The sequence below is a fragment of the Streptomyces sp. NPDC042638 genome, from assembly GCF_040647235.1.
In the GTDB taxonomy this organism is placed as follows: Bacteria; Actinomycetota; Actinomycetes; order Streptomycetales; family Streptomycetaceae; genus Streptomyces; species Streptomyces rameus.
Genome location: NZ_JBEZBT010000002.1, coordinates 57672 through 109185, shown reverse-complemented (window position 1 = coordinate 109185; position 51514 = coordinate 57672). Strand labels below are relative to the sequence as shown.

The following is a 51514-nucleotide window of genomic DNA, read 5'->3' as shown; positions in this document are numbered from 1 at the left end:
CCCGCCCCCGCGGGCTCCACCGACCCCGCGGGCGCCACCGCCCCGGCCCCGGCCTCCGACGCCGGCCTGTGTGCCCGACTGGTCGTCCACTGGGCGCGCGAGGCACTGGACGGCGCCACCTACGGCGACTACCAGTCGATGGGTCTGTCCCACGGGCAGTACGAGATCCTGATGGACGTCGTGGACGCCGGACGGGCCGTCAGACGGCGCCAAGGGCGCCCCGCAGCCGATGAGTTGATGAGGCATCGGGCGCGCACGGCCTGTGCCGCGCGCTATCGCCACGGCGCCCCGACCGGAAGCCCGTGGTCATGAGCGGGATCGGTCCGCCGGAGCCCGGTGAGGGCACGCGCGCGTGGGACGGCCGGCCCCCGCGGGACCCGCGGCCGGCGGGGCGGGCGCGTACGGCTCTGACGGCGTGGTGCGCCCGCCACCGGCGGATCACCTTCACCCTGCTCGCCGCGGCCGTGCTGCTGGCAGGCGGCGGGTACCTCCGCGCCACCCGTCCGCAAGAGCCGCCGCGCCCCCAACGCCCGCGCGCGCAGGTGCCGTACCCCGTCGAGGCGGCGTACGTCACCTATCTCGACGGCCGGCCCGCCCCCGCACACGCGCCGCCGCGCAGCTTCAGCTTCGCCGTCCTACTGAGCGTGACATCGGGACCGCCCGTCACCGTGACGCGGGTGACCCAGCCGTACGCGGGACTGAACCTGACGACGGAACCCCAAGTTCCGTTCCAGACAAGGGCCGGTTCCGCCCGCAAGATCACGATAACGATGCACGTCACGAAATGCGGGAAAGCCCCCAGGAACGCCAGCCTCCCTTTCCTCGACGTAACTCTGCGTAATGCGCGCGCAATACAGGAGCAAAGCTTCATCCTGGGCCGCCGCTACGCACAGCACCTCTCCCAGGCCCTGGAAGTCGCCTGCAGCAACAGACATAGGTAATCAGCAAAACAGCCGAGACGCCTGGTTTGATCATGGCGAGTCCTGCGGGTTCTCAGAATGCGGACGTCGCGAATCCACCTGAATTCCGCCTTCCCGCCCACGGTGTACCGCTGTGCAATACGCCGTGTCATAACAAGAGCGTCACAGCCTCGGCCAGACACTCCTCCACGTTCCCCACACACGCTTAGAGTCACGGCCAGTCACCGCGCCTTCGTATAGTCAAATTTCAGCGCGGCGCGCGACTCGGCCGCTTCCACGGGGAGGCGGTTGTGCCTGGGGAAAGGACTGATCGTGCGTCAACGTTCGCTTATCGCCATCACCGCCGCGCTGGCGGCGGGAGCGCTCACCCTCACCGCCTGCGGCTCGCGCGACAGCGGCGACAAGAAGGGCTCGGACTCCGGCAACGGCGGCACCACCGTCGTCATCGGCGTCGACGCCCCCCTGACCGGCGACCTGTCCGCCATGGGCCTCGGCATCAAGAACTCGGCGGACCTCGCCACCAAGAACGCCAACAAGCAGAACCTCGTCAAGGGCGTCACCTTCAAGATCGAAGCCCTCGACGACCAGGCCCAGCCGTCCGCCGGGCAGCAGAACGCCTCCAAGTTCGTCGGCGAGCAGGAGGTCCTCGGTGTCGTCGGCCCGCTGAACTCCTCCGTGGCCGAGTCGATGCAGAAGGTCTTCGACGACGCCAAACTGGTCGAGGTCTCCCCCGCCAACACCGGCCCCGCCCTCACCCAGGGCGCGGACTGGCAGAACAAGAAGGTCCGCGGGTACAAGTCGTACTTCCGCACCGCGACCACCGACGCCATCCAGGGCCCGTTCGCCGCCCAGTACGTCTACAACGAGGCCAAGAAGAAGAAGGTCTTCGTCATCGACGACAAGAAGACCTACGGCTCCGGCCTCGCCGCCACCTTCACCGAGGAGTACAAGAAGCTCGGCGGCAAGGTGGTCGGCACCGAGCACATCAACCCCGACGCCAAGGACTTCTCCGCGGTCGCCACCAAGGTGAAGAACTCCGGTGCCGAGGTCGTCTACTACGGCGGCGAGTACCCGCAGGCCGGCCCGCTCAGCAAGCAGATCAAGGCCGCCGGCGCCAAGATCCCGCTCGTCGGCGGCGACGGCATCAAGGACGACACCTTCATGAAGCTGGCCGGCTCCGAGGCCACCGGCGACCTCGCCACCTCCGTCGGCGCCCCGGTCGAGGACCTGCCCTCCGCCAAGCAGTTCGTCGCCGACTACAAGGCCGCCGGCTACAAGGAGGGTTACTCCGCCTACGGCGGCTACGCCTACGACTCCGCCTGGGCGGTCATCGAGGCCGTGAAGAAGGTCGTCGACGCGAACGGCGGCAAGCTCCCCTCCGACGCCCGCGCCAAGGTCACCGAGGCCATGCAGGGCGTGGCCTTCGACGGCGTGACCGGCAAGGTCTCCTTCGACGAGTTCGGCGACGCCACCAACAAGCAGCTCACCGTCTACGCCGTGAAGAACGGTGCCTGGGTTCCCGTCAAGTCCGGTACCTACACCGGCTGATCCACGCCTGAACCACTCAAGAGCCGCGCGGGGCGCTGTTCCACTGGCGCCCCGCGCGCACTCGCATCCGGCCACATCCCTCGCACTTTCCGAACGCTCGGAGGACATGCGGTGAACGAACTGCCGCAGCAGCTGGTCAACGGCCTGCTACTAGGATCCATGTACGGGCTGGTCGCCATCGGCTACACAATGGTCTACGGCATCGTCCAGCTCATCAACTTCGCCCATGGCGAGATATTCATGACGGGAGCGTTCGGCGCTCTCACCGTCTGGCTCTGGCTCCCCGGCGGCACCAGCATGTGGCTCGCACTGCCACTGATGATCATCGGTGCCGTCATCGTCGCGGTCGCCATCGCCGTCGGGGCGGAACGGTTCGCCTACCGGCCCCTCCGCACCGCCCCACGCCTCGCGCCCCTGATCACCGCCATCGGCCTCTCCCTCGCTCTCCAGCAGGCGGTGTGGGCCTGGTACCCCGAGGCGAAGTCCGCGCGCACCTTCCCGCAGATCGAGGGCGGCCCGTTCGAGATCGGCAGCGTCACGATCCAGACCGGCGACATCTTCCTCGTCGCCGCCGCCCCGATCAGCATGGCGATCCTCGCCTACTTCGTGATGAAGACCCGCACCGGCCGCGGCATGCAGGCCACCGCCCAGGACCCGGACACCGCCAAGCTGATGGGCGTCAACACCGACCGCATCATCGTGATCGCGTTCGCCCTCGGCGCCGCCTTCGCCGCCGTCGGAGCCGTCGCCTACGGCCTGAAGTACGGCGAGATCAACTTCCGCATGGGCTTCATCCTCGGTCTCAAGGCCTTCACCGCGGCCGTCCTCGGCGGCATCGGCAACATCTACGGCGCCATGATCGGCGGCGTGGTCCTCGGCGTGGCCGAAACCCTGGCCACCGCCTACATCGCCGACATCCCCGGCATGGACAAGTTCGGCAGCCAGTCCTGGGCCGACGTCTGGGCCTTCGTACTCCTCATCCTCGTACTGCTGTTCAGGCCACAGGGCCTGCTCGGCGAGCGCGTCGCGGACAGGGCGTGAGACCGATGACCACACAGACCACCGCACCCGACACCCCCGGCGCCCGCAACGCCGACACCCCCACCGGCCTGCTCCCGCTGCCCGAGAAAGCCGCCCGCGCCCTCGCCCTCGGCGGCAGCGCCCTGACGATCGTCTCCACCTTCCTCGCCTGGACGTGGACCGCGGACTTCCCCGGAGACCTCACCGTCTACGGCTACCCGGGCGGCCTCCAGGTCCTCGTCCTCATCGGCGCACTCATCGCCACCCTGTTCGCACTCGCCTCCTACGGCATCCGCGGCCTGGGCCGGCTGGCGCCCGCCGGCCCCGACGCGGCCCTGAAGTTCGCCACCCTGGCGACCTTCGCCACCAGCTGGTACACGATCATCGCCATCAGCACCGAACTCGGCGGAGTCGTCAACCTCGAACCCGGTGGTTACCTCGTCGCCGTCAGCAGCCTCACCGCCCTGACCGGCGCGCTCGCCCTGCCCTTCCAGCGCCCCCAGCCCGACCCGGCCGACCCCGACGACACCGGCTGGGAGAAGTTCAGGCACACGGCCGCGTACAAGTGGGAGACCACCAAGGCCGTCTTCGCCGCCGGTCCGCCCCGGCCCGTGCCCGCCCTGCCCTCGTACGCGGAAATCCTGATCATCGTCGCCGTCCTCGCACTCGGCCTGGTCGTCTTCACCTACGGCATCGGCACCGAGTACGACGAACTGTTCGTCGGCTTCCTGATCACCGCGGGCTTCGGCTTCGCCGCCCTCAACAAGGCCGGCCTCATCGCACACGCCTCGCAGATCACCTCACGGCACCAGAACATCACCATCTGCGGAGCCTTCGCCGCCGCGGCACTGTTCCCCTTCACCCAGACCAACGACCAGTACGCGACCCTCGGCGTCTACATCCTCATCTTCGCCACCGTCGCCCTCGGCCTGAACATCGTCGTCGGCCTCGCCGGCCTCCTCGACCTCGGATACGTCGCCTTCCTCGGCGTCGGCGCCTACGCCGCCTCCCTGGTCTCCGGCTCCCCCAGCTCACCCTTCCACGTGCACTTCCCGTTCTGGGCCGCCGTCCTCGTCGGCGCCGCCGCCTCCCTGGTCTTCGGCGTACTGATCGGCGCCCCGACACTGCGCCTGCGCGGCGACTACCTCGCCATCGTCACCCTCGGCTTCGGAGAGATCTTCCGCATCACCGCGAACAACCTGGACGGCACCTCCGGACCCGACATCACCAACGGCTCCAACGGCGTCTCCTCCATCCCGAACCTCGACGTCCTCGGCTTCGACTTCGGCGCCCAGCACGACATGGGCGGCTTCACCATCGGCCGCTTCGCCAACTACTTCTTCCTGATGCTCGTCATCACCGCCATCGTCGTGCTGGTCTTCCGCCGCAGCGGCAACTCCCGCATAGGACGCGCCTGGGTCGCCATCCGCGAGGACGAGACCGCCGCACTCGCCATGGGCATCAACGGCTTCCGCGTCAAACTCATCGCCTTCGCCGTCGGTGCCTCCCTCGCCGGTCTCGCCGGCACCGTCCAGGCCCACGTCACCTACACCGTCACCCCCGAGCAGTACCTGTTCGCCGGCCCCATCCCGCCCAACTCCGCGTTCCTGCTCGCCGCCGTCGTCCTCGGCGGCATGGGCACCATCAGCGGCCCCCTGATCGGCGCGGCCCTGCTCTTCCTCATCCCCAACAAACTCCAGTTCCTCGGCAACTACCAGCTCTTCGCCTTCGGCCTCGCACTCATCCTGCTGATGCGATTCCGCCCCGAGGGCCTCATCCCCAACCGGCGCCGCCAGCTCGAGTTCCACGAAGACGCGGAAGCGCCCACCCTCCTGACGAAGGCGGGGGCCTGACCACCATGACCACCGACACCACCACCAAGGACACCCCCGCCGCGCCCGCCACCCCCGGCGAAACCGTCCTCGACGCCCGCGGCGTCACCATGCGCTTCGGCGGCCTGACCGCCGTACGCGGCGTCGACCTCACCGTCAACGCCGGCGAGATCGTCGGCCTCATCGGCCCCAACGGAGCCGGCAAGACCACCTTCTTCAACTGCCTGACCGGCCTGTACATCCCCACCGAGGGCGAGGTCCGCTACAAGGGCGAGTTTCTGCCGCCCAAATCCTTCAAGGTCACCGCCGCCGGCATCGCCCGCACCTTCCAGAACATCCGGCTCTTCGCCAACATGACCGTCCTGGAGAACGTGCTCGTCGGCCGGCACACCCGCACCAAAGAGGGCTTCTGGTCCGCCGTCCTGCGCGGCCCCGGCTTCCACAGGGCCGAGAAGGCGTCCAAGGACCGGGCCATGGAACTGCTGCGGTTCGTCGGCCTGGACCACAAGGCCGAACACCTCGCCCGCAACCTCCCCTACGGCGAACAGCGCAAGCTGGAGATCGCCCGCGCGCTGGCCAGCGAACCCGGCCTGCTGCTGCTCGACGAGCCCACGGCCGGCATGAACCCGCAGGAGACCCGGACCACCGAGGAACTGGTCTTCGCCATCCGCGACATGGGCATCGCCGTCCTCGTCATCGAGCACGACATGCGCTTCATCTTCAACCTCTGCGACCGCGTGGCCGTGCTCGTCCAGGGCGAGAAGCTGATCGAGGGCGACAGCGCCACCGTCCAGGGCGACGAACGCGTGATCGCGGCCTACCTCGGCGAACCCTTCGAGAACGCGCCCGGCGCCGAGGAGGTGGCCGAGGTGGAGGCAGCCGAGGCACACGCCGAGGTCCAGACCGAGACCGCAAAGGCCCAGCCCGGGACTACGACGGACCCCGCGCCCGCCAAGGAGAACGACCGATGACCGCACTGCTCGAAGTGGAGGACCTGAGGGTCGCCTACGGCAAGATCGAAGCCGTCAAAGGCATCTCCTTCAAGGTCGAGGCCGGTCAGGTGGTCACCCTCATCGGCACCAACGGCGCCGGGAAGACCACCACCCTGCGCACCCTCTCCGGACTGCTGAAGCCGGTCGGCGGGCAGATCAGATTCAACGGCAGGTCGCTGAAGAAGGTCCCGCCCCACCAGATCGTCTCGCTCGGCCTCGCTCACTCCCCCGAGGGGCGGCACATCTTCCCGCGCATGAGCATCGAGGACAACCTGCGCCTCGGCGCCTTCCTGCGCAACGACAAACCCGGCATCGAGAAGGACATCCAGCGCGCCTACGACCTCTTCCCCATCCTCGGAGAGCGCCGCAAGCAGGCCGCGGGCACCCTCTCCGGCGGTGAGCAGCAGATGCTCGCGATGGGCAGGGCGCTGATGTCCCAGCCGAAACTGCTCATGCTGGACGAGCCCTCGATGGGCCTGTCCCCCATCATGATGCAGAAGATCATGGCGACGATCGCCGAGCTGAAGTCCCAGGGCACCACGATCCTGCTGGTCGAACAGAACGCCCAGGCGGCGCTCTCGCTCGCCGACCAGGGCCATGTGATGGAGATCGGCAACATCGTCCTGTCCGGCACGGGCCAGGACCTGCTGCACGACGAGTCGGTCCGCAAGGCCTACCTCGGCGAGGACTGACCTCCGGTACACGGCGAGGCCCGCGCCCCCTTCTCCGGGGCACGGGCCTCCCCGTACGCGTACGGTGCTCAGCCGTTCTTCGCGGACTTCTTCTCGTCGTTGTCCGCGATGACCGCCTCGGCGACCTGCTGCATCGACATACGGCGGTCCATCGAGGTCTTCTGGATCCAGCGGAACGCGGCCGGCTCGGTCAGGCCGTACTCGGTCTGCAGAACGGACTTCGCACGGTCGACCAGCTTGCGGGTCTCCAGCCGCAGGGAGAGGTCGGCGACCTCCTTTTCCAGCTGCTTCAGCTCGGTGAACCGGGAGACGGCCATCTCGATCGCCGGGACGACATCGCTCTTGCTGAACGGCTTGACCAGGTAGGCCATGGCACCGGCGTCCCGGGCGCGCTCGACGAGGTCGCGCTGCGAGAACGCGGTGAGCATCAGGACCGGCGCGATGGACTCCTCGGCGATCTTCTCGGCCGCGGAGATGCCGTCCAGCTTGGGCATCTTCACGTCCAGGATGACCAGGTCCGGCTTGTGCTCACGGGCCAGCTCGACAGCCTGCTCACCGTCCCCGGCCTCGCCGACGACCGTGTACCCCTCCTCCTCCAGCATCTCTTTGAGGTCGAGCCGGATCAGGGCCTCGTCCTCGGCGATGACGACACGGGTCGTCAGCGGAGGCACGTGCGACTTGTCGTCGTCGGGCGCGTCTACGGGCTGGGGCGACTCGGCGGTCACGGGGGCTCCTCGTTCAGGGCAGGGGTACTGCTGACAAGAGCCTACCTAGCTACGGTATGGTGGACGCGCGGAGGGTGCTCCTGGACCTTCGTTTTGCAGGAAGCCCCGGTAGCCCAGCGGCAGAGGCACGGTGCTCAAACCACCGACAGCGTGGGTTCAAATCCCACCCGGGGCACTTTTCCTTAGATTACAAGGTCGCGACTTGCAAGCGGAGTATCACGTTCGCGTGGTGCTCCGCTTTTCGGCGCAAGGGCCGGCGTCCAGTGGCCGAGTGTGGTCACGTGTACGACTTCGGTGCCGGCCCCGCTGGGGGGCCGCGACCGCCGTCACCTGGGGCTGTCGTCCTCGCCGATGTGGTGGACCCGGACCATGTTGGTCGAGCCGGAGACACCGGGCGGGGAGCCCGCCGTGATCACCACGACGTCACCCTTCTGGCAGCGGCCGTACTTCAGCAGCAGTTCGTCCACCTGCTCGACCATGGCGTCCGTGGACTCCACGTGCGGGCCGAGGAACGTCTCCGCGCCCCAGGTGAGGCTGAGCTGGGAGCGGGTGGCCGGTTCGGGGGTGAAGGCGAGCAGGGGGATGGGTGAGCGGTAGCGGGAGAGCCGGCGGGCGGTGTCCCCCGACTGGGTGAACGCGACCAGGAACTTCGCCCCGAGGAAGTCGCCCATCTCGGCGGCGGCCCGGGCGACCGCGCCGCCCTGGGTGCGTGGTTTGTTCAGTTCGGTCAGCGGGGGCAGGCCCTTGGCGAGCATGTCCTCCTCCGCGGCGGTGACGATCTTCGCCATGGTGCGGACGGTCTCGACGGGGTATTTGCCGACGCTGGTCTCGCCGGAGAGCATCACCGCGTCGGTGCCGTCCAGGACGGCGTTGGCGACGTCGGAGGCCTCGGCGCGGGTGGGCCGGGAGTTGTCGATCATCGAGTCCAGCATCTGGGTGGCGACGATGACGGGCTTGGCGTTGCGCTTGGCGAGTTTGACGGCTCGCTTCTGGACGATCGGCACCTGTTCCAGCGGCATCTCGACGCCCAGGTCGCCGCGGGCCACCATGAGGCCGTCGAAGGCGGACACGATGCCGTCGAGGTTGGCGACGGCCTGCGGCTTCTCGACCTTGGCGATCACCGGGAGCCGGCGGCTCTCCTCGGCCATGATCCGGTGTACGTCCTTGACGTCGTCGCCGCTGCGGACGAAGGAGAGGGCGATGACGTCGAAGCCGGTGCGCAGCGCCCAGCGCAGGTCGTCCTCGTCCTTCTTGGAGAGGGCGGGGACGGAGACGGCGACGCCGGGGAGGTTGAGGCCCTTGTGGTCGGAGACCACGCCGCCTTCGACCACCCGGGTGCGGACGCGGGGGCCGTCGACGGCGGTGACCTCCAGGCAGACCTTGCCGTCGTCGACGAGGATGCGTTCGCCGGGGGTGACGTCGGTGGCGAGGCCGGCGTAGGTGGTGCCGCACTGGTGGCGGTCGCCCTCGGCGCCGTCCTCGACGGTGATGGTGAAGGTGTCGCCGCGTTCAAGGAGTACCGGTCCTTCGCGGAAGCGGCCGAGCCGGATCTTCGGACCCTGAAGGTCGGCGAGGATTCCGACGCTCCGGCCGGTCTCGTCGGCGGCCTTTCGTACGCGCTGATAGCGCTCCTCGTGTTCGGCGTGAGTGCCGTGGCTGAGGTTGAACCGGGCGATGTCCATTCCGACGTCGACGAGTGCTTTGATCTGGTCGTACGAGTCGGTGGCGGGCCCCAGAGTGCAGACGATCTTTGCTCGGCGCATGAATCCGAGCCTATGCCTTACCCGCGGGTAGAGAATTGGGCTCGTGTGACTACTCAACAGACATTGGGCAAAGGGCTGTTGACAAGTGTTGAATTGTGCGGCGGCCCGCTCCTATGAGCGATGGTCACCAGATCGCGATTTCCCGAACCTGGTGTCGTAGGTCATGTAAAGGATGAATCTAGGTGTCGAGCGCCGGTCTCTAGAGCCCCTCGACGAGCGGGGTGAGCCGCTTGGGCTGCCTGGCCGACGGTACCCGGTCCGCCGGGTCCTCGAGTCCGAAGGAGGTGAAGGCCGTGCGGGACGGCAGCGGGTACGGCTCCTTTCCGGTGACCGAGTTGAGGATGGTGGCGCTGCGCCAGGCGGCCAGGCCCAGGTCGGGGGCGCCGACGCCGTGGGTGTGCAGTTCGGCGTTCTGCACGTACACCGAGCCGGTGACCGAGGGGTCCAGGACGAGGCGGAAGTCGTGGCCGATGCGGGGGCGTTCGCTGCTGTCGCGGCGGACGTAGGGGTCGAGCCCGGCGAGGAGGCGGGTGAGGGGGCGTTCGCGGTAGCCGGTGGCGAGGACGACGGCGTCGGTGGTGAGCCGGGAGCGGCTGTCCTGCTGGAGGTGCTCCAGGTGCAGTTCGATCTTGGTGGTGGCGATCCGGCCGGCGGTGCGGACGCGGACGCCGGGGATGAGGACGGCGTCGGGCCAGCCGCCGTGCAGGGTGCGCCGGTACAGCTCGTCGTGGATGGCGGCGAGGGTGCCGGCGTCGATGCCTTTGTGGAGCTGCCATTGGGCGCGGACCAGCCGGTCGCGGACGGGCTCGGTGAGGGCGTGGAAGTAGCGCGTGTAGTCCGGTGTGAAGTGCTCCAGGCCCAGCTTGGAGTACTCCATCGGTGCGAATGCCTCGGTGCGGCCGATCCAGTGGAGTTTCTCGCGGCCGGCGGGGCGGTGTCTGAGCAGGTCCAGGAAGACCTCGGCGCCGGACTGTCCGGAGCCGACGACGGTGATGTGCTCGGCGGCGAGGACGGAGTCGCGGTGGCCGAGGTAGTCGGCGGCGTGCACGACGGGCACGCCGGGCGCGTCCACCAGGGGGCGGAGGGGGTCGGGCACGTAGGGGGTGGTGCCGACGCCGAGGACGATGTTGCGGGTGTAGGTCCGGCCCAGGGCCTCGGCCTCGCCGTCGGCGTCGAGCTGGGTGTGGTCGACCTCGAACACGTCGCGGTCGGGGTTCCAGCGGACGGCGTCGACCTGGTGGCGGAAGCGCAGTCCGGGCAGGGCTTCGGCGACCCACCGGCAGTAGGCGTCGTATTCGGCGCGCTGGATGTGGAAGCGCTCGGCGAAGTAGAAGGGGAAGAGTCGCTCGCGGGTTCTGAGGTAGCTGAGGAAGCTCCAGGGGCTGGTGGGGTCGACGAGGGTCACCAGGTCGGCGAGGAAGGGCACTTGGATCGTGGCGCCGTCGATGAGGAGTCCGGGGTGCCAGTCGAAGCCGGGCCGTTGTTCGTAGAAGACGGCGTCGAGTTCGGCGAGGGGGTGGGCGAGGGCGGCGAGGGAGAGGTTGCAGGGGCCGATGCCGATGCCGACCAGGTCGCGTGGGGAGTCCGGCTCGTGGCGTTGGGGGTGGGTCATGCGGGGGTGCTTCCTTCGACGAGTTTGAGCAGGTGGGCCAGGTCGTCCGGCCGGGTGTGGGGGTTGAGGACGGTGACCTTGAGCCAGAGCCGGCCGCCGAGCCGGGCGCGGCCGAGGACGGCCAGGCCCTCGTGCAGCAGCCGTCGGCGTACGGCGGCCACGTGGGCGTCGTCGGTGCCGGCCGGCCGGAACAGCACGGTGCTGATGGCGGGCCGGTCGTACAGCTCGAAGCCGGGGTGCTCGCGGATCAGTGCGGCGAACTCGCGGGCCCGGGCGCAGACCTGGTCGACGAGGGTGCCGAGTCCGCTGCGGCCCAGTGTCTTCAGGGTGACAGCGATCTTCAGGATGTCGGGGCGGCGGGTGGTGCGCAGGGAGCGGCCGAGCAGGTCGGGGAGTCCGGCTTCGGTGTCGTCGTCGGCGTTCAGGTAGTCCGCGCGCTGGTGGAGTGCGGCGAGTTCGCCGGGGCGGGCGACGGCGATGAGGCCGGCGGCTGCCGGCTGCCAGCCGAGTTTGTGCAGGTCGAGGGTGACGGTGTGGGCGGCTTCGAGTCCGGCGAGTCTGTCACGGTGGCGGTCGCTGAAGAGGAGGCCGCCGCCGTAGGCGGCGTCGATGTGCAGCCGGGCGCCGTGGGCGGTGCACAGGCCGGCGATCTCGGGCAGGGGGTCGATGAGGCCGGCGTCGGTGGTGCCGGCGGTGGCGGCGACCAGTACGGGGCCGGGTAGTGCGGTGAGGGCCTCGTCGAGGGCGGCCGGGTCGAGGGTGCCGGCGGGTGCCGGGAGCACGACCGGGTCGGGCAGGCCGAGCAGCCAGGCGGCGCGCGGCAGGGAGTGGTGGGCCGCGGCGCCGCACACGAGGCGCAGGTCTGTGCCGTGGGCCTCGCGGGCCAGCAGCAGGGCGAGTTGGTTGGACTCGGTGCCGCCGGTGGTGACGAGGGCGTCGGCGAGCCCGGCCGTGCGGGCGAGGGTGCGGGCGACGGCGGCTTCCATGGCGGAGGCGGCCGGGGCCTGGTCCCAGGAGTCCAGGGAGGGGTTGAGGGCGCTCGCGGCGAGGTCGGCGGCGGTGGCGACGGCGAGTGGCGGGCAGTGCAGATGGGCCGCGCAGAGCGGGTCGGCGGGGTCGGCCGCGCCTGCGGCGAGGGCCTGGACGAGGGTGCGCAGGGCGTCCGGGTCGCCGGTGTCCGGCAGGACGTCGCCGAGGGCGTCGGCGACGCGCGCGGTGACGGCCCGGGGTCCGCCGGGGGGCAGCGGGCCGCCGCGCTCGCCGCGGCCGGCCGCGAGGGCGTCGAGCACGGTGGCGAGGAGCGGGCGCAGGGCGTCGGGGCCGTCGGCGCCCGAGGCGAGCGGCGGCGCGCTCGGGACGTCTCCTCCGCTCATGGGCTCTCCTCCGGGGCGCGGTTCGCCCGGTGGGCCGCGGGGCCCGGGGCTGCCGGCTTGTGGGTGGAGTTCCAGCTTGTACCGGAAGAGAGCCCCGTGTCCCGTAAGCCCGGTGAACGGAACCCGAAAGTGTGTACTGCCCTGCCGGGCGGGCCCGTTCGCGCGGGTGGCCGTGCGCTGTCGGCTAGGCCCGGAAGTCCCCGGCGTGGTCGTGGGCCCACTGGGCGAAGGTGCGGGCCGGGGTGCCGGTGGTCTTCTCCACCGTGCCGGTGATCTCCGGGGGTACGCCGACGGTCTCCGCGAAGGTCTCCAGGAGTCGTTCGAGCATCTGCGGCGGCACGTGCGGGAAGAGTTCCGGGCCCGCCTCGGCCGGGTCGGTCTCCACGAACGTCAGTTTTCTGCCGAGCGCCTCGCCGATGGCGGCGACCTGTCCGGCGTTGCTGACCGCCGCGGGCCCGGTCAGCCGGTGGGCGACGCCCGCGTGTCCGTCGTCGAGCAGGGCGCGTTCGGCGACGGCCGCGATGTCGTCCTCGTGGATGGGGGCGGAGAGCCCGTCCGCGAAGACGCCGCGGACGGTGTCGCCGGTGCGGATCTGCGGGCTCCACTGGAGCGCGTTGGTGGCGAAGGCGTTGGGGCGCAGGAACGTCCAGGAGAGCCCGCTGTCACGGACGTGCCGCTCGGCGGTGGCGTGCATGACGTGGATGGGGTGGGTCTCGTCGGCGCCTTCCTGGATGATGCCGCTGGAGAGCAGGACGACGTGCCGCACCCCGTGGTCGCGGGCCGCGGCCGTCAGCGCGGGCGTGGCGGCCTGTGCGTACAGGAAGAGCTTCGTCGCCCCGGCGAACATGGCGGCGGGGTCGTCCGGCTCGAACCGCGCGACCTCGGCCTGCCCGGGCAGCGCGGCCCGCCGGGGGTCGCGGGTCAGGGCGCGGACGGGCTGTCCCGCGGCGAGGAGACGGTCGACGAGAGCACGGCCGACGTTGCCGGTCGCGCCGGTCACTACGATCACGGGGCTGCCTCCATGGGGCGGGTGTCGGTCGGTGACCGTCCGAGCCTAGGAGGGCGGCCGGTCCCCCGCATCGTCGGCAGGGACCAGCCACGCCCTACGTCGCGGGACCTACTCCGGTGTTCCTCCGCCCCGTACGCGCAGCGCGCGGGACAGGTCGTCGAGGCGGTCGGCGAGGGTGCGGCGCAGCGCCGGGGTGAGCTCGGCGTCGCGCAGGCACTCCTCGCCGAGCCGCAGGTTCTCGGCGTCGACGGCGTGCGCGGGGAAGGCCCAGCGGCCAGCGGCGACGGCGATGGCGGGGCCGCGGCGGGCGGCGAGGGCGACCGCATCGGGGTAGAAGCGGGGCACGTACTCCTGGATCAGTTCGGCCTGTTCGGGCTGCCAGAAGCCCTGTGCGGTGGCCGTGAAGAGGTAGTTGGACAGGTCGTCGCGGGTGAACATCGCCTCCCAGGCGGCGCGTTTGGCGGCCGGGTCGGGCAGGGCGGCGCGGCAGCGGGCGGCGCCTTCCTGGCCGGTGGCGCTCGGGTCGCGGGCCAGTTCGGCGGCGATGGCGTCCTCGTCGGTGGCGCCGAGGACGGCGAGCCGGGCGAGGATGTGCCAGCGCAGCTCGGGGTCGAGTTCCGGTCCGCCGGGCACGGTGCCGTCGGCGAGCCAGGCGGCGATGGTCTCCGGGTGGGCGGCCACGCCGATCAGGTGCCGTACGGCGATCAGCCGCAGGCCGGGGTGGTCTCCGTCCTCGGTGCGCCGCAGCAGGTCGCGGCAGAGGGAGGTGAGGGTGGCCAGGGCGGCCGGCCGGTCCTGCGGTGCCAGGTACTGCTCGGTGAGCTGGCCGGCGGCGAAGGCGAGGACGCCCTGGGTGACGGCCAGGTCGGTCTCGCGCGGGAGGTGGGCGCGGGCCGTCTCCAGGTAGGCGGCGGGTGGGAGCTCGCCGTCGCGGACGGCGTCCCGGAGGGCGTTCCAGACGACCGCGCGGGTCAGCGGGTCGGGCAGGCCGGACAGGCCGGTGCGGACCGTCTCGAAGGACGTGGTGTCGAAGCGGACCTTGGCGTAGGTGATGTCTCCGTCGTTGAGGAGGACCAGCGCGGGGCGCTTGCCGATGGGCTGCGGGGCGGCCTGCGGGACGTCTAGGTCGATGCGCTCGCGCAGCACCAGCCGGCCCTCGTCGGCGATGTCGTGGTCGTACAGGCCGGCGCTGAGGCGGTGCGGGCGGCTGCCCGTGCGGTCGGCGGTGAGCGTGCAGGTGCCGTCGGCGGCGGTGATCACCGGGGTGAGCGTGTCGACGCCGGTGGTGCGCAGCCAGTCGTCGGCCCAGGCGGGCACGTCGCGGTCGGTGGCCGAGGCGAGGGAGTCGATGAAGTCGGCGAGGGTGGCGTTGCCGAACTTGTGCCGCTTGAAGTGGGTGTTGATGCCGGCGAGGAAGTCCTTCTCGCCGAGCCAGGCGGCCAGCTGGCGCAGCGCGGAGGCGCCCTTGGCGTAGGAGATGCCGTCGAAGTTGAGCAGGGCGGAGGCGGTGTCGTCGACGTTCTCGGGGGCGACCGGGTGGGTGGTGGGCCGCTGGTCGGCGTCGTAGCCCCAGGCCTTGCGGGTCACGCCGAACTCGGTCCAGGGGTCGGTGAAGCGGGTGGCCTCGGCGGTGGTCTGGTAGCCCATGTACTCGGCGAAGGACTCGTTCAGCCAGATGTCGTCCCACCACTTGAGGGTGACGAGGTCGCCGAACCACATGTGGGCCATCTCGTGCGCGATGACCATGGCGCGGGTCTGCCGTTCGGTGTCGGTGACGGCGGAGCGGTAGACGAATTCGTCGCGGAAGGTGACCAGGCCGGGGTTCTCCATGGCGCCCGCGTTGAACTCGGGGACGAACGCCTGGTCGTAGGAGTCGAAGGGGTAGGGCTCCTCGAACTTCTCGTGGTAGCGGTCGAAGCACGCGCGCGTGATGCCGAGGATCTCGTCGGCGTCGGTGTCGAGGTGGGGCGCGAGGGAGCGGCGGCAGTGGATGCCGAAGGGCAGTCCGCGGTGCTCGGTGCGCACCGAGTGCCAGGGGCCGGCGGCGACGGCGACCAGGTAGGTGGAGATCGGCGGGGTGGTCGCGGACTGCCAGACGCCGTCGGCGCGGCGGGCGGTGACGCCGTTGGCGAGGACGGTCCAGCCCTCGGGCGCCGTGACCGAGACGTCGAAGACGGCCTTGAGGTCGGGCTGGTCGAAGGCGGCGAAGATCCGCTGGACGTCGTCCATGAACATCTGGGTGTAGACGTAGGTCTCGCCGTCGCTGGGGTCCGTGAAGCGGTGCATGCCCTCGCCGGTGCGGGAGTAGCGCATGACCGCGTGGACGCGCAGCTCGTGCTCGCCGGCGGTGAGGTTCTTCAGCGGCAGCCGGTCCTCGTTCAGCGACTCCGGGTCGAGGGGCTGTCCGTCGAGCGTGACGCTGCGCAGTTCGGCGGGCTTCAGTTCGACGAACGTGTTCCCGTCGGACCGGGCGGTGAACCGGATCACGGTACGGGAGTCGAAGGTCTCGTCACCGGTGGTGAGGTCCAGTTCGACCGTGTACCGGTGGACATCGAGGAACTGTGCTCGGAGCTGCGCTTCGTCGCGCGTGAGAACGGACATGCAGGCCATGCTGCCTGATGGGGCCGACAGCGCACAGGGGTGGGCCGGTACGAGGCTGTTGTCGGCCATGCTCCCCGGGCCGGCCCCCTCACCGACCACACCCCCGCCCACCCCGGCCGGGGAGCCCACTCCCCGGCCGACCCCTGGCCGCCCTCGGGTCGGCCTCTGGCCTCTCCGGCCGGCGCCCGGCCGACGCCTGGCCGGTCCGGTCGGCGCCCGGCCGACGCCCGATCGGCCCCTGGTCGCTCCCCGGTCGGCGCCTGGTCGCTCCGGTCAACGACCGGCCTGCGCCCGGCCGACCTGGTCCTCCGGCTGACACCTGGCCGCTCCCGTCGGCGCCCGGCCGACGCCTGGCCGATGCCCGGCTGGCTCCTGGCCGGTCTCCGTTCGGCCCCTGGCCGGTGTCCGGTCGGCGCCTGGCCGCTCTCCGGCCGGCCCTTGGTCGGTGCCCGGCCGCCACCTGGCCGGTATCCACTCGGCCCCTGGCCGCTCCCGGCCGACACCTGACCGGTCTCCGCCATAGGCGCTCCGGCCGGTGCTCAGCCGCTCCCGCCGGCCCCTGGTCGCTCCGGCCGGCGCCCGGCCCGCTCCTAGCCGGTATCCACTCGGCCTGGCCTCTCCTGGCCGACACCTGGCCGGTCTCCACTCGGCCCATGGTCGGCCCCGGGTCGCTCCGGCCGGTGGCCGGTCGGCTCCCGGCCGGAGCCCGGCGACAGTCCCTTGGTCGCTCCGGTCGGCTCCCGGCCGGAGCCCGGCGACGGTCCCTTGGTCGCTCCGGTCGGCTCCTAGCCGGTCTCCGCTCGGACCCTGGCCGCTCCCGGCCGACACCTGACCGGTCTCCGCCATGGGCGCTCCGGCCGGTGCCCAGCCGCTCCCGCCGGCCCCTGCTCGCTCCGGTCGGCGCCCGGCCCGCTCCTGGCCGGTATCCACTCGGCCCCCGGCCGCTCCCCGGTCGGCGCCTGGCCGCTCCCGGCCGGCGCCTGGCCGGTATCCACTCGTCCTGGTCGGCTGTCGGTCAGTCCCCGTGGGTCGGGCGGCCGTTGTGGGTGTCCTCGGCGATCCGCTCGTGGTGCCGGATGACCTCGGCGATGATGAAGTTCAGGAACTTCTCGGCGAACGCCGGATCGAGCTTGGCGTTCTCGGCGAGGCGGCGCAGCCGGTCGATCTGCCTCGCCTCGCGGGCCGGGTCGGCGGGCGGCAGCTGGTGCAGGGCCTTGAGCCGGCCGACCTGCTGGGTGCACTTGAAACGCTCGGCGAGCATGTGGACGACGGCCGCGTCGATGTTGTCGATGCTGTCGCGCAGCCGATCCAGTTCGTGGCGGACGTCGGGGTCCACGGCGCCGGTGCCGGTGTTGCTGGTGGTCATGAGGGTCAACCCTATGCGCTGGGCCGGGCCGGTCCACGGCGTGTCCGAGGACTGGATCACCGGCGGATCACCGGGGTCCGGGACGCGGTCGCTCCAGCCGCCGGGGACGGTGCGGCCCTGCCGGGCGCGGAACCGGACGGGGGCGACGCCCACGCGCCGGGTGAACAGCCGGGAGAAGTAGGCGGGGTCGTCGTAGCCGACGCGGCGGGCGACGGCCGCGACGGGCAGCTCGGTGGCGGCGAGGAGTTCCTTGGCCCGGCCGAGGCGGATGCCCAGCAGGTAGTCCTTCGGGCTGCATCCGGCCGCCCGGCGGACCGCTCCGCGCAGTTCGGCGGTGGTCATGCCGTGCCGGGCGGCGTGGTCGGCGACGCTCATCGGTGTGCAGGCGTCCCGGGCCAGCGCCGCCAGCACCTGGTCGCCGTCGGGGGCGAGGTCGGCGCGGGCGCGGCGCAGCGCGACGAGGAGTTCGTGGACGGCGGCGCCGGTCTCCACCTCCAGCAGGGGGTTGCCGCGCCGGGCGGCGCGGGCGATGCGGGTGATGACCGTGCGGGGCCCGGAGGCGTCGGAGAGGGGGACGACGGGCCGGTCGGGTTCGATGTAGCCGAGTTCGCGGTAGGCCGCGGTGGCGGACCCGGTGAAGTCGACGAAACCCTCGTCCCAGCCGGTGTCGGGGTCGGGCGCGTAGTGGTGGGGCACGCCGGGGGTGAGCCACAGCAGCGCGGGCGCGGTGACGGTCGTACGGCGGCCGTCGGCGGCCCGGTACCAGCCGGCGCCCGAGCGGATCACCACGGCCACGTGGTGGTCGAGGGTCCGGGGGCCGACGGTGGGCAGCGCGCCGTGCTGGAGGCCGACGCCCAGGCAGACCAGGCCGAGGCGCTGGTGGGCGGGGCCGGGGCTGAAGAACCGCATCCAGGTCCGGTACATCGGCGCTCCTGACGGTGTCGGCGGACTCCTGCGGGCCGGGCGGGCGGACGCAGGGACCGCGCCCGCGGAACGTTTGTCCAAGCAGCGCCGATCTTCGTCCATGGTGCTGGTCACGGGAAGAGGTGACGCTGGGGCGCATGAGCGAGTTCACGGTGGGGGAATCGGGCTTCCTGCTGGACGGGCGCCCGGTACGGCTGCTGTCCGGGGCGCTGCACTACTTCCGGGTGCACGAGGCCCAGTGGGGGCACCGGCTGGCGATGCTGCGGGCGATGGGCCTGAACTGCGTGGAGACGTACGTGCCGTGGAATCTGCACCAGCCGCGCCCCGGAGTGTGCCGGGACGTGGGGGCGGTCGGCCGGTTCCTGGACGCGGTGCGCGAGGCGGGCCTGTGGGCGATCGTGCGGCCGGGTCCCTACAGCTGTGCCGAGTGGGAGAACGGCGGGCTGCCGGCGTGGCTGACGGGTGAGCCGGGCACGCGCGTGCGTACGCGTGACGAGCGCTTTCTGTGCCACGTCCGCGACTGGTGGGGTCGGCTGCTGCCCGAGATCGTGCCCCGCCAGCTCGACCGCGGCGGCCCGGTGATCATGGTCCAGGTGGAGAACGAGTACGGCAGTTACGGCAGCGACACCCGTTATCTGGAGGAGCTGGCCGGTCTGCTGCGCGCGGGCGGGGTCACGGCCGCGCTGTTCACCTCGGACGGCCCCGAGGACCACATGCTGACCGGGGGGTCGCTGCCCGGCGTGCTGGCCACGGTGAACTTCGGCTCCCACGCGCGCGAGGCCTTCGACGCACTGCGCCGCCACCGTCCCCGGGGCCCGCTGATGTGCACGGAGTTCTGGTGCGGCTGGTTCGACCACTGGGCCGGTGAGCACGCCGTACGGGATCCGGAGGACGCCGCCGGGGCGTTGCGCGAGATCCTGGAGTGCGGGGCGTCGGTGAACCTCTACATGGCGCACGGCGGCACGGCTTTCGGCGGCTGGGCGGGCGCCAACCGGGGTGGCGATCTGCACGACGGTCCCCTGGAGCCGGACGTGACCTCGTACGACTACGACGCGCCGGTGGACGAGTACGGCCGCCCCACCGAGAAGTTCTGGCGCTTCCGCGAGCTGCTGTCCGCCGGCCGGGCCGGCCCGCTGCCCGGCCTGCCGCCGCGGCCCGACGTGCTGGGCGCCCCGGCCGAGGCGGCGCTCAGGGGCTGGGCGCCCCTGCCGGCCGTCCTGGAGGCACTGGGCGGCCCGGAGACGGTCACTGCCGTGCCGCCCACGTTCGAGGAGCTGGGGGTCACCCGGGGCCTGGTCCGCTACGAGGTCGGTGTGCCCGGCCCGCGCCGGCCCTACCAGCTGACCGTGCGCGGGCTGCGGGACCTGGCCGTGGTGTACGTGGACGGTGAGCGGGCCGGGGTGCTCACGGAGGAGGAACCGCGGCTGAGGGAGCCCGTCGCGGGCCCCGCGCGCGTGGAGCTGTGGGTGGAGAACCTGGGGCGGGTGAACTACGGGCCGCGCCTAGGCGAGGCGAAGGGCGTCACCGGCGGCGTCCTGCACGAACGGCAGTATCTGCACGGGGTGCGCGCGCGTGGGCTGGACCTGGACGCGTTCGCCGGCGGTGTCGGGGCGGTGCCCTTCGGTGCGCTGCCCCGGGCGGGGGCGCCGGGGCTGTACCGGGGCACGGTCACGGTCCGCGGGGCCGGCGACGCCCGGCTGGAGCTGCCGGGCGGGACGCGCGGGTTCGTCTGGATCAACGGCTTCGGCCTGGGCCGTTACTGGTCGGCGGGCCCCCAGCGGTCGCTGTACGTGCCCGGTCCGGTACTGCGGGAGGGCGAGAACGAGGTGTGGCTGCTGGAACTGGACGCGCCGGACGGGGCGGCCACGGGCCTGCCGGCGCCCCGCCTGCGGCCTGTGTGACGCGGCGTTCGCCCCCTGTGTACGGCCTCTCCCGCCTACAGTGGGAGGGAGTTCCGGCGTCATCTGGGGGTGCCGACGTGGCGAACGGCGGACCGGTCGAGCACGGCTACCCGCACCTGGAGACGGTGCGGGCCGCCGTCACCGCGCTGTACCGGCGCCTGTCCCGGGACACCATCGAGACGTTCTCGGTCAGCGTGGCCCCCGCCGACGTGGCGTTCTGTGACGTCGACGACCTGCATCTGGGCGCGCAGCGCGTGGCCCGCGAGATCGTGCGGCACTTCCGGCTGCCGGACGCGCGGCTGATCGTCGGCTTCCGCGAGATGACCCACGCGGCGAACGTCGAACTGGCTGCGGGCCCGGAGTACTTCGTCGAGCTGAACGACCGTTTCCGCACCCACCGCAGGGACATCGGGGCGGCGCTCGCCCACGAGGTGGCGCACGTCTATCTGCACCGCCTGGGTCTGGCGTTCCCCACCACGGCGGAGAACGAGATCCTGACGGACACCACGACGGCCTACCTGGGCGCGGGCTGGCTGCTGCTGGACGCCTACCGGGAGGACGCGGTCTCGTCGCAGAAGCTCGGCTATCTCACCCCGGAGGAGTTCGGTTACGTCCTGGCCAAGCGGGCGCTGCTGTTCCACGAGGACCCCTGTGTGTGGTTCACCAGCCCGCAGGCCCACACCGCCTACGTCAAGGGCATGGCGCGGGCGCGCCGGGACGGACAGCAGCCGCCGTTGACGGCGGCCGGCTGGACGGGCCGCCGCCGCTACGCCCACGACCGCCGGCACGCCTCCGGTGCCCCGCCGGCGGCCCCCTACGCCTTCGCCGCCGATCCCGCCGGCCAGCTGCGGGTCTCCTTTCCCTGCCCGACCTGCCACCAGCGGATCAGGGTGCCCGTCCGGGGGCGGGTGCGGGCGCGGTGCGCGTTGTGCCGGACCGTGCTGGAGTGCGATACGTAGGGCGGCCGTCGCGGCTTCCTCGCGGGAGAGGGCTATGCGCGTACGGCGATCCCGTCCAGCACCATCGACAGGTACTGCCGGGCGATCTCCTCGGGGCTGTGCCGGCCGCCGGGCCGGTACCAGGAGGCGGCGACCCACACGGTGTCGCGCACGAACCGGTAGGTGAGCCGGACGTCCAGGTCCGCGCGGAAGACCCGGTCCGCGACCCCGCGTTCCAGCGTGCCGAGCCACGCCTTCTCGAACCGGCGCTGGGACTCGGCGAGGAAGACGAACCGGTCCTGGGCGACGAGCTGCTTGCTCTCCTTCTGGTAGATCGCGACGGCGGCACGGTGCCGGTCGATCTCCCGGAAGGACTCGGTGACCAGCGCCTCCAGCGTCTCGCGGGGCCCGAGTCCGGAGGCGAGGACGGTGTCGTAGCCCTCCCACAGCTCGTCGAGGAAGGTCCGCAGGATCTCCTCGAGCATCGACTCCTTGGAGTCGAAGTGGTAGTAGAGGCTGCCCGCGAGCATGCCGGCGTGGTCGGCGATCCTGCGGACGGTGGTGGCGTCGTAGCCGTGCTCGGCGAAGACCTCGGCGGCGGTGCGGAGGAGCTCGCCGCGCCGGGCCGCCGCCGCGGTCGGCTGTGGCTTCTTCTTGGTCGGCACGCACCCATTGTGGTCTGCCGCGGTCGCCGGGGGTGCTGCCCGGTCGTCGTGCGGGGGCTCTGGGGGCGGACATGCAACGGCGCCTGCCCAGTCGTCCGGTCGGGGACAGGCGGGCAGGCGCCGTCGGTGTTCCGTACGCCGTTGTACGGGACGTTTCTGGGGGACCTCGGGGTCCTTGTGTGCGCGTCAGACCGCCAGGGCGCGGTCCGTCGGGCGGATCGGGGCCGGCAGATCGCTGGCACCGGTCAGGTGGCGGTCGACCCCGCGGGCGGCCGAGCGGCCCTCCGCGATCGCCCACACGATGAGGGACTGGCCGCGGCCGGCGTCACCGGCGACGAACACGCCCGGCACGTTGGTCTGGAAGTCGGCGTCGCGGGCGATGTTACCGCGTTCGTCGAGGTCCAGGCCGAACTGCTCCACCAGGCCGTTCTCCCGGTCGGTGCCGGTGAAGCCCATGGCGAGGGTGACCAGCTGGGCCGGGATCTTGCGCCCGGTGCCCGGCTTGGAGGTCAACTTGCCGTCGACGAACTCCACTTCGGCCAGGTGCAGCCACTGGACGTTGCCGTCCTCGTCGCCCTCGAAGTGGGTGGTGGAGGCGGAGTAGATCCGCTCGCCGCCCTCCTCGTGGGCCGAGGTGACCTTGTAGAGGATCGGGAAGGTCGGCCAGGGCTGGTTGGTCGGGTGCCGGTCGTCGCTCGGGCGGGGCATGATCTCCAGCTGGGTGACGGAGGCCGCGCCCTGGCGGTGGGCGGTGCCCACGCAGTCGGCGCCGGTGTCACCGCCGCCGATGACGACGACGTGCTTGCCCTCGGCCGAGATCGGCGGGCTGACGTAGTCGCCCTCCTGGACCTTGTTGGCCAGCGGCAGGTACTCCATCGCCTGGTAGATGCCCGTCAGTTCGCGGCCGGGCACCGGCAGGTCGCGAGCCATGGTGGCGCCGGCGGCGATGACGACCGCGTCGTACCGCTTCTTCAGGTCGGTGGCCTTCAGGTCGCGGCCGATCTCGACGCCGGTACGGAAGCGGGTGCCCTCCGCGCGCATCTGCTCGATACGGCGGTTGATGTGCCGCTTCTCCATCTTGAACTCGGGGATGCCGTACCGGAGGAGGCCTCCGATGCGGTCCGCGCGCTCGTAGACGGCGACCGTGTGACCGGCCCGGGTCAGCTGCTGGGCGGCGGCCAGACCCGCCGGGCCCGAGCCGATGACCGCGACCGTCTTGCCGGACAGGCGCTCGGGGATCTGCGGGGCGACGTCCCCGGTCTCCCACGCCTTGTCGATGATCGAGACCTCGACGTTCTTGATGGTGACCGGCTGCTGGTTGATGCCCAGCACGCACGCCGACTCGCAGGGGGCCGGGCAGAGGCGGCCGGTGAACTCCGGGAAGTTGTTGGTCGCGTGCAGGCGCTCCTGGGCGGCGGCCCAGTCCTCGCGGTAGGCGTAGTCGTTCCACTCGGGGATCAGGTTCCCCAGCGGACAGCCGTTGTGGCAGAACGGGATGCCGCAGTCCATGCAGCGGCTGGCCTGCTTGCTGATGATCGGCAGCAGGGAGCCGGGCACGTAGACCTCGTTCCAGTCCTTGACGCGCTCACCGACGGGACGGGTCTTGGCGACCTCACGGCCGTGGTTCAGGAAGCCCTTCGGGTCAGCCATTGATCGCCGCCTCCATCATCTTCTCGGTGATCTCGGTCTCGGAGAGACCGGCTCGCTCGGCGGCGTCCTTGGCGGCGAGCACTGCCTTGTACGTGCTGGGGATGATCTTGCTGAACCGCTGCACGGCCGCGTCCCAGTCGGCGAGCAGCTTCCCGGCGACCGTCGAGGCGGTCTCCTCGGCGTGGCGGCGCACCACGTCGTGCAGCCACTGCCTGTCCGTGTCGTCCAGCGCCTCCACGGCCCCGGCGTTGCCGGCGTTGACGTTGTCGGGGTCGAGGTCGATGACGTAGGCGATGCCGCCGGACATGCCCGCCGCGAAGTTGCGTCCGGTCGGGCCGAGGACGACCGCGTGACCGCCGGTCATGTACTCGCAGCCGTGGTCGCCCACGCCCTCGGAGACGACCGTCGCACCGGAGTTGCGGACACAGAACCGCTCGCCGGTCCGGCCGCGCAGGAACATCTCGCCGCCGGTGGCGCCGTAGCCGATGGTGTTGCCCGCGATGGTCGAGTACTCGGCGAGGTGGTCGGCAGCCCGGTCCGGGCGGACGACGACCCGGCCGCCGGACAGGCCCTTGCCGACGTAGTCGTTGGCGTCGCCCTCCAGGCGCAGCGTGACGCCGCGCGGCAGGAACGCGCCGAAGGACTGGCCGGCGGAGCCGGTGAAGGTGATGTCGATGGTGTCGTCGGGCAGGCCCGCGCCACCGAACTTCTTCGTCACCTCGTGGCCGAGCATGGTGCCGACCGTGCGGTTGATGTTGCGGATGGCGACCTGGGCGCGCACCGGCTGGGCCTCGGCCCGGTCGTTCGCGGCGAGGGCGTCGGCGGCGAGCTTGATCAGCTCGTTGTCCAGGGCCTTCTCCAGGCCGTGGTCCTGGGTGATCAGCTGGTGACGGGCCGCGCCCTCGGGCAGGTCGGGCACGTGGAACAGCGGCTCCAGGTCCAGGCCCTGCGCCTTCCAGTGGTTCACCGCGCGCTCGACGTCCAGCGCCTCGGCGTGGCCGACGGCCTCCTCGATGGAGCGGAAGCCCAGCTCGGCGAGGATCTCGCGGACCTCCTCGGCGATGAACCGGAAGAAGTTCACCACGTGCTCGGCCTTGCCGGCGAAGCGGTCACGCAGGGTGGGGTTCTGGGTGGCGATGCCGACGGGGCAGGTGTCCAGGTGGCAGACGCGCATCATGATGCAGCCGGAGACGACGAGCGGAGCGGTGGCGAAGCCGAACTCCTCGGCGCCGAGCAGCGCGGCGATGACCACGTCACGGCCGGTCTTCAGCTGGCCGTCGGTCTGGACCACGATCCGGTCGCGCAGGCCGTTGAGCAGCAGGGTCTGCTGGGTCTCGGCGAGGCCCAGCTCCCAGGGGCCGCCCGCGTGCTTCAGGGAGGTCAGCGGGGAGGCACCCGTACCGCCGTCGTGACCGGAGATCAGCACCACGTCCGCGTGCGCCTTGGACACACCCGCGGCGACCGTGCCCACGCCGACCTCGGAGACCAGCTTGACGTGGATCCGCGCCTGCGGGTTGGCGTTCTTCAGGTCGTGGATCAGCTGGGCCAGGTCCTCGATGGAGTAGATGTCGTGGTGCGGCGGCGGGGAGATCAGGCCCACGCCCGGCGTCGAGTGACGCGTCTTGGCGACCCACGGGTAGACCTTGTGGCCGGGCAGCTGGCCGCCCTCGCCGGGCTTGGCGCCCTGGGCCATCTTGATCTGGATGTCGTCCGCGTTGACGAGGTATTCGCTCGTCACACCGAAGCGGCCGGACGCGACCTGCTTGATGGCGGACCTGCGGGCCGGGTCGTACAGGCGGTCCGGGTCCTCACCGCCCTCACCGGTGTTGGACTTGCCGCCCAGCTGGTTCATGGCGATGGCGAGGGTCTCGTGCGCCTCCTTGGAGATGGAGCCGTACGACATGGCACCCGTGGAGAACCGCTTGACGATCTCGCTCGCCGGCTCGACCTCGTCGATGGAGATCGGGTCGCGGCCGGAGTTGAAGCCGAACATGCCGCGCAGCGTCATCAGGCGCTCGGACTGCTCGTTCACGCGTTCCGTGTACTTCTTGAAGATGTCGTAACGGCCCGTGCGCGTGGAGTGCTGGAGGCGGAAGACCGTCTCGGGGTCGAACAGGTGCGGCTCGCCCTCGCGGCGCCACTGGTACTCGCCGCCGATGTCCAGCGCGCGGTGCGCCGGGGCGATGCCGGAGGCCGGGTAGGCCTTGGCGTGGCGGGCGGCGACCTCGGCGGCGATGACGTCGATGCCGACGCCGCCGATCTTGGTGGCGGTGCCGTTGAAGTACTTCTCCACGAAGGACTCGTCCAGGCCGACGGCCTCGAAGACCTGGGCGCCGCGGTAGGAGGCGACGGTGGAGATGCCCATCTTGGACATGACCTTCAGGACGCCCTTGCCGAGGGCGTAGATCAGGTTCTTGATGGCCTGCTCGGGCTCCAGGCCGTTCAGGAAGGTGCCCGCGCGCAGCAGGTCCTCGACCGACTCCATCGCCAGGTACGGGTTGACGGCGGCGGCGCCGAAGCCGATCAGCAGGGCGACGTGGTGGACCTCGCGGACGTCACCGGCCTCGACCAGCAGGCCCACGTGGGTGCGCTGCTTGGTGCGGATGAGGTGGTGGTGGACGGCCGAGGTGAGCAGCAGCGACGGGATCGGCGCGTGCTCGGCGTCCGAGTGGCGGTCGGACAGGACGATCAGCCGGGCGCCGTTGTCGATGGCGGCGTCGGCCTCGGCGCAGATCTCCTCGATCCGGGCGGCGAGGGAGTCGCCGCCGCCGGAGACCCGGTACAGGCCGGACAGGGTCGCGGCCTTGAAGCCGGGCATGTCGCCGTCGGCGTTGATGTGGATGAGCTTGGCCAGCTCGTCGTTGTCGATGACCGGGAAGGGCAGCAGGACGGACCGGCAGGAGGCGGCGGTCGGGTCGAGCAGGTTGCCCTGCGGGCCCAGCGAGCTGCGCAGGGAGGTGACCAGTTCCTCCCGGATCGCGTCCAGCGGCGGGTTGGTGACCTGCGCGAACAGCTGGGTGAAGTAGTCGAAGAGCAGCCGCGGGCGCTCGGACAGGGCCGCGATCGGCGAGTCGGTGCCCATGGAGCCGATCGGCTCGGCGGCGCTGCGGGCCATCGGCGCGAGGAGGATGCGCAGCTCTTCCTCGGTGTAGCCGAAGGTCTGCTGGCGGCGGGTGACCGAGGCGTGGGTGTGGATGATGTGCTCGCGCTCGGGCAGGTCGCCCAGCTCGATCTCGCCGGCCTCCAGCCATTCGGCGTACGGCTTCTCGGCGGCGAGGGACGCCTTGATCTCGTCGTCCTCGATGATGCGGTGCTCGGCGGTGTCGACGAGGAACATGCGGCCGGGCTGGAGGCGGCCCTTGCGGACGACCCTGGCCGGGTCGATGTCGAGGACGCCGACCTCGGAGCCGAGGACGACGAGGCCGTCGTCGGTGACCCAGTAGCGGCCGGGGCGCAGACCGTTGCGGTCGAGCACGGCGCCGACCTGGGTGCCGTCGGTGAAGGTGACGCAGGCGGGGCCGTCCCAGGGCTCCATCATCATGGAGTGGAACTGGTAGAAGGCGCGCCGGGCCGGGTCCATGGAGTCGTGGTTCTCCCACGCCTCCGGGATCATCATCAGCACGGAGTGCGGCAGCGAACGGCCGCCCAGGTGCAGCAGCTCCAGCACCTCGTCGAAGGAGGCGGAGTCGGAGGCGTCGGGCGTGCAGACGGGGAAGACCCGGTCCAGCTTCTCCTGCGGGCCGAACAGGTCGGAGAGCAGCTGGGACTCGCGGGCGCGCATCCAGTTGCGGTTGCCCTTGACGGTGTTGATCTCACCGTTGTGGGCGACGAAGCGGTACGGGTGCGCGAGCGGCCACGAGGGGAAGGTGTTCGTGGAGAACCGGGAGTGCACGAGCGCGACCGCGGAGGCGAAGCGGCGGTCGGACAGGTCCGGGAAGAAGGGCTCCAGCTGGCCGGTGGTCAGCATGCCCTTGTAGACGATCGTGCGCGCGGAGAGCGACGGGAAGTAGACACCGGCCTCGCGCTCGGCGCGCTTGCGCAGGACGAAGGCCTTGCGGTCCAGCGCGATGCCCTCGCTCACGCCGTCGGTGACGAAGACCTGCCGGAAGGCCGGCATGGTGGAGCGCGCGGTGGCGCCCAGCAGCTCCGGCGCGACCGGGACCGCGCGCCAGCCGAGGACGGTCAGTCCCTCCTCGTCGGCGATCGTCTCGATACGTGAGACGGCGTCCTCGGTCCCGTCCTCCGGCAGGAACGCGATGCCTACCGCATAGGAACCGGCCGCGGGAAGGTCGAATCCGGCCACTTCGCGGAGGAAGGCGTCCGGCACCTGCGAGAGGAGGCCCGCACCGTCGCCGGAGTCGGGCTCGGAGCCGGTGGCACCCCGGTGCTCCAGGTTGCGCAGGACGGTGAGTGCCTGCTCGACCAGGGTGTGGGACGCCTCGCCGGTGAGAGTGGCGACGAAACCGACGCCGCACGCGTCGTGTTCGTTGCGGGGGTCGTACATACCCTGTGCAGCAGGGCGAGCATCCATGAACGACCACTTCTGGCCGTTCTCGGAATGCTGGGACGGCTGGCGCGGCGTACGCATCGGCTCTCCCGTCGTCGTCATGTGGCATGTGGCAGGTGCCGAGGGACGACGTTGGCCCTCTGCGTGAGATCAAAATTTCGTGCAGGTTACATGATGGGGCGGTTCTCGGGAACCGGATAGCCCGTTCCACCATGCGGACACCGCGGTAGCGGCAGGGGTACGCGCTGCCGCGCGGTGACGGCCGACGTGTCGAGGGGGACCGGCACGGGTTCGATCGGTCGGATTGGCGTCCGGCGGTCCAGGGGCCGGGGAGGGCGTCATCGCCCACCCCGCAGGGTGCGGCGGGCGTCATTGCCCACAGTGCGTACGGCTCATGCCCGGTGGTCACGCACTCGAAACCAGCGAGTAACGGGTTGGCGGGTACCTATGCGGCCCATCGCATAGGCACCGGTCGGCCTTATCCTACGGCCGTTCCGAACAGGCTGCCCAGGGCGTACGTCACACCGGCCGCCGCGCCCCCGAGCGCGAGCTGCCGCAGGCCGCTGAACCACCAGCTGCGCGCGGTCACCTTGGCCACGACGGCACCGCACCCGAAGAGCCCGACGAGGGCGAGCAGCAGGGCGGGCCACAGCACGGTGGCGCCGAGCAGGTACGGCAGCACGGGCAGCAGGGCGCCGAGGGCGAAGGACCCGAACGACGACACGGCCGCGACCAGCGGAGACGGCAGGTCGCCGGGGTCGATGCCCAGCTCCTCCCGGGCGTGTATCTCCAGGGCCTGCTCGGGATCGGCGGACAGCTGCCGGGCGACCTGCCGGGCCAGGGCCGGCTCGACCCCGCGGGCCACGTACAGCGCGGCCAGCTCGTCCTCCTCGTCCTGCGGGTGCTTGCGCAGCTCACGGCGCTCGACGTCGAGTTCGGCCTCGACGAGTTCGCGCTGGGAGGCGACGGAGGTGTACTCGCCGGCGGCCATGGAGAAGGCACCGGCGGCGAGCCCCGCGAGACCGGTGATGACAATGGTGTGCTGGCTCACCGACCCGCCGGCCACACCCGTCATAAGGGCGAGGTTGGAGACCAGGCCGTCCATGGCACCGAAGACGGCGGGCCGCAGCCAGCCGCCGTTCACATCCCGGTGGGTGTGGTTGTCGCGGTGCGCCACGTGCAGCGCGGCCTCGGTTTCGATGATGGACATGCGGGCCCCCAGGAAAGCTTAGCCAAAGCTAACTTTGGACGAGTTCTACTTTTCGACAACCCCGAACTTACGCTTATCCTTCCGCCTCTGCCAGCAAGGAAAGGCTGAGCTAACCTGCGCCTTTACCTTTCGATGCTCATAAGTGCGAATGTCGGCTCAGATGCCGAGCGGGTGACAGAGGCGCGCTCCAGGCTCGTGCGGACACCTCCCGTGGGACACATCCGCAAAGGGTCCCGTGCGACCCCGCCGAAGGAGGCCGCCCATGGCACCGATCGCCTGCACTCCACCGGTCCCGGCGCCCGGGACCGCCGCCGGGCTCCGTGAGCGGGCCCGCGGCGCGCTGCTCGGTCTGGCGGTGGGCGATGCGCTGGGGGCTCCCGCGGAGAACCTCAGGCCCTCCGAGATCCGCGCGCGCTGGGGCCGCATCACGGGTTATGTCACCGAACAGCCCTGCGGCACGGACGACACCGAGTACGCGATCTTCTCCGGCCTGCTGCTGGCCCGGCACGGCTCGGCGCTCACCCCCGCGCATGTGGAGGCGGCCTGGCACGAGTGGATCGCCGACCGGGCCGAGGGCCCCTTCCGCGGCGCGGGGTTCAGCGAACGCGGCACCCTGGAGAACCTGCGCCGGGGACTCGCGGCCCCCATCTCGGCCCAGCACCGGCACGCCTGGAGCGACGGCCTGGCGATGCGAGCGGCCCCCTTCGGCGTGTTCGCCGCCGGGCGCCCCGCGGAAGCGGCCCGGCTGGTGGCCGTCGACGGCTCGGTCAGCCACGAGGGCGAGGGCATCTACGGCGGCCAGGCGGTGGCGGCCGGTGTGGCGGCGGCGATGTCCGGTGCCTCGGTTCCGGTGGTGATCGCCACCGCCCTCGCCGTCGTCCCGGACGACTCCTGGACGGCCCGGTCACTGCGGCGGGCGGTGGCGGTGGCCCACCGCGGCGAACGCGCGGTCCGCTCCGCGGTGGTCATCGGCGGTTACCCGTGGACCGACCTGGCGCCCGAAGCGGTCGCCCTGGCGTTCGGCGCGTACGCGGCGGCCGACGGCGACTTCCGGGAGGCGGTGCTGACGGCCGTCAACATGGGCCGCGACGCGGACACGACGGCGGCGGTGGCGGGCGCCCTGTCCGGCGCGACCCAGGGGGTCTCCGCCATCCCCGTCGCCTGGGCGACGGCGATCGGCCCGGCGCGGGGCCGGTGCCTGCCGTCCATGGCGGGCCATCACGTCCTGGAGGTGGCCGACCTCCTCCTGCCGACCGCCCCCGCCGACCCGCCGCCCCCTCCCCTGCCGGCCACCTCCCAGCCACCCGAGCCCCTCACACCCCTTCCGACCGTCGCCCTTTCACCGGCGGCCCTCCAGACGGCCGGGCCCCTTCCACCCCTCCCGACCGTCGCCCCTTCACCGGCAGCCGTTCAGACGACCGGGCCCCTCCCGCCCTCGTCCTCCGCCTCCCAGCCGACGGACATCGTCACCCCGTCACCGGCAGCCCCCCAGCCGACCGAGCCCCTCCCGCCCTCGCCCTCCACCTCCCAGCCGACGGACATCGTCACCCCGTCACCGGCAGCCCCCCAGCCGACCGAGCCCCTCCCGCCCCCGCTCTGCTCCCCTCTGCCGGCCGAGGTGGGTGAGGGGCGGGGGTCCGGGGAGCGGAGCCCTCTGGTGGGGGCCGGGAACGCCGGGCAGGCGGACGGCGAGGGGCGGTCATGACGGCGCGGCGGATCGAGGGGCTCCTCCTGGGGCTCGCCGCGGGAGACGCCGCCGGCTGGCCCGCCGCCCGGCACCGAGCCGCCCGTATGCCCGAGTGGACCCGCCGCCTCACCCGGGAACTGGACACCTTCGCCGAGACGAACGCCACCACCACTCTCCCGGTGCCGATCGCCCTCAACCAGCCCCCCGAACCACTCCGCCTCGGCCCCTCCGACGACGCCGAGTGGGCGGTGTTCGCCGCGGAGGCCGTCCTGCGGGCCGGTGACGACGACGTCCTCGGCGACCTCAGCCGAGAACGCCGTACCCGCGCCGCCATCGACCTCACCTGGTCCGCCGTGGCCGCGGAGGTCGCCGCCGCGGCGGACCGCGCACCGGAGATCGAGTCGGCCGTGCTCCCCTTGCGCGCCCGTATCTCCGTCCGCGCCGGCCTCGGCAACCTCGCCGCCGGCCTGCGCCCGCCCGCCACCGGCCACGACAACCCGCACTACTTCGACGACGCGGCCTGCGTCCGCGCCTGCGTCCTCGCCGTGGCCCACCCCGGCGACCCGCAACAGGCCGCCGCGCTGGCCGAGTTCGACGCCCGCTACACCCAGGACGGCGACGGGGTGCACGGCGCCCGGGCCATGGCCGCGGCCCTCTCGCTCGCCCTCGCCGACGCGGACACGGACACCTGCGTCACCGCGGCGCTGGCCGAACTCCCGGCGGACACGGAGATCGGCCGCAACACCCGCCACGCACTCGCCCTGGCCGGGGACGGCGAGTCCGCCTTCGCCCTGGTCCCGCTCCTCGAACACCAGATCGTCGACCACGTCTACAGCTACGGCATCGCCGCCGCCGAGACCGTCCCCGTCGCGCTCGCCCTGGCCACCGCCGCCCGGGGACGCCTCGCGGAGGCCGTACCGGCCGCCGCCTGTCTGTCCCGGGTCGCCGACTCCGCCCCCGCCCTCGTCGGCGCGCTCACCGGCGCCCTCGGCGGTGGCGCGGCGGTGCCGGAGACCTGGCGGGACGCCTGCCGCGTCCTGTCCGGCTGCACCCTGCCCCGCCTCACCGGCACCGATCTGGTGGAACTCGCCGGACTCCTGGAAGCCGCGCAACCGGCCCGTCCAGGAGGATGATTCGGGGCATGACGCCCAAAGGAGAAGAAAGCAGCGGGCCGGGTTCGAGCGGTCTCGCCGACCGTGTCACCGGCGCCCTGGTGGGAGCCGCCGTCGGCGACGCCCTCGGCGGCCCGGTCGAGGGCTACTCCCCCGACCAGATCGCCGAGCGCCACGGCGGTCGCGTCCACGGGATCGTCGGCCCCTGGCACGGCGACGCCTGGCGCACCGCCCGCCCCATCGCGCCGTACCACAAGGGCGACGGGCACGTCACCGACGACACCCTGATGACGCACGCGCTGGTGCGGGTCTACGACCGCGTCCGCGACCACCTCGACGCGTACGCGGTCGCCGACCACCTGGTGCCGGACCTGATGACCAACCCCCGCTGGATCCCGGAGCTGGAGGCCGAGGCCCTGCCGCTGCACCGCCTCTTCCTCGCCGAGAAGTGGCTGGTGACCCGGCTCGCCTACGGTCACGCCGACCCCCGGGAGGCGGGCGCCGGCAACATCGTCAACTGCGGTGCCGCGATGTACATGGCCCCGGTCGGCCTGGTCAACGCGGCCCACCCGGCCGCCGCCTACGCCGAGGCGCTGGACGTCGCCGGAGCGCACCAGTCGTCGTACGGCCGGGAGGCCGCCGGTGTCTTCGCCGCGGCCGTGGCCGCCGCGACCGCGCCCGGCGCGACCCCGGACTCGGTGGTGACCGCCTGCCTGTCCCTGGCCAAGGACGGCACCCGCACCGCGATCGAGAAGGTCTGCGAAGTCGCCGCCCGCCACCGGGACTTCGAGTCGGCACTCGGTCCGCTGCGGGCGGCGGTGGCCCCGTACGACACCGTCGGCCCGGACTACCGCACCCCCTCGCTCGCCGCCCGCCGCCCCTCCCGGCTGCACTCCGTCGAGGAACTCCCCGTCGCGCTGGGCATGCTGGTCGTGTCCGGCGGCGACTACCGGCACGCCGTGCTCGGCTCGGTCAACTACGGCCGGGACTGCGACTCGATCGCGACCATGGCCGGTGCCCTCGCGGGCGCGCTCGGTTCGCCCGTCCCCGAGGAGTGGGCGAAGACGGTGGCCGACGCCAGCCGTCTGGACCTGTGGGCCCCCGCCCGGACACTCACCGAGGTCACGCTGGAGATCTTCGACCGGGACGTGCGCCGCCGGCGCGCCCACGAGCAGGCGTTCCGCGCGCTCGGAGGCCGGCCGTGCTCCGCCTGACCTGGGTCCAGCCGGAGGACCTGCTGGGCCACGAGCTGCGCCAGGCCCGCCTCGACGGGCGCGAGCCGTCGGCGATCGAGGCGCGCTGGGCGGCGGCCGGCGGCCCGAACGCGCCGGAGCGGGCGGGCGCGTCCGCGCACGGGGCGTCCCGCTATCTGCGGCTGCTCGCCGAGGACCTGCTGGACGAACTCGCCGACCTGCCCAGCCGCTTCGGTGAGGACGAGCCGACGGACCTGGCCCGGATCAAGGCGGCCTGCCCCGACTGGCCCGCCGCACGGTCCGCGACCGCGCCCGGCCCCCTCGCCCTGGAGGCCGCCTGGCTCGGCCGGGCCATCGGCTGTCTGCTCGGCAAGCCCGTCGAGAAGCTGCCCCTCGACGGCATCCGTGCCCTCGCCGGGGCGGCCGGGAACTGGCCCCTCGACGGCTACTTCACCGCCAGGGGGGTTCCGGCGGACCTGCTGGCCGCCCACCCGTGGAACCGCCGCTCGGCCGCCACCTCCCTCGCCGAGAACATCGACGGCATGCCCCAGGACGACGACCTCGACTACCCGCTGCTCAACCTGCTCCTGCTCCAGCGCCACGGAAGGGACTTCACCACCGACGACGTGGCCCGGCTCTGGCTCGAAGAGCTTCCGCCCGGCCGTACCTTCACCGCCGAGCGGCTCGCCCACCGCAATCTCCTGGCCGGCATCGAGCCCCCGCACACGGGCCGCCACCGCAACCCCTTCCGCGAGTGGATCGGCGCCCTGATCCGGGCCGACATGCACGGCTGGAGCAACCCCGGCGACCCGGCCGCCGCCGCCGAACAGGCGCACCGCGACGCGGTCCTCACCCACACCGCCAACGGCGTCTACGCCGCGATGTTCACGGCCGCCGTCATCGCCACGGCCGCCACCGGGACGCATGACGTCCACGCCTGTCTGCGCGCCGGCCGCGCGGTGGTCCCGGCCCGCTCCCGCCTGGCGACGGCCCTCGACCACGCCGTCCGACTGGCCGGTGCCACACGGGACTTCGACGAGGTCGTGGACGAGCTCCACGCCCGCTACGCCCCCGCCCACCACTGGGTCCACGCCCTGCCCAACGCCGCCCTGACCGCCGCCGCCCTCACCCACGCCGACGGCGACTTCACCGGCTCCGTCTGCCGTGCCGTGTCCGGTGGCTGGGACACGGACTCCAACGGTGCGACCGCCGGCAGCGTCGCCGGCCTCCTCGCCGGGTCCCCCGCCGCGCTCCCCGACCGCTGGCGGGCGCCGCTGAAGAACCGGCTCGCCACCACCGTCGCCGACTTCGACGGCACCGGCTTCGACACCCTCGCCCAGCTCACCCACCTGGAGGCGACCCGCTCATGACCCATATCGCCGTCCTCGGCAGCACGAACATGGACCTCGTCACCTATGTCGCCAGGGCCCCGCAGCGCGGGGAGACCGTGACGGGGCGGGAGTTCCGTACGATCCCCGGCGGCAAGGGCGCCAACCAGGCGATCGCCGCGGCCCGCGCCGGCGCCACCGTCTCGATGATCGGCGCGGTCGGCAACGACGCCTTCGGGGCGCGGCTGCGCGACGCCCTCGAACACTCCGGGGTGGACACCGACTTCCTGCGCACGGTGGAGGACCACTCCGGGACCGCGCACATCGTGGTGGACGACGAGGGCGGCAACGCGATCGTCGTCATCCCCGGCGCCAACGGCACCGTCGACCACCTCTCCCCGGGTGACGAAGGGGTGATCGCCACCGCCGACGCCCTGCTGCTGCAGCTGGAGATCCCCCTGGCGGCGGTGGTCGCGGGCGCGGAAGCGGCCCACCGGCACGGCGTCCGTACGGTCCTCACCCCCTCCCCGGTGCAGTCCCTGCCGTCCGGGCTGCTGGCCGTCACCGACCTGTTGGTGGCCAACGAGTACGAGGCGGTCACCCTCTCCGGCCACACCGACCCGCGCGACGCGGCAGCCGCCCTGCTGGACCTGGTGCCGGAGGTGGTCGTCACCCTGGGCGCGACGGGCTGTCTGTACCTGGCGCGGGGCACCGAGCCGCTCGTGGTGCCCGCGCCCCGGGTGACGGCCGTGGACTCCACGGGCGCGGGCGACACCTTCGTCGGCGCGCTCGCCGTGGCCCTGGCCGAGGAGAAACCGGTGCGCGAGGCGCTGTCCTGGGCGGCTGCCGCGGCCTCGATCTCCGTCCAGCGGGCCGGGGCGTCGGCGTCGATGCCGTACCGCCCGGAGATCGAGGCGCAGTACAGCGCATGACGACGACGACACGGACGCACCCGGCCCTGGACGGCCTGCGCGTGCTGGACCTGGCCACCCTCTTCGCCGGACCGATGGCCGCCACCCTGCTCGGCGACTTCGGCGCGGAGGTGATCAAGGTCGAGCATCCCCGGCGGCCCGACCCCTCGCGCGGCCACGGCCCGGCCAAGCACGGCGTCGGCCTGTGGTGGAAGGTGCTCGGCCGCAACAAGCGGACCCTCACCCTCGATCTGTCCACGTCCGGCGGCCGGGCCACCCTGCTGCGGCTCGCCGCCACCGCCGACGTGGTGATCGAGAACTTCCGGCCCGGCACCCTGGAGAAGTGGGACCTCGGCTGGCCCGAGCTGTCGGCGGCCAACCCCCGGCTGATCCTCACCCGGGTCACCGCCTTCGGCCAGTACGGCCCGTACGCCCACCGCCCCGGGTTCGGCACGCTCGCCGAGGCGATGAGCGGCTTCGCCGCGGTCACCGGTGAACCGGACGCACCCCCGACGCTGCCGCCCTTCGGTCTCGCCGACTCGATCGCGGGGCTGGCGACCGCGTTCGCCGTCCTGACGGCGCTGGCCGGCCGGGAGCGCACCGGGGCGGGCCAGGTCGTCGACATGGCGATCATCGAACCGATCCTGTCCGTCCTCGGCCCGCACCCCACCTGGTACGACCAGCTCGGATACGTCCAGGAGCGCACCGGGAACCGGTCCGCCAACAACGCCCCGCGCAACACCTACCGCACCGCCGACGGCTGCTGGATCGCCGTCTCCACCTCCGCCCAGTCGGTCGCCGAACGGGTGCTGCGCCTGGTGGGGCGCCCGGAGCTGACCGAGGAGCCGTGGTTCGCCACGGGCGCGGGCCGGGCCGCCCACGCCGATGTGCTGGACGAGGCGGTCGGCAGCTGGATCGCCGGCCGTTCCCGCGCCGAGGTGCTCGCGGCGTTCGAGAAGGCGGAGGCCGCGGCGGCCCCCGTCCAGGACGTCCGGGACGTGCTGGCGGACCCCCAGTACCAGGCCCTGGACACGGTCACCACCGTCGCCGATCCGGAGCTGGGCCCGCTGCGCATGCAGAACGTTCTCTTCCGCCTCTCGGCCACGCCCGGCGCGATCCGCTGGGCCGGCCGCCCGCACGGCGCCGACACGGACGCCGTGCTCACCGAACTCGGTCTCACCCCGGCCGACATCGCGGCCCTGCGCGCGGAGGGCGCCCTGTGACCCGCCACCCGCTCACCTGGCTCTACGTCCCCGGCGACCGCCCGCACGTCGTGGCCAAGGCCCTGGCGGCCGGCGCCGACGTGGTGGTGATCGACCTGGAGGACGCGGTCGCCCCGGACCGCAAGGAGCGCGCCCGCGCGGCCACCGCGGAACTGCTCGACGAGCCGCAGCCGGTCCCGGTGCACGTCCGTGTCAACGCCCTGGACGGCCCGTGGGCCGCGGCCGACCTCGCCGCGCTGGCCGGGCGGCCGGGTCTGTCCGGGCTACGGCTGCCGAAGGTGATGGGACCGGAGCAGGTACGGCAGGTCGCGGTGGCCACCCCGGTGCCGCTCTACGCGCTCCTGGAGTCGGCGCTCGGTATCGAGCACGCCTACGCCATCGCCACCGCCCACCCCGCGCTGCGGGGCATCTCCCTGGGCGAGGCGGACCTCCGGGCCGACCTCGGGGTACGGGCCGACGCGGGTCTCGACTGGCCGCGCTCGCGGGTGGTCGTCGCCGCCCGCGCGGCCGGCCTCGCCCCGCCTCCGCAGTCGGTCCACCCCGACATCCGGGACCTGGACGGCCTCGCCGCGTCCTGCGCCCGCGGCCGGGCCCTCGGTTTCCTGGGGCGAGCCGCGATCCACCCCCGGCAGCTGCCGGTGATCGAGCGGGCGTACCTGCCGACCCCGGCGGAGATCGAACACGCGGAGACGATCACCACGGCGGCGGCGGCCGACCAGGGTGCCCAGGCCCTGCCGGACGGCCGCTTCATCGACGCGGCGGTGGTGGCCATGGCCCGGCGGACGCTCTCCCTGGCCTACGGAGGCTGATCCCGCGCGCGAGGGCGGAGACCGGCGGCGCGGAGCCCTCGGTGACCCGTGGCGCACACACCGAGGGCGCCCGGCCGTTTCGAGGTGCGGCTGTCGCCGCCGTGGTCCGGGCGCCCTCGGTGTCGTGTCGGCTCTCGTCAGCTCTTCTTGGCCGACCCGGCCTCGTCCTTCGACAGTCCCACGGAGTCCCCGGCCTTCTCCTCGGAGTTGTCCGCCTTCTCCTCGGAGTTGTCGCCCCTGTCCTCGGAGTCCGCGGCCTCGGCACCGGTCTCCGCACCGTCGGAGACTCCCTCGGCGGAACCGTCGGAGACACCCTCGGCCGCACCGCCGGAGGCGACCGCGGCCGGTTCGACCACCGCTTCGCGCCCCGGGCGCTTCTTCGCCGACAGCACGATGTACAGCACCGCCAGAACGAAGACGCCCAGCGCGGTCCAGTCGTTGAGGCGGAGGCCCAGGATGTGGTGGGCGTCGTCCACCCGCATGTACTCGATCCAGCAGCGGCCCACGCAGTACGCGGCGACGTACAGCGCGAACGCCCGTCCGTGGCCCAGCCGGAAGCGGCGGTCCGCCCAGATCACCAGCAGGCCCACACCGACGCACCACAGGGACTCGTACAGGAAGGTCGGGTGGTAGTAGCCCGGTACCCGGCCGCCTTCGGCGGAGGTGATGTGCAGCGCCCAGGGGACGTGGGTCTCACGGCCGTACAGCTCCTGGTTGAACCAGTTGCCCCAGCGGCCGATGGCCTGTGCGAACGCGATGCCGGGGGCGACGGCGTCGGCGTACGCGGGCATCGGGATGCCCCGGCGCCGCGCGCCGATCCAGGCGCCGAGCGCGCCGAGCGCGATCGCGCCCCAGATGCCCAGGCCGCCCTCCCACACCTTGAAGGCGTCCACCCAGTCACGGCCCTCGCTGAAGTACAGCTCGTAGTCCGTGATCACGTGGTAGAGCCGGCCGCCGACGAGGCCGAACGGCACGGCCCAGACGGCGATGTCGGCGACCGTGCCGGACTGCCCGCCACGGGCGATCCAGCGCCTGTTGCCGAGCCAGACGGCGACGAAGACGCCGATGATGATGCAGAAGGCGTAGCCGCGCAGCGGGATGGGGCCGAGATACAGCACCCCGTGCGACGGGCTGGGGATGTAGGCAAGGTTCATGGCAAGTCCGACGCTACCGTGCCGGGCCGTGGGGACGGTAAACAGCCCGGCTACGGGTCCATAACAGGGGCGGGGGAAATCGCCTATCCCCGGGCGGCCGACTCCACCATCTGCTTGAGCTTGGCCGGGGTCATGGTCTGGTCCTCGTAGATGTTCTTGCCGCCGAGCAGCACCGTGGGCGTGCCGTTGAAGCCGCCGGCTCGGAACGCCTGGTTGGACTTGTCCACCCAGGTGTCGTGGGTACCGTCCTTGACGCACTTCTGGAAGGCGGGCGTGTCCAGGCCCTTCACCTTGCCCGCCAGCGCGATCAGCCTGGCGTTGTCCGCGAGGGCGTCGTCGGTCTCCTTGGGCTGGTTCGCGTACAGCACGTCGTGGTAGTCGCGGAACTTTCCGGCGTCCTGGGCGCAGGCCGCGGCGTTGGCGGCGCGCAGGGAGCCGCTGCCGCCGAGGTTGCCGTCGATCAGCCGGACCAGGTGGTACTCGATTCTGAGCTTGCCGGCGTCGGCCAGTTCGTGGAGCGTCGGCCGGTACGCCGTCTCGAAGGCCTGGCAGGCCGGGCAGCGGAAGTCCTCCCAGACGGTGAGCGTCGACTTGGCGCCGTCCTTGCCCACCGGGATCGCGAGGCTGTCCTTGCCCTGCGCGCCCGAGGGTGCCACGGCCGGGCCCGCGCTGCCGCCCTTGTGCTTGCCCGCGTTCGCGGCGACCACGCCGATCACCGCCGCGAGGCCCAGGACGCAGACGACGCTCGCGCCCACGATCAGCGTGCGCCGTCGCTTGTCCGAGGCCTTCTGCTTCTCGCGCTCGACCGCCAGCCGCTCCCGGGCGGTGCGCTTTCCGTCACGGTTCTTCTCGCTCACACCCCCAGAACGAACCGGGGAGGCGCAGCGCGCCTCCCCGGCCGGAGGTCCACCCGTTCGGGTGACCGAATCATCCGAGACAGGACATCGCGGCGGGCTACGCCTGTCCGCGCACGCCCTGTGCCAGCCGGCCGGCCAGCTCACGGACCGCCGCGAGACCGGAGGCGTGGTCCGGGGCGTCCAGCATCCGCTTCACGAACGCCGAGCCGACGATGACCCCGTCGGCGAAGCCGGCGACCTCGGCGGCCTGGGTCGCGTCGGAGACGCCGAGCCCGACACAGACGGGCAGGCCGGTGCCCGTGCCGCGGGTGCGCCGGACCAGGTTCTCGGCCTGCGCCCCGACGGACGCGCGGGTGCCGGTCACCCCCATGAGGGAGGCCGCGTAGACGAAGCCGCTGCCCGCCGCGGTGATCTCGGCGAGCCGCTCGTCCTTGCTGCTCGGCGCCACGACGAAGATCGTCGCGAGTCCGTGCTTGTCGGCGTGCTCGCGCCACAGCGCCGACTCCTGCACCGGCAGGTCGGGCAGGATGCAGCCGGCGCCGCCGGCCTCGGCCAGCTCGGCGGTGAAGCGCTCGACGCCGTAGCGGTCGATGGGATTCCAGTACGTCATGACGAGCACCGGCTTCCGGGTGGCCTCGTAGGCCTCCCGGACCGTCCGCATGACGTCGGCGATCTTCACGCCGCCCCGCAGGGCGATGTCGTCGGCGGTCTGGATGACCGGGCCGTCGAGCACCGGGTCGCTGTGCGGCAGGCCCACCTCGACGACGTCGGCGCCGCCGTCGAAGACGGCCTTGACCGCCTCGATGCCGCCGTCCACGGTCGGGAACCCGGCCGGGAGGTAGGCGATGAGCGCGGAGCGGCCCTCGGCCTTGGCACTCGCGAGGGTGTCGGTCAACAGCTGGACGTTCCCGCTCACTTGGCGTCCCCCTCGATCTCGGCGGTGTCGGCCTCGTCGGCGGCCACCTCGGCGTCGGTGTCGTAGAGGCCGAAGTAGCGGGCGGCGGTGTCCATGTCCTTGTCGCCGCGGCCGGAGAGGTTGACGACGATCAGGCCGTCCTTGCCCAGCTCCCTGCCGACCTCCAGGGCACCGGCGAGCGCGTGGGCGCTCTCGATGGCCGGGATGATGCCCTCGGTACGGGACAGCAGGCGCAGGGCCTGCATGGCCGCGTCGTCGGTGATCGCGCGGTACTCGCCGCGGCCGGAGTCCTTCAGGTAGGAGTGCTCGGGGCCGATGCCCGGGTAGTCCAGACCGGCCGAGATCGAGTACGGCTCGGTGATCTGGCCCTCCTCGTCCTGCAGGACGTAGGAGCGGGAGCCGTGCAGGATGCCGGGCTCGCCCGCGGTCAGGGTGGCCGCGTGCTCCCCGGTCTCGATGCCGTGCCCGGCGGGCTCGCAGCCGATCAGGCGGACGCCCTCGTCGGGGATGAAGGCGTGGAAGAGGCCGATGGCGTTGGAGCCGCCGCCGACGCAGGCGACGGCGGCGTCCGGGAGGCGGCCGGCGCGCTCCAGGAGCTGACGGCGGGCCTCGACGCCGATGACCCGGTGGAAGTCGCGGACCATGGCCGGGAAGGGGTGCGGGCCGGCGACCGTGCCGAACAGGTAGTGGGTGCGGTCGACGTTGGCGACCCAGTCGCGGAAGGCCTCGTTGATGGCGTCCTTGAGGGTGCGGCTGCCGGACTTCACGGCGACGACCTCGGCGCCCAGCATGCGCATGCGGGCCACGTTCAGGGCCTGGCGCTCGGTGTCGATCTCGCCCATGTAGATGGTGCAGTCGAGCCCGAACAGCGCGCAGGCGGTGGCCGTCGCGACGCCGTGCTGGCCGGCGCCGGTCTCGGCGATGACCCGGGTCTTGCCCATGCGCCTGGTGAGCAGGGCCTGGCCGAGCACGTTGTTGATCTTGTGCGAGCCGGTGTGGTTGAGGTCCTCGCGCTTGAGGAACACGCGGGCGCCGCCCGCTTCCGCGGCGAACCGGGGGACCTCGGTGAGGGAGCTGGGGCGGCCGGTGTAGTTGACCAGCAGGTCGTCGAGCTCCCGGGCGAACTCGGGGTCGTGCTTGGCCTTGTCGTACTCGACGGCGACCTCGTCCACGGCCGCCACGAGGGCCTCCGGGATGAACTTGCCGCCGAACGCGCCGAAGTAGCCCTCGGCGCTGGGGACCTGGCCCTCCGGGTCAGGGATGAAGAACTCGCTGGGCATGCGGAAACCTCACGGTGAGTGCGGAAGAAGAACACGAATCGCCGTGGGGCGGGAGGATGTCGAACGGCCTTCAGATGGTGTGCGGCCGGCCGCGCAGTTCCCCGCGCCCCCCTGGGGCGCGCTGCCATCGACGTCCGTTCACCTGGCCCGGCTCGTCACCGATGACGTAGCGCACGCGACGGCCGTGCACGCGGCGGGCCGGCGCACGGCAGCCTCGGGGACGGCAGCCGCGCGCGAGGCGGGCGTACCGGTCCACGGTCGTCATGGTGGGAGTCATCGCAGCCAAGCCTAGCGGGGTCAGCCGCGCCCGTGCCGCAGCGCCGGGTGTTCGCCCGCCGCCACCAGGTCGGCCACCGCCGCCTTCGGGTCGCGGCCGGTGACCAGGGATTCGCCGACCAGCACCGCGTCGGCGCCCGCGTTGGCGTAGGCGATCAGGTCGTGCGGTCCGCGCACCCCGGACTCCGCCACCGTGACGACGCCCTCCGGGATCTCCGGGGCGACCCGCTCGAACGTGCCGCGGTCGACCTCCAGGGTCTTCAGGTTGCGCGCGTTGACACCGATGACCTTGGCGCCCGCGTCCACCGCCCGCTCGACCTCGTCCTCGTCGTGCACCTCGACCAGGGGGGTCAGGCCGATGGACACCGCCCGCTCGATCAGCGACTCCAGGGCCGGCTGGTCCAGGGCGGCCACGATCAGCAGCGCGAGGTCGGCGCCGTAGGCGCGGGCCTCCCACAGCTGGTAGGAGGTGACGATGAAGTCCTTGCGCAGCACCGGGATGTCCACCCGCGCGCGGACGGCCTCCAGGTCGGCCAGGGAGCCGCCGAAGCGGCGCTGTTCGGTGAGGACGGAGATGACGGCCGCGCCGCCCGCCTCGTAGTCCGCCGCGAGCCCGGCCGGGTCGGCGATCGCGGCCAGCGCGCCCTTGGAGGGGCTGGAGCGCTTGACCTCGCAGATCACCTTGACGCCGTCGCCCTTGAGCGCGGCCACCCCGTCCTTGGCGGCGGGGGCCTTGGCCGCGCGCTCCTTGAGCTCGTCGAGGCTGACGCGTGCCTGCCGCTCCGCGAGGTCGGCACGGACTCCGTCGATGATCTCGTCGAGCACACTCACGCGAGCGGCCCCCTTTCAGACGGTGGTTCCTTCAGGTTCGGAAAACCTGGGGTCAATGCGATGGTATCCGCAGGAACGCCGAGGCTTCGCATCCGGTGGAGGCCCGGTCCCACTACCTGGACGTCCGCTGTTCGATCAAGGGTGCAGCCGGCCACCGAACGGCAGGTTCCGGACGACGGTGAACACCAGCAGCAACGCGCCCACGGTCCACAGGTGCGCCGGTCCGAGGCCGAGCCGCAGCGGCCGGCCGCGTGCCGTGCGGATCGTCCAGACGGTCCACAGCACGGCGAAGCCCAGGTAGGCCGCCACGCCCGCCGCGTTGTCCCGCAGGGCGGCCGGCAGGTCGCCGTGGACGAAGGCGTGCGCGCTGCGCAGTCCGCCGCAGCCGGGGCAGTACAGGCCGGTGAGCCGGTACAGGGGGCAGACGGGGTAGTGGCCGGGTTCGTTCGGGTCGACGGCGCCGACGTAGGCGAAGGCCCCGGCGACGGCCGCGAGCAGCCCCACGGGGACGGCGAGCCGCCGCCGGACGGGGACGGTGGACGGTCCCGGGCCCGCTTCGCTCCGGGGTGCCTGTGCGGGGACGGCAGGACTGTCGGCGTTCACGTCGGCATTCTGCCCCGGCGGTCCGGCGCACGCGCGCGCAGCGGGTTCGCCGGAGCGGGGCCCGTGGACGACGAGGGGCGGCCCCGCACCTCCGCGGTGCCGGGCCGCCCCTCGGGGGAAGCTCTGCGCTCAGCTCTCCGCGGCGACCGGCTCGCGGGTCACCGCGGGGGCGTTGTGCGGGAGCGGACGGGACTCTTTGGGCTGGCCGAGGCCCATGGCGCGCATGACGGCGCCGACCACGCCACCGAGGAGCACGATCGCCATGCCGGCCCAGAAGCCGACGGGCTGGGCCATCACCATGAAGGCGCCCGCGACGCAGAAACCGATGAAGGCGATGGTGACGCCGGTCCAGGCGGCCGGGGTGTGACCGTGGCTGCTGCCCGCCATGACTTGCTCCTCGTTGCTGTGTACGTGTGGTAGGTCCGAGCCGGACGCTCGTCGTCCATTGTCCCGTACGCGTGCGCGTGCCGGACGCGGGGGTGGCGTCTGGTTCACCACATCCGGTTCAGGCGCCCGTGGGGTCCTCGCCCCGATCCAGGGCCTTCCAGATCTCCTCGGGCCGCTCGGGGTCGGCCGGCCGGGCCGTGCGCCGGGGGCGGTCGGTGCCGCGCTCGTAGCGGCCGGACATCGCGGGCCACCGGCCGCCGTAGCGCAGGGCGAGCAGACCGGCGAGCAGGATCAGCAGCCCGCCGACGGCGGCGACGTAGGGCCAGGCGGTGTGGCTGAGGGCGTCCACGGTCGCGGAGGTGTCGCCGCTGACCTTGGCGGCCTTCTCGTCCAGCACCGAGCTGTCGGAGGCGCTCACGAGGGCCGCGACGGCGATCCCGGCGCCGGACAGCGCGAGCAGCCCGGAGACGAGGAGCCGGCCGGCCCTGCGGACGGCGAAGACGGCGACGAGCGCGGCGAGGCCCACTATGGCGAGGGCCGCGGGGACGCCCGTGACGTCACTGCCCCTGGCGGTCAGCGGGAACCCGCCGCCGGCCACCGTCGCGGTGCCCTCCGCCCAGCGCTGCCGGGTCGCGAGCAGCACCACGGCCGCGCCGAGCGCGCCGGACAGAAGGGCCACGGCGAGGCTCCGCCGGCCGGACCGGGCGGGCGCGGCGGCGTTCGAGCGGGGGTGAGGTACGGCTGTCACGTACTCCACTATCGCCTGAACCCCGGGCGGACCGTCACCCGGGGTTCCTCTGCGGGGCGTGGGAAACGCCCTATCGCCCGAGCCGGTTCGCCGTGTGCACGGCCCGCAGTACCGCGGCGGCCTTGTTGCGGCACTCCTGGTCCTCCGCGACCGGGTCGGAGTCGGCGACGATGCCCGCTCCGGCCTGGACGTAGGCCGTGCCGTCGCGGAGCAGGGCCGTTCGGATGGCGATCGCGGTGTCGGAGTCGCCGGCGAAGTCCAGGTAGCCGACGCAGCCGCCGTACAGGCCGCGCCGGGACGGCTCCAGTTCGTCGATGATCTGCATCGCGCGGGGCTTGGGGGCACCGGAGAGGGTGCCGGCCGGGAAGCAGGCGGTGAGCACGTCGAAGGCCGTGCGGCCGGGGGCGACCTTGCCGGTGACGGTGGAGACGATGTGCATCACGTGCGAGTAGCGCTCGATGGACATGAAGTCGACCACCTCGACCGAGCCGGGCTCGCAGACCCGGCCGAGGTCGTTGCGGCCGAGGTCGACCAGCATCAGGTGTTCGGCGCGCTCCTTGGGGTCGGCGAGCAGTTCCTCGGCGAGGGCCTGGTCCTCCTGCGGGGTGGCGCCGCGGTGCCGGGTGCCGGCGATGGGGTGGACCATCGCGCGCCCGTCCTCCACCTTCACCAGCGCCTCCGGGGAGGAGCCGACGACGTCGAACCCGTCGAGGCGGAACAGGTACATGTACGGCGAGGGGTTGGTGGCCCGCAGGACCCGGTAGACGTCCAGGGCGCTCGCCGTGCACGGGGTCTCGAAGCGCTGGGAGGGCACGACCTGGAACGCCTCGCCGGCGCGGATGCGCTCCTTGACGTCCTCGACCGCCCGCTGGAAGTCGGGGCCGCCCCACAGGGCGGTGTACTCGGGCAGTTCGGAGGGCGGCAGGACGGCCGGGGGCTGGGCGACCGCGCGCGTGAGGTCGGCCTCCATGGCGTCGAGCCGGGCCACGGCGTCCGCGTACGCCTCGTCGACGCCCGTGTCCAGGTCGTTGTGGTTGATCGCGTTGGCGATCAGCAGGACCGAGCCCTCCCAGTGGTCCATGACGGCGAGGTCGCTGGTCAGGAGCATCGTCAGCTCGGGCAGCCGCAGGTCGTCGCGCTCGCCGGGGCCGATCTTCTCCAGGCGGCGGACGATGTCGTAGCCCAGGTAGCCGACCATGCCGCCGGTGAAGGGCGGCAGGCCCTCCTGGTGGGGGGTGTGCAGGGCCTGGAGGGTGGCGCGCAGGGCCACGAGGGGGTCGCCGTCGGTGGGGACGCCGACGGGCGGGGTGCCGAGCCAGTGGGCCTGTCCGTCGCGCGCGGTGAGCGTGGCGGCGCTGCGGACGCCGACGAAGGAGTAACGGGACCAGGACCGGCCGTTCTCCGCGGACTCCAGCAGGAAGGTGCCGGGGCGCTCGGCGGCGAGCTTGCGGTAGAGCGCGACCGGGGTGTCGCCGTCGGCGAGGAGCTTGCGCGTGACCGGGATGACGCGGCGGTCGGTGGCCAGCTTGCGGAAGGTCTCTAGGTCCATGGCGGCTGACCTCACTGATCGGATCCGGGCGCGGCGGAATCCGCGTCCTTGAGCAGTACGTCCTCGTCGAAGCAGGTGCGCGCGCCGGTGTGGCAGGCGGCGCCCACCTGGTCGACCCGGACCAGCAGCGTGTCGGCGTCGCAGTCCAGCGCGACGGACCTCACCCACTGGAAGTGGCCGGAGGTGTCGCCCTTGACCCAGTACTCCTGGCGGCTGCGCGACCAGTAGGTGCAGCGGCCGGTGGTCAGCGTGCGGTGCAGTGCCTCGTCGTCCATCCAGCCGAGCATGAGCACCTCGCCGGTGTCGTACTGCTGGGCGATGGCGGGGAGGAGGCCGTCGGCGCCGCGCTTCAGCCGCGCGGCGATCTCCGGGTCGAGGCTGCTGGGCCGGGGGGTACCGGTCGTACTGGTCATGGATGCCATTGTGCCGCGCGGCACCGGCAGGACCGGTGCCGTGTCCAGTGCGCGGACTCGGCGCCTGGCCGTAGGCTTTCACCATGTCGACCTTCGCCAAGCGTGAACGGCTCCTGCTCGCCGACCTCTTGGAAACCGTCGGACCGGACGCAGAGACCCTCTGCGAGGGCTGGCGGACCCGGGACCTGGCGGCGCACGTGGTCGTGCGGGAGCGCCGCCCGGACGCGGCCGGGGGCACACTGATCAAGCAGCTTGCGCCACGCCTGGAGAAGGTGATGGCCGAGTACACCGCGAAGCCGTACGAGGAGCTGATCCAGCTGATCCGTACCGGCCCGCCGCGCTTCTCGCCCTTTCAGCTCAAGCAGGTCGACGAGGCGGCCAACATCATCGAGTTCTACGTCCACACGGAGGACGTCCGCCGTGCGCAGCCGGACTGGAGCCGGCGGGAGCTGGACCCGGTGTTCCAGGACGCGCTGTGGTCCCGGCTGGAGCGGACCGCGCGGCTGGTGGGCCGGGGCGTGCCGACGGGTCTGGTGCTGCGCCGCCCGGACGGCCAGACGGTGGTGGCGCACCGGGGCGCCCCGGTGGTCACGGTGACCGGTGAGCCGTCGGAGCTGCTGATGTTCGCGTACGGCAGGCAGAGCGCGGCCAGGGTGGAGCTGGAGGGCGACGGGGACGCGATCACGAAGCTGCACGAGTCCAGGCAGCTGGGCATCTGAGAGGACCCGCCGCATGATCAAGGTCGCGATGACGAGCGTGTACGTGGACGACGTGGCGAAGGCGCACGCCTTCTACACGGAGGTCCTCGGCTTCGAGACCCGCAGCCACATGGACCTCGGGGGCGGCACGCTGTTCGTGACGGTCGGGGCGCGGGAGGGGGCCCAGCCGGATCTCCAGCTGCTGCTGGAGCCCGGGCAGGGCCCGATCGCGGAGCCGTACCGCAGGGCGGTGCACGAGGCGGGGCTGCCGTGCATCGTCTTCTCCGTGGACGACATCCAGGGCGAGTACGAGCGGCTGTGCGACCTCGGCGTCCGGTTCACGCATCCTCCGCAGGAGCAGGGCCCGGTGCTGGCGGCGGTGTTCGACGACACGGTGGGCAATCTGGTGCAGCTGGTTCAGCCGAAGGGGTGAGGCGCCGTCAGCCGGGCAGCTCGGCCCGGCGCAGGGCCGGTACGACGAGGGCGACGGCCCCGCCGAGTCCGCACACGGCGGCGCTGACGGCGTAGACCGGGCCGAGCCCGAAGGCGCCGATCGCGGCGGCGGCGAAGGGCATGCTGAGCGGGGTGAGGCCGAGGCTGACGAGGCTGGAGACGGCGGTGACGCGGCCCAGGAACGCGGGCTCGGTCTGGGTCTGCAGCAGGGCCCCGCACAGTGCGCCGCTGAGCCCGGTGAGCAGTCCGACGAGCAGGGCCGTGCCGACGGCCGCGGCCACGGTCGGCGCCAGGGCGAGGGCGCCGACGGCGGCGGAGCCCGCGACGCACGCGCAGCCGGTGACGAGCCCCGCCCGTGGCAGCCGGCCGCGCACGGTCAGCAGCAGTGAGGCGGCGCCCGCGCCGGCGCCGAACCCCGCGAGGATCCAGCCCATGCCGGAGGCGCCCCAGCCGCGCCGGTCGGCGAGCAGGGTCAGGCCGACGTTCAGGGGGCCGACGAAGCCCAGGTCGCCGAGGGCGATGGCCACCATCAGCGGGGCGAGGACGCGGTGGCGGCGGATGTAGCGCAGGCCGGCCGCCAGGTCGTTCCAGGCGGTGGAGTTCCCGGCCGCGGGCAGGTCGCGCATCCGTACGGAGAGCAGCAGCGGTACCGAGAGGGCGATGAGCGCCCCGGCGAGCGTGAAGGCCGCGGCCGCGCCGCCGAGGGCCACGCCGAGTCCGCCGAGGGGGGCGCCGACCACGCTGGAGAAGCGGATGGCGAGGCCGCGCATGCCCTGGACCCGGGCGAGCTGGTCCTTCTCGGTGAGCCGGGCCGGCAGGGCGCCCACGGCGGGCATGAAGACGGCGTCGACGGTGCCGAAGACCAGCGCCAGCAGGGCCAGCGGCCACAGTCCCGGGCTGCAGGCGAACAGCAGGGCGGCCACGGCGAGGACGGCGGCGCAGCGGACGGCGTCACTGCCGATGACGACCCGGCGTGGTCCGAAGCGGTCGGCGATCACGCCTCCGCCGAGCATCAGCACGGCCCTGGGCAGTGCGCTGGCGGACATCACGAGTCCGGCCTGAGCGGGGGTGCCGGCCTGGACGGCGGCCCAGGACAGGGCGAGGTAGTAGACGCTGTCGCCCAGCATCGAGGAGGTGTAGGCGGCGAGCCAGCGCAGGACGTTGGGGTCGCGGTGGGCCCGCGCGGTCGCCGGCGGTACGAGCGTGGCGGTCACGGCAAGGGTGTCCTCTCAGGCGCGGAACGGGAAGCCGTACACGTGCAGCGCGACGTGCTCGCGCCCTGTGGTGTCGCCGGCGGCCTCACGGGCGCGGCCCTGCTCGTCGTAGCGCTTGACCAGGTCGCGCAGGTCCTTCTTCAGGTCGGCCAGTTCACCGGCCGTGAGCCGCAGAAGGGACTCGGAGTCGTAGGCCGCCTGGCTCCACTCCGGCCCCCAGTGGGCGCGCTCGTCCAGGTAGGTCCGGTGCATCTCGGTGCGCTGGTCCAGGAACAGCCGGGAGGCCGCCAGGTGCGCGGTCACCTGCTCGGGGGCGTCCCGGAAGTCCTCCCCGTGGATGGACACACCGTCCGAGGACGGCTGCCACCAGCGCTCACGCCCGTCCGCGCTGCGCGGCTCGGCCTCCTCCACCAGCCCGTGCTCGGCCAGCTTGCGCAGGTGGTAGCTGACCAGGGAGACGGCCTCGTCGACCTGTTCGGCCAGCTGCGATGCGGTGGCGACCTCCGCGACGAAGAGCAGGCGGTAGAGCTTCATGCGCAGGGGGTGGGCGAGGGCTTTCAGGGTGCCCACGTCCGTGATCCGGCGGTCCTCTTCACGAGCCATACCCCGAACCCTAGATACGAAAGGAATATTGCGCAATAGATGTTGCGCAATATTCCTTTCGTATCCGCGCAAGGAAGAGCCCCGGCCACCGGCCGGGGCTCTTCGCGACCTCTACCTGACGGGGTGCCCAGCCCCCCGCAGCGTCTCCTTCACCTCGCCGATCCGCAGGTCGCCGAAGTGGAACACCGACGCGGCCAGCACCGCGTCCGCGCCCGCCGCGACGGCCGGCGGGAAGTCGGCCAGCTTGCCGGCGCCGCCGGAGGCGATCACCGGGACGCTCACGTGCTTGCGCACCGCCGCGATCATCTCCAGGTCGTAGCCGTCCCTGGTGCCGTCGGCGTCCATCGAGTTCAGCAGGATCTCGCCCGCGCCCAGCTCGGCGGCCCGGTGCGCCCACTCGACGGCGTCCATGCCGGTGCCGCGGCGACCGCCGTGGGTCGTGACCTCGAAGGAGCCGGATCCGGTGCGCCGCGCGTCCACCGAGAGGACGAGCACCTGGCGCCCGAAGCGCTCGGCGATCTCGCGGATCAGGTCGGGGCGGGCGATCGCGGCGGTGTTCACGCCCACCTTGTCCGCGCCCGCCCGCAGCAGCCTGTCCACGTCCTCGGCCGTGCGGACGCCGCCGCCCACCGTCAGCGGGATGAACACCTGCTCGGCGGTGCGGCGCACCACGTCGTACGTCGTCTCCCGGTCGCCCGAGGACGCGGTGATGTCCAGGAACGTCAGCTCGTCGGCGCCCTCGGCGTCGTACACCTTCGCCATCTCGACGGGGTCGCCCGCGTCGCGCAGGTTCTGGAAGTTGACGCCCTTGACGACCCGGCCGTTGTCCACGTCCAGGCAGGGAATCACTCGTACGGCCAGGGTCATGCGGACACTCCTCGGAACGCCTCCACCTCGACCTCGACGACCAGGCTGGGGTCCACGAATCCGGAGACGATGATCATGGATGAGGCGGGCCGGACGGTGTCGAACAGCTCCTTGTGAGCACGGCCGACCTCGTCGACGTCCCGGGCGTGCGTGATGTACATGCGCGTCCGCACCACGTCGTCACGGCCGAGACCCACCTGCTCGAGGGCCGCCAGGGCGACCTTGAAAGCGTTGACCGCCTGCTCATGGGGGCCGCCCCCGGCGATCTGCCCGTCCACGATGGACGTGCAGCCCGAGACCAGCACCAGGCCGTTCGGCAGCTCCACCGCACGGGAGTAGCCGAACTGCTCCTCCCAGGGCGCACCGGTCGACACGCGTCGGATGTCGCTCACTCGGCCACCGCCTCCAACGCCTCTTCCAGGGTGAACGCCTTCGCGTACAGGGCCTTGCCGACGATCGAGCCCTCGACACCGAGGGGTACCAGCTCGGCGATGGCGCGGAGGTCGTCCAGCGACGACACGCCGCCGGACGCCACGACCGGACGGTCCGTGGCCGCGCAGACGTTCTTCAGCAGCTCCAGGTTCGGGCCCTGGAGCGTGCCGTCCTTGGCGATGTCGGTGACGACGTAGCGGGCGCAGCCCTCGTTGTTCAGGCGCTCCAGCGTCTCGTAGAGGTCGCCGCCGTCGCGGGTCCAGCCGCGGCCGCGCAGGGTCGTGCCGCGCACGTCCAGGCCGACGGCGATCTTGTCGCCGTGGTCGGCGATGACCTTGGCGACCCACTCGGGGGTCTCCAGGGCGGCGGTGCCGAGGTTCACCCGGGTGCAGCCGGTGGCGAGGGCGGCGGCGAGGGTGTCGTCGTCGCGGATGCCGCCGGACAGCTCCACCTTGATGTCCATCGCCTTGGCCACCTCGGCGATCAGCGCGCGGTTGTCGCCGGTGCCGAACGCGGCGTCCAGGTCGACCAGGTGCAGCCACTCGGCGCCGGAGCGCTGCCAGGCGAGGGCGGCCTCCAGCGGCGAGCCGTAGGAGGTCTCGGTCCCGGACTCGCCGTGCACGAGACGGACGGCCTGCCCGTCGCGGACGTCGACGGCGGGGAGGAGTTCGAGCTTGGCCATGGTCTACAGGGTTCCGATCCAGTTGGTGAGGAGCTGGGCG

General features: G+C 72.3%; 45 protein-coding genes, 1 tRNA gene and 2 pseudogenes (1 of these 48 running past the window's edge). 19 read left to right on the top strand and 29 right to left on the bottom strand.

Annotation, left to right across the window (positions count from 1 at the left end; all coding sequences use genetic code 11):
- From AB0B40_RS02080 to AB0B40_RS02050, 7 genes are all read left to right on the top strand, one after another.
- A partial coding sequence (locus AB0B40_RS02080; protein WP_362262173.1) for a hypothetical protein occupies positions 1–312 on the top strand: 312 nt, incomplete at its 5' end.
- The gene (locus tag AB0B40_RS02075; RefSeq protein WP_345050613.1) at positions 309–941 is read left to right on the top strand and encodes a Tat pathway signal sequence domain protein; all 633 of its coding nucleotides are present in this window, start codon (positions 309–311) and stop codon (positions 939–941) included. The genes AB0B40_RS02080 and AB0B40_RS02075, both read left to right, overlap by 4 nt.
- Positions 942–1232: 291 nt before the next feature.
- Entirely contained in the window at positions 1233–2468 is a 1236-nt protein-coding gene (locus AB0B40_RS02070; protein ID WP_345050611.1) for a branched-chain amino acid ABC transporter substrate-binding protein, read from the top strand.
- A 111-nt stretch (positions 2469–2579) separates the two neighbouring features.
- Positions 2580–3509: a branched-chain amino acid ABC transporter permease gene (locus AB0B40_RS02065; RefSeq protein ID WP_345050609.1), complete on the top strand. Its 930-nt coding sequence runs from the start codon at positions 2580–2582 to the stop codon at positions 3507–3509.
- A 5-nt stretch (positions 3510–3514) separates the two neighbouring features.
- Positions 3515–5341 carry a branched-chain amino acid ABC transporter permease gene (locus AB0B40_RS02060; protein WP_345050606.1) on the top strand — a complete coding sequence of 609 codons (1827 nt, stop codon included), beginning with the start codon at positions 3515–3517 and terminating at the stop codon, positions 5339–5341.
- A gap of 5 nt (positions 5342–5346) precedes the next feature.
- Complete coding sequence (locus AB0B40_RS02055) at positions 5347–6291, top strand: ABC transporter ATP-binding protein (protein ID WP_362262168.1); 945 nt, start codon at positions 5347–5349, stop codon at positions 6289–6291.
- Positions 6288–7004 carry an ABC transporter ATP-binding protein gene (locus tag AB0B40_RS02050; RefSeq protein ID WP_345050602.1) on the top strand — a complete coding sequence of 239 codons (717 nt, stop codon included), beginning with the start codon at positions 6288–6290 and terminating at the stop codon, positions 7002–7004. The genes AB0B40_RS02055 and AB0B40_RS02050 overlap by 4 nt, the downstream gene beginning before the upstream one ends.
- Before the next feature lie 68 nt (positions 7005–7072).
- Here AB0B40_RS02050 and AB0B40_RS02045 read toward each other — a convergent pair whose 3' ends face one another.
- A complete protein-coding gene (locus tag AB0B40_RS02045) occupies positions 7073–7729 on the bottom strand; it encodes a response regulator (RefSeq protein ID WP_345050599.1) in 657 nt (218 codons plus the stop codon).
- A 102-nt stretch (positions 7730–7831) separates the two neighbouring features.
- On the opposite strand from AB0B40_RS02045, the gene AB0B40_RS02040 reads away from it, so the two are divergent.
- Positions 7832–7904 (top strand) — tRNA-Leu (locus tag AB0B40_RS02040).
- A 151-nt stretch (positions 7905–8055) separates the two neighbouring features.
- On the opposite strand, the gene pyk is transcribed toward AB0B40_RS02040, so the two are convergent.
- From pyk to AB0B40_RS02005, 7 genes and pseudogenes are all read right to left on the bottom strand, one after another.
- Positions 8056–9492: a pyruvate kinase gene (gene pyk, locus AB0B40_RS02035; RefSeq protein WP_362262164.1), complete on the bottom strand. Its 1437-nt coding sequence runs from the start codon at positions 9490–9492 to the stop codon at positions 8056–8058.
- Positions 9493–9691: 199 nt separating this feature from the next.
- Complete coding sequence (locus tag AB0B40_RS02030; protein ID WP_345050594.1) at positions 9692–11104, bottom strand: SidA/IucD/PvdA family monooxygenase; 1413 nt, start codon at positions 11102–11104, stop codon at positions 9692–9694.
- Complete coding sequence (locus AB0B40_RS02025) at positions 11101–12477, bottom strand: aminotransferase class V-fold PLP-dependent enzyme (RefSeq protein WP_362262161.1); 1377 nt, start codon at positions 12475–12477, stop codon at positions 11101–11103. Before AB0B40_RS02025 ends, AB0B40_RS02030 begins: the two co-directional genes overlap by 4 nt.
- Positions 12478–12661: 184 nt before the next feature.
- Entirely contained in the window at positions 12662–13486 is an 825-nt protein-coding gene (locus tag AB0B40_RS02020) for an NAD(P)H-binding protein (protein WP_345050589.1), read from the bottom strand.
- A 108-nt stretch (positions 13487–13594) separates the two neighbouring features.
- Complete coding sequence (gene pepN / locus AB0B40_RS02015) at positions 13595–16087, bottom strand: aminopeptidase N (protein ID WP_345050586.1); 2493 nt, start codon at positions 16085–16087, stop codon at positions 13595–13597.
- A gap of 1015 nt (positions 16088–17102) precedes the next feature.
- On the bottom strand, positions 17103–17453 hold the full coding sequence (locus AB0B40_RS02010; protein WP_345050969.1) for a chorismate mutase: 351 nt from the start codon (positions 17451–17453) through the stop codon (positions 17103–17105).
- 51 nt (positions 17454–17504) lie between these two features.
- Positions 17505–18377, bottom strand: a pseudogene (locus AB0B40_RS02005) (AraC family transcriptional regulator); the annotation flags it as partial.
- A gap of 137 nt (positions 18378–18514) precedes the next feature.
- Here AB0B40_RS02005 and AB0B40_RS02000 point away from each other — a divergent pair.
- Together AB0B40_RS02000 and AB0B40_RS01995 are read left to right on the top strand one after the other, a co-directional pair.
- On the top strand, positions 18515–20278 hold the full coding sequence (locus AB0B40_RS02000) for a beta-galactosidase family protein (RefSeq protein WP_362262156.1): 1764 nt from the start codon (positions 18515–18517) through the stop codon (positions 20276–20278).
- A 77-nt stretch (positions 20279–20355) separates the two neighbouring features.
- Positions 20356–21237 carry a hypothetical protein gene (locus tag AB0B40_RS01995; protein ID WP_345050580.1) on the top strand — a complete coding sequence of 294 codons (882 nt, stop codon included), beginning with the start codon at positions 20356–20358 and terminating at the stop codon, positions 21235–21237.
- Between the two features lie 32 nt (positions 21238–21269).
- Here the strand turns inward: AB0B40_RS01995 and AB0B40_RS01990 are convergent, their stop codons facing one another.
- The 4 genes from AB0B40_RS01990 to AB0B40_RS01975 all read right to left on the bottom strand — a co-directional run bounded on the left by AB0B40_RS01990 (position 21270) and on the right by AB0B40_RS01975 (position 29248).
- Complete coding sequence (locus tag AB0B40_RS01990; RefSeq protein WP_345050578.1) at positions 21270–21881, bottom strand: TetR/AcrR family transcriptional regulator; 612 nt, start codon at positions 21879–21881, stop codon at positions 21270–21272.
- A gap of 186 nt (positions 21882–22067) precedes the next feature.
- Positions 22068–23531: a glutamate synthase subunit beta gene (locus tag AB0B40_RS01985; RefSeq protein WP_362262152.1), complete on the bottom strand. Its 1464-nt coding sequence runs from the start codon at positions 23529–23531 to the stop codon at positions 22068–22070.
- Positions 23524–28119: a glutamate synthase large subunit gene (gene gltB / locus AB0B40_RS01980; protein ID WP_362262149.1), complete on the bottom strand. Its 4596-nt coding sequence runs from the start codon at positions 28117–28119 to the stop codon at positions 23524–23526. The genes AB0B40_RS01985 and gltB overlap by 8 nt, the downstream gene beginning before the upstream one ends.
- Positions 28120–28516: 397 nt before the next feature.
- Entirely contained in the window at positions 28517–29248 is a 732-nt protein-coding gene (locus AB0B40_RS01975) for a VIT1/CCC1 transporter family protein (protein ID WP_345050571.1), read from the bottom strand.
- Positions 29249–29510: 262 nt separating this feature from the next.
- Between AB0B40_RS01975 and AB0B40_RS01970 the strand changes: the two are divergent.
- The 7 genes and pseudogenes from AB0B40_RS01970 to AB0B40_RS01940 all read left to right on the top strand — a co-directional run.
- Positions 29511–30500, top strand: a pseudogene (locus tag AB0B40_RS01970) (ADP-ribosylglycohydrolase family protein); the annotation flags it as partial.
- Positions 30501–30949: 449 nt separating this feature from the next.
- Positions 30950–32068: an ADP-ribosylglycohydrolase family protein gene (locus AB0B40_RS01965; RefSeq protein WP_345050569.1), complete on the top strand. Its 1119-nt coding sequence runs from the start codon at positions 30950–30952 to the stop codon at positions 32066–32068.
- Positions 32069–32076: 8 nt separating this feature from the next.
- Positions 32077–33261 carry an ADP-ribosylglycohydrolase family protein gene (locus AB0B40_RS01960; protein WP_345050566.1) on the top strand — a complete coding sequence of 395 codons (1185 nt, stop codon included), beginning with the start codon at positions 32077–32079 and terminating at the stop codon, positions 33259–33261.
- On the top strand, positions 33249–34610 hold the full coding sequence (locus tag AB0B40_RS01955; protein ID WP_362262146.1) for an ADP-ribosylglycohydrolase family protein: 1362 nt from the start codon (positions 33249–33251) through the stop codon (positions 34608–34610). Before AB0B40_RS01960 ends, AB0B40_RS01955 begins: the two co-directional genes overlap by 13 nt.
- Positions 34607–35500, top strand: coding sequence for a ribokinase (rbsK, locus tag AB0B40_RS01950; protein WP_362262143.1), 894 nt, complete (start codon positions 34607–34609; stop codon positions 35498–35500). The genes AB0B40_RS01955 and rbsK overlap by 4 nt, the downstream gene beginning before the upstream one ends.
- Entirely contained in the window at positions 35497–36702 is a 1206-nt protein-coding gene (locus AB0B40_RS01945; RefSeq protein ID WP_345050558.1) for a CoA transferase, read from the top strand. Before rbsK ends, AB0B40_RS01945 begins: the two co-directional genes overlap by 4 nt.
- A complete protein-coding gene (locus AB0B40_RS01940) occupies positions 36699–37511 on the top strand; it encodes a CoA ester lyase (RefSeq protein ID WP_362262140.1) in 813 nt (270 codons plus the stop codon). The genes AB0B40_RS01945 and AB0B40_RS01940 overlap by 4 nt, the downstream gene beginning before the upstream one ends.
- Before the next feature lie 137 nt (positions 37512–37648).
- Here AB0B40_RS01940 and lgt read toward each other — a convergent pair whose 3' ends face one another.
- The 11 genes from lgt to hisI form a co-directional block, all read right to left on the bottom strand.
- Positions 37649–38665: a prolipoprotein diacylglyceryl transferase gene (lgt, locus tag AB0B40_RS01935; protein WP_362262137.1), complete on the bottom strand. Its 1017-nt coding sequence runs from the start codon at positions 38663–38665 to the stop codon at positions 37649–37651.
- A gap of 83 nt (positions 38666–38748) precedes the next feature.
- The gene (locus tag AB0B40_RS01930) at positions 38749–39522 is read right to left on the bottom strand and encodes a thioredoxin domain-containing protein (RefSeq protein ID WP_345050550.1); all 774 of its coding nucleotides are present in this window, start codon (positions 39520–39522) and stop codon (positions 38749–38751) included.
- 97 nt (positions 39523–39619) lie between these two features.
- Positions 39620–40438 carry a tryptophan synthase subunit alpha gene (gene trpA / locus AB0B40_RS01925; protein WP_345050548.1) on the bottom strand — a complete coding sequence of 273 codons (819 nt, stop codon included), beginning with the start codon at positions 40436–40438 and terminating at the stop codon, positions 39620–39622.
- A complete protein-coding gene (gene trpB / locus AB0B40_RS01920; RefSeq protein ID WP_362262133.1) occupies positions 40435–41718 on the bottom strand; it encodes a tryptophan synthase subunit beta in 1284 nt (427 codons plus the stop codon). Before trpB ends, trpA begins: the two co-directional genes overlap by 4 nt.
- Before the next feature lie 70 nt (positions 41719–41788).
- Entirely contained in the window at positions 41789–41995 is a 207-nt protein-coding gene (locus tag AB0B40_RS01915) for a tryptophan synthase subunit(beta) (protein WP_345050542.1), read from the bottom strand.
- A 20-nt stretch (positions 41996–42015) separates the two neighbouring features.
- A complete protein-coding gene (trpC, locus tag AB0B40_RS01910) occupies positions 42016–42825 on the bottom strand; it encodes an indole-3-glycerol phosphate synthase TrpC (protein WP_345050540.1) in 810 nt (269 codons plus the stop codon).
- A 135-nt stretch (positions 42826–42960) separates the two neighbouring features.
- Positions 42961–43428 (bottom strand): DUF2752 domain-containing protein, encoded by a 468-nt coding sequence (locus tag AB0B40_RS01905; RefSeq protein ID WP_345050537.1) that lies wholly within the window; start codon positions 43426–43428, stop codon positions 42961–42963.
- A 129-nt stretch (positions 43429–43557) separates the two neighbouring features.
- Positions 43558–43815 carry an HGxxPAAW family protein gene (locus AB0B40_RS01900; RefSeq protein WP_345050535.1) on the bottom strand — a complete coding sequence of 86 codons (258 nt, stop codon included), beginning with the start codon at positions 43813–43815 and terminating at the stop codon, positions 43558–43560.
- A gap of 118 nt (positions 43816–43933) precedes the next feature.
- Positions 43934–44572 (bottom strand): TIGR02234 family membrane protein, encoded by a 639-nt coding sequence (locus AB0B40_RS01895; RefSeq protein ID WP_345050533.1) that lies wholly within the window; start codon positions 44570–44572, stop codon positions 43934–43936.
- Between the two features lie 61 nt (positions 44573–44633).
- Entirely contained in the window at positions 44634–46112 is a 1479-nt protein-coding gene (locus tag AB0B40_RS01890; RefSeq protein ID WP_345050531.1) for an anthranilate synthase component I, read from the bottom strand.
- Positions 46113–46123: 11 nt separating this feature from the next.
- Positions 46124–46525, bottom strand: coding sequence for a phosphoribosyl-AMP cyclohydrolase (hisI, locus tag AB0B40_RS01885; protein WP_345050529.1), 402 nt, complete (start codon positions 46523–46525; stop codon positions 46124–46126).
- Positions 46526–46608: 83 nt separating this feature from the next.
- On the opposite strand from hisI, the gene AB0B40_RS01880 reads away from it, so the two are divergent.
- Both AB0B40_RS01880 and AB0B40_RS01875 read left to right on the top strand, forming a co-directional pair.
- The gene (locus AB0B40_RS01880) at positions 46609–47244 is read left to right on the top strand and encodes a TIGR03085 family metal-binding protein (RefSeq protein ID WP_345050527.1); all 636 of its coding nucleotides are present in this window, start codon (positions 46609–46611) and stop codon (positions 47242–47244) included.
- Positions 47245–47257: 13 nt separating this feature from the next.
- Positions 47258–47656: a VOC family protein gene (locus tag AB0B40_RS01875; RefSeq protein ID WP_345050525.1), complete on the top strand. Its 399-nt coding sequence runs from the start codon at positions 47258–47260 to the stop codon at positions 47654–47656.
- 7 nt (positions 47657–47663) lie between these two features.
- Here the strand turns inward: AB0B40_RS01875 and AB0B40_RS01870 are convergent, their stop codons facing one another.
- The 6 genes from AB0B40_RS01870 to hisH all read right to left on the bottom strand — a co-directional run.
- On the bottom strand, positions 47664–48890 hold the full coding sequence (locus AB0B40_RS01870; RefSeq protein WP_362262125.1) for an MFS transporter: 1227 nt from the start codon (positions 48888–48890) through the stop codon (positions 47664–47666).
- 15 nt (positions 48891–48905) lie between these two features.
- Complete coding sequence (locus tag AB0B40_RS01865) at positions 48906–49493, bottom strand: helix-turn-helix domain-containing protein (protein WP_362262122.1); 588 nt, start codon at positions 49491–49493, stop codon at positions 48906–48908.
- A gap of 111 nt (positions 49494–49604) precedes the next feature.
- Entirely contained in the window at positions 49605–50360 is a 756-nt protein-coding gene (hisF, locus tag AB0B40_RS01860; protein ID WP_345050519.1) for an imidazole glycerol phosphate synthase subunit HisF, read from the bottom strand.
- On the bottom strand, positions 50357–50752 hold the full coding sequence (locus AB0B40_RS01855; RefSeq protein WP_345050518.1) for a RidA family protein: 396 nt from the start codon (positions 50750–50752) through the stop codon (positions 50357–50359). The genes hisF and AB0B40_RS01855 overlap by 4 nt, the downstream gene beginning before the upstream one ends.
- A complete protein-coding gene (gene priA, locus AB0B40_RS01850) occupies positions 50749–51474 on the bottom strand; it encodes a bifunctional 1-(5-phosphoribosyl)-5-((5-phosphoribosylamino)methylideneamino)imidazole-4-carboxamide isomerase/phosphoribosylanthranilate isomerase PriA (RefSeq protein ID WP_345050516.1) in 726 nt (241 codons plus the stop codon). Before priA ends, AB0B40_RS01855 begins: the two co-directional genes overlap by 4 nt.
- A gap of 3 nt (positions 51475–51477) precedes the next feature.
- A protein-coding gene (gene hisH / locus AB0B40_RS01845; RefSeq protein WP_345050515.1) for an imidazole glycerol phosphate synthase subunit HisH crosses the window boundary here: on the bottom strand, positions 51478–51514 show its 3' end. The gene runs 605 nt beyond the window's last position; only the last 37 of its 642 coding nucleotides appear in the window; its start codon lies beyond the right edge, outside the window; its stop codon occupies positions 51478–51480.

Excerpts from the sequence above, each read along its gene's own strand:
- AB0B40_RS02075 (WP_345050613.1), top strand. The coding sequence starts at position 309 with ATGAGCGGGATCGGTCCGCCGGAGCCCGGTGAGGGCACGCGCGCGTGG.
- AB0B40_RS02060 (WP_345050606.1), top strand. The coding sequence starts at position 3,515 with ATGACCACACAGACCACCGCACCCGACACCCCCGGCGCCCGCAACGCC.
- AB0B40_RS02055 (WP_362262168.1), top strand. The coding sequence starts at position 5,347 with ATGACCACCGACACCACCACCAAGGACACCCCCGCCGCGCCCGCCACC.
- AB0B40_RS02050 (WP_345050602.1), top strand. The coding sequence starts at position 6,288 with ATGACCGCACTGCTCGAAGTGGAGGACCTGAGGGTCGCCTACGGCAAG.
- pyk (WP_362262164.1), bottom strand. The coding sequence starts at position 9,492 with ATGCGCCGAGCAAAGATCGTCTGCACTCTGGGGCCCGCCACCGACTCG.
- AB0B40_RS02030 (WP_345050594.1), bottom strand. The coding sequence starts at position 11,104 with ATGACCCACCCCCAACGCCACGAGCCGGACTCCCCACGCGACCTGGTC.
- AB0B40_RS02025 (WP_362262161.1), bottom strand. The coding sequence starts at position 12,477 with ATGAGCGGAGGAGACGTCCCGAGCGCGCCGCCGCTCGCCTCGGGCGCC.
- pepN (WP_345050586.1), bottom strand. The coding sequence starts at position 16,087 with ATGTCCGTTCTCACGCGCGACGAAGCGCAGCTCCGAGCACAGTTCCTC.
- AB0B40_RS02010 (WP_345050969.1), bottom strand. The coding sequence starts at position 17,453 with ATGACCACCAGCAACACCGGCACCGGCGCCGTGGACCCCGACGTCCGC.
- AB0B40_RS02000 (WP_362262156.1), top strand. The coding sequence starts at position 18,515 with ATGAGCGAGTTCACGGTGGGGGAATCGGGCTTCCTGCTGGACGGGCGC.
- AB0B40_RS01985 (WP_362262152.1), bottom strand. The coding sequence starts at position 23,531 with ATGGCTGACCCGAAGGGCTTCCTGAACCACGGCCGTGAGGTCGCCAAG.
- gltB (WP_362262149.1), bottom strand. The coding sequence starts at position 28,119 with ATGCGTACGCCGCGCCAGCCGTCCCAGCATTCCGAGAACGGCCAGAAG.
- AB0B40_RS01975 (WP_345050571.1), bottom strand. The coding sequence starts at position 29,248 with ATGTCCATCATCGAAACCGAGGCCGCGCTGCACGTGGCGCACCGCGAC.
- AB0B40_RS01965 (WP_345050569.1), top strand. The coding sequence starts at position 30,950 with ATGACGGCGCGGCGGATCGAGGGGCTCCTCCTGGGGCTCGCCGCGGGA.
- AB0B40_RS01960 (WP_345050566.1), top strand. The coding sequence starts at position 32,077 with ATGACGCCCAAAGGAGAAGAAAGCAGCGGGCCGGGTTCGAGCGGTCTC.
- rbsK (WP_362262143.1), top strand. The coding sequence starts at position 34,607 with ATGACCCATATCGCCGTCCTCGGCAGCACGAACATGGACCTCGTCACC.
- AB0B40_RS01945 (WP_345050558.1), top strand. The coding sequence starts at position 35,497 with ATGACGACGACGACACGGACGCACCCGGCCCTGGACGGCCTGCGCGTG.
- lgt (WP_362262137.1), bottom strand. The coding sequence starts at position 38,665 with ATGAACCTTGCCTACATCCCCAGCCCGTCGCACGGGGTGCTGTATCTC.
- trpB (WP_362262133.1), bottom strand. The coding sequence starts at position 41,718 with ATGCCCAGCGAGTTCTTCATCCCTGACCCGGAGGGCCAGGTCCCCAGC.
- AB0B40_RS01915 (WP_345050542.1), bottom strand. The coding sequence starts at position 41,995 with ATGACTCCCACCATGACGACCGTGGACCGGTACGCCCGCCTCGCGCGC.
- AB0B40_RS01900 (WP_345050535.1), bottom strand. The coding sequence starts at position 43,815 with ATGGCGGGCAGCAGCCACGGTCACACCCCGGCCGCCTGGACCGGCGTC.
- AB0B40_RS01890 (WP_345050531.1), bottom strand. The coding sequence starts at position 46,112 with ATGGACCTAGAGACCTTCCGCAAGCTGGCCACCGACCGCCGCGTCATC.
- hisI (WP_345050529.1), bottom strand. The coding sequence starts at position 46,525 with ATGACCAGTACGACCGGTACCCCCCGGCCCAGCAGCCTCGACCCGGAG.
- AB0B40_RS01880 (WP_345050527.1), top strand. The coding sequence starts at position 46,609 with ATGTCGACCTTCGCCAAGCGTGAACGGCTCCTGCTCGCCGACCTCTTG.
- AB0B40_RS01875 (WP_345050525.1), top strand. The coding sequence starts at position 47,258 with ATGATCAAGGTCGCGATGACGAGCGTGTACGTGGACGACGTGGCGAAG.
- AB0B40_RS01865 (WP_362262122.1), bottom strand. The coding sequence starts at position 49,493 with ATGGCTCGTGAAGAGGACCGCCGGATCACGGACGTGGGCACCCTGAAA.
- hisF (WP_345050519.1), bottom strand. The coding sequence starts at position 50,360 with ATGACCCTGGCCGTACGAGTGATTCCCTGCCTGGACGTGGACAACGGC.
- priA (WP_345050516.1), bottom strand. The coding sequence starts at position 51,474 with ATGGCCAAGCTCGAACTCCTCCCCGCCGTCGACGTCCGCGACGGGCAG.